Genomic DNA, 57671 nt, shown 5'->3' with positions numbered 1-57671 from the left:
GTTCCTGAAAATTAAAAGATGTACCTCATCGCCTGCAATTTCCTTTGCACGGTATTCAAACCCTCTCTGCGACAGCTCAGGTAAAAGGAATACAGGGATGCGCTTATGATATACAAACAAAGCCTGCGCTTCTGGCAGGGTATCCAGTTTCTCCAGGATGGTATACATGGGCAAAGGCATCTGCAGGGCACGGACATCAATGGTGTGCAGTTTGTCCTGAAATCTTTTGAGTATTTCATCCCAGTGCTCCGTTTGTATTTTTACTTCGGGTGGACGCATAGTTCTGGTTTTATAGAACCATGTTTCTACCAGGTCTTCCTCTATTTGCGCAGCATAAGCATCAAAACCCTGTTTCTTTAATAAAACCATCAAAGGTGTCGGCTCAAATGTGTTCACAATCTTTAGGACCTGTCCGCCCTGCAGAGTTTCCACCTTTTGAAAGATGAGACGCAAAGGATCTTCACCGGAGGCTATTTGCGGGCGTACATCCAGTATTACGACCTTGTCTTCCTGTAATGTCCTTATAAAATCAGGCATTTCATTCTGTGCTACTGTGACTGTGGATGTGACTGCATCAATTTCAAAACCAAGAGGTGCCAGTTGTGTATAGAAGTCGGCTACACTACAGCCCCCGATCTTACTGGCCACGGCAATGCTGGCACGGCCGGCCATCAATTTCCTCAATACAGGATTGCGCAATTTTTCGAACTTCGGTGATATGGCAATGATAGCATCCAGCGCCGCGGGATGATGCTTTAAAATGGCAGCAATCTTTGTGTTTTGATTGATGGTCATGATCAGTGTTTGCTTCTTGTGGTATGCAGTAATAATTGTTCCTGGTCTTCCGGGCTAAGGTGTTCCTGCAAATAATTAAACAGGGCCCTTTCTTCAAAGCGGATATGCGCTTCCAGCAGGTCGCCAAACTGGCGGAGGAGGGCTTTGTCCGATTCATTTCTTTTAATCGATTCTACCAGGTTGCAGATAGCCCTGTGCTCCCCTTCTGCCTGCTGACGTAATGGATCTGCAGGATCCAGTTTGCTAAACAGGTAGTCTTCCTCCTCTTTGAAATGCGATTGCAGGTCCATTTCAAAAAACTCCAGTACATATTTGCTGATGTTGACTGCCGGATTTACCTTTCCCAGGTCCTGCCTTATTCTCCAAACCAGCAGCAGGCCAAAGTGATGGTCTTTGGAAAGTTGCACAAATGCTTTGCTTCTTTTGACGGGTTTAGGCTGTTCCATTCAATGCTTTTTTTAAGTCTTCCAGGATGATATCCGCTTGTGCTTTGTCAAAATCCTCGTGCTGCTTTTTTGACACACCCAGGATGGACAGGTCTATCGCCAGGTCGGGCAGCAGGGAGTGATTCGCAAGGCAGGATTTTGTACATGCCAGCGGACAACCATCTATGGCAATGATCTTTCTGCCGGAGAGCGCAGTCTTTACCAGTTTCTTTACATTACCACCCACACCTGCAATGCAGGACATTTCAGCGATTCCCGATCTGTCTAATTGAATTGCCAGGTAGTTAGCCATTTGTGCGACGCTTGAGCAGCCGGAGCAGGAATAAACAAGCGGAATATTATTCATGGTGGTATAAAAGTACCGCAATACTTTTTTTTACTAAATGACGGTAGTCAATAGTGCATGTGACTACAGTCAAAGAGCAATACTCCCCCCTGATGTCTAAGTCAGCCCTTTAATTGTCCACCTCAGGGTTTTCAGGCTATGAAAGCCTGCCTATCCACCTCATCTTTGTTCCATCACAAACAAATAAACCTAATCACAATGAATACGCAAACGACAAAAGTAATTTTCTGGACAGGGGCTGTATTAATCTCTTTATGGTTTGGTGCAAGCGGATTTTTTGAGCTGACAGGCAACCCATTGGTATGGGGCATCACACAACAGCTCGGATACCCTGCTCATTTCATCTATATCCTGGGCGTTTTTAAGCTCTCCGGGGTTGTTGTGATGCTGACTCCCAACAGGCTCCTTCGTTTAAAAGAATGGGTGTTTGCGGGCATTTTCTTCGATATCCTGTTTGCATTCTTCTCTAAAGTGGCAGTACTGGGATTCCCCGCGACGATAGATGCGATTATTGCCTTTGGGATTATATCCGTGACGTATGTGATGTACAGGAAATTGTATACAGTGACTTATGAGCAAAACCAGTAAAATGCCACGTTAAGTACACCAGAAGTACACCTCTAATTCGATTGGATATTGAGGTGTGCTTCTGGATTTTCATCGTGCAAAAAAATTTCGTATAGCCCCTTATCATCAAAGATGTTGCCCATCTGAAAAATGAATATCTTCGTGTAAATTCTCGTTATGACTTCACATATTCGATTGAGGAAGACGGTCCTTTCCGACCTGGATCATTTCTATACTTTTCAGCTCGACAAGGAAGCAAATTATATAGCAGCATTTACTGCAATAGACTCACATAATAGAACAGCCTATTTACAGAAATATTCCAAATTTCTCGATGACCCGACTATCCATATGCGCACGATTATCGTGAATGGTTTGATTGCGGGCAGTCTGGCAAAATTTGTCATGCATGGAGATACAGAGATCACTTATTGGATAGATAAACCTTATTGGGGACAGGGTATTACCACCGCAGCACTGACGGAGTTTTTAACCCTGGAAACTGCGCGGCCAATTATCGGCAGAACGGCCTTTGATAATGTAGGATCACAAAAGGTACTGGAGAAATGCGGGTTTGTCAGGATAGGTACGGATAAGGGCTTTGCAAATGCAAGGCAGGCGGAGATTGAAGAGTATATTTATAAGTTGGGTTAAAAAAATAAAAGAGGTTGCTTCCAAAGATCCAACCTCTTTTATTCAATTCATTCTCTATGCCACCGGCGTAAACTCCTCGGCCTTCCACGTCGCCATATTCTCATAACTCTTATACCTCAGGTCTACCAACTCCTGCGCCAATCCCATCAGCCTTTTCGCCTCTGCTGGGTTCTGTGCCGCCAGCGCCTTGTACCTCGTTTCATTATAAGCATAATCCGCAAATTTCACTACCGGCCTTGGAGAATCCAATACAAACGGATTCTTTCCCGCTTCTCTCAATGCAGGATTATACCTGATCAAAGGCCAATAACCACTGGACACCGCCATCTGTTGCTGCGTCAAGCCCTTCTCCATATCTATTCCATGCGCAATACAATGACTATACGCCAGGATCAATGAAGGCCCTTTATACGCCTCCGCCTCTCTCAAAGCCAGCAAGGTCTGTTGCGGGTTCGCCCCCATCGCTATCTGTGCCACATACACATTACCATATGAGATCGCCTGCATGGCCAGGTCCTTCTTACCCACCTTCTTGCCTGCCGCTGCAAATTTTGCAATCGCCGCCGTAGGTGTTGCCTTTGACATCTGTCCCCCCGTATTGGAATACACCTCTGTATCCAGCACCAGCACATTCACATTACGCCCGGTTGACAACACATGGTCCAACCCGGAAGAACCAATATCATATGCCCAACCATCACCACCTAACAACCACACACTTCTCTTCACCAGGTGATCCGCTACTGCGAGCAACTGCGCTGCCAGCGGATTGCCACGCAATGCATGCAATTTATCTTTCAGCACGCCTACCCTGTTGCGTTGCTCCACAATCTGTGACTCCAGTTGTTGTGGTGCATGCAAAAGCTGTTCTACCAAAACATCATTATCCAATACAGGTTGTAATGATGTGAGCAATGCCTGTGCAATCGTAAACTGTTTGTCTGCCGCTACACGCATTCCCAAACCAAATTCCGCGTTATCTTCAAAGAGAGAATTTGACCATGCCGGACCACGGTTATCCTTATTCACAGACCAGGGCGTCGTTGGCAGGTTACCTCCGTAAATAGAGGAGCAACCCGTTGCATTCGCTACCAGCAACCTATCGCCAAACAATTGTGTCAGCAACTTCACATAAGGTGTCTCCCCACAACCGGAACACGCTCCTGAGAATTCAAATAAAGGTTCCAGGAACTGCGCCCCTCTTACGGTGGAGAAATCCAGCTCTGCACGATTGTTCACCGGCATGCTTTCAAAGAACCTGATCTGCTCACGGCCTTCCACCAATGATGGTTTCGGTGCCATATTGATCGCCTTGCGGCTGGCATCTTTGATATCCACTGCCGGACAAGCCTGTACACACAATTTACAGCCCGTACAATCTTCCAGGTACACCTGCAATGTATATCGTGTTTCAGGGAAACCACGGGCATTGATCGGTGCTGAAGGGAATCCTGCAGGCGCTTTTTCCAGGTAGCTCTCGTGATAGAATTTAGAACGGATCACACTATGCGGACATACAAAGCTACAATTACCGCATTGTATACAGCTGTCTGATTCCCACACCGGCACAAGGTCCGCAATATTCCTTTTCTCCCACTTCGTGGTGCCACTTGGATAGGTACCATCTATCGGCATTTTACTAACCGGTATCAGGTCACCCCTACCATCCAGCAACATCGCCGTTACATCCCTTACAAAATCAGGTGCTTCGGCAGGAATCCCTGCATCCATCTGCACGGTACCGGAAGCTGTAGCAGGCAGTTCCACCCGCACCAGGTGTGCCAGGGTATCATCTACCGCGCGGTAGTTTTTCTGTACGATGGCATCGCCTTTTGACTTGTAAGATTTATAAATAAATTTCTTGATCTGCGCTATCGCTTCATCAGCAGGTAATACATTTGATAAAGCAAAGAAGCAGGTCTGCATAATCGTATTGATACGTTGGCCCATACCCGCAGCTATCGCCACTTTGGAGGCATCGATCACAAACAGCTTCATCTGCTTTGCGATCAGCTGTTCCTGTACAGCACGCGGCAACTGGTCCCAGACTTCATCTGCAGGATAGGGACTATTCAGCAGGAAAGTTGCACCAGGCCTTGCATGCTGCAACATATCCGTCTTACTGATAAAGTTGTATTTGTGACATGCAATGAAGTCAGCTTTGTCTACCAGCCAAGGAGCCAGGATAGGATCCTTACCAAAGCGCAGGTGTGATACGGTCATCGTACCTGACTTACGGGAATCATATACAAAATATCCCTGTGCATAAAGATCCGTTTCCTCACCAATAATTTTAATACTATTCTTATTGGCACCTACTGTTCCATCTGCACCCAGGCCGTAAAACAAGGCACAAACCCTATCTTTGGGTTCCAGGTGGAATGAAGGATCATAGCTCAGACTGGTATGCGTCACATCATCATTGATACCAATAGTAAAGCCATGTTTCGGCGTTGCCTTCTTCAGTTCATCCAATACAGCTTTCGCCATGGCGGGTGTAAACTCTTTGGAAGACAAACCGTATCTGCCGCCGATGATGCGGGGCAGTTTTTCCAAACGACCTTCTGAATAAGCCTGGCAGAGATAAGTCACTACATCCTGGTACAAAGGTTCGCCGGCGGCACCGGGTTCTTTTGTACGGTCCAGCACTACGATTTTTTCTACCGTAGCGGGGAGTGATTTTAAAAGATGTGCTGCAGAGAATGGGCGGAATAATCTTACCAGCACCACCCCTACTTTTTCACCGGCTTCCAGCAGCACACGTACTGTTTCTTTCAGTACTTCGCCCCCGGAACCCATTACAACGGCTACACGTTCCGCCTGCTCATGACCAAAATATTCAAACAGCTTGTAGTACCGACCGGTGAGTTCGCCGAGCTGGTTCATCGCCTCTTCCACAATACCCGGTGCAGCAGCATAAAAAGGATTCACTGTTTCCCTGCCCTGGAAATATACATCCGGGTTCTGCGCTGTACCCCTGATAAAAGGACGATCAGGATTCAGGCTACGAAAACGATGCTCGTTCACCAGTTCATCACTGATCATACTTCTGATCTGCGCATCAGGTATCAGTTTAATTTTATTAATTTCATGCGAAGTTCGGAATCCATCGAAGAAGTGCATGAAAGGAATACGCGCTTTGAGGGTCGCCGCCTGGCTGATGAGCGCCATGTCGTGTGCTTCCTGTACGGAGGCAGAGGAGAGCATGGCAAAGCCGGTGGTACGTGCCGCCATCACATCGCTGTGATCACCGAAGATGGACAATGCCTGTGCAGCGAGTGACCTTGCAGCCACATGAAACACAGCACAGGTCAGCTCTCCGGCTATCTTGTACATATTAGGCAGCATGAGCATAAGGCCCTGGGATGCTGTAAAGGTTGTGGTCAGTGCACCTGCCTGCAAAGCACCATGCACCACACCGGCAGCACCACCTTCGCTTTGCATTTCTATTACATCAGGTATCTGACCCCAGATATTTTTTTTCCCGGCAACGGCCCATTCATCTACCAGTTCTGACATGGTGGAAGAAGGTGTGATCGGGTAGATTGAACATACTTCATTAACGCGGTACGCGATATAGGCCACGGCTTCATTACCGTCCAGCGTTGCGATTACGGGTGTAGTCTCTTGTGTCATAGTGAATGATTTACGGTCCGGGTACCATTTCTATAGCATGGCAGGAACACTGTTCGCTACACACTGCGCAACCGGTGCAAATATCATAATTGAAGGAATAGCCATTGCCGGGGCCGAGTTTCGTGATTGCTTTTTGCGGACAGGCACCATAGCAACCATCGCACTCAAAACAATTACCGCATGACAGGCATCTCCGGGCTTCAAACAGTACTTCCTGTTCCGGCAAACCATACCTTACTTCATCGAATCCACTTACGCGCTCAGCAGCAGGTCTCATAGACTCTGTTCCCTGCGGGGCATAGGTGCGATACCAGCGATGGAGTTTTTCATATCCAATCGTAGCAGGTTTTGCAGCTGGCGTATACAATTGATGATTCAGGTAAGCGTCTATGTTGCGGGCAGTTTTTTTACCGTGACCAATTGCAACGGTCACATTTCTTTCGCCGGGTACCATATCCCCACCGGCAAAAATACCTGCGTAGCCAGTCATCATGTGACTGTCTACACATACATTGTCATCCGGCGTAAAAGTGATGCCGGGGATATTTTTCAGGAATGCAGTATCTGCCTCCTGGCCCAGGGCCATAATCAGACTATCCGCTTCCAGTGTTTCAAACTGGCCTGTGGGATAAGGTTTGCCATCCCTCAGCTCCATTACTTCTACCGTCATGGTCATGCCTTCCACAGATTTGATGGAACGCAGCCAGTGGATATTTACACCTTCTTCCAAAGCTTCCTGTGCTTCGAAATCGTGCGCGCTCATATTGGCCCTGTCACGACGATAGATGATCATAGTATCTTCCACTCCCAGGCGTTTGGCAGTACGGGCAGCATCCATCGCGGTATTACCACCGCCATAAATGGCTACGCGCCGGCCCAGCCTGGGCACGGTACCATCTTCCACCTGCCTGAGGAATGCAAGTGCATCCATCATTTTAAAGGCATCCTTTGCAGGCAGGTCTACTTTTTTGGAAAGGTTGGAACCGATTGCAAGAAAGACGGCATCAAAATTACCCTGCTCTTTTTCGAGTAAGAGGTTTTCTACTTTATGATTGTATGTAACAGTGACACCCATCTGGCAGATGCGGGCTACTTCCTGATCCAGTTCATGGCGGGGAAGGCGGTAAGCGGGAATGCCAAAGTGCATCATACCACCGGCGATGGGTCCTGCTTCATGTATTTCGACCGTATGTCCTTTCCGGACTAAGTGATAGGCAGCTGAAAGGCCTGCAGGCCCTGCGCCAACGATTAAGACACGCTTGCCTGTAGGCGGTGCCTTATCGATCGTCCAACCCTGTTTAAGGGCTTCATCTCCAAGGAATCTTTCTACAGCGTGGATATTGACAGCACTGTCAATTTGCGAACGGTTACATTGCACCTCGCAGGTGTGATAGCATACCCTGCCCATGACGGCAGGAAATGGATTGTCTTCCATGATCGTGCGCCAGGCGGCTTCATAACGGCCGGCCTGAGCCAGCGAGAGCCACCCTTGAATGTTTTCGCCTGCAGGGCAGGTTTGGTTGCAGGGTGGCAGCAGATTGGCATATACAGGGTGTTGTGTCCTTGTAGGTCCAGTGCCAGCGCTGTGGCTTTGCAGATCAGGCGATAAAGTAATATCCTGATTTGTTTTCATAATATGTGAAGGTATTATGAGCGCAAAGGATAAAACGTGCTTTAAATCATGGGAGGTGGTGATAATGATCAATAAAGACATCATCACTGCCAGGTTATTGCAATAAAAACGGGTAGTCCTGGCTCAACAAGACTACCCGTTACATCATACGGATGTATTTTTTAAATTATCTGAATCTTAAGACACCGTTTTTAAGTTCATACTTAATACCCGTAGTTTTGTCCAGATTATCCAGGAAGTCATTCAAACCATCCTGTTTCGTGAGAATACCGGTGATATCTAATTTCTCCGCGGTGGTATTGTCAAATTCTACTTCTATATCAAACCATCTGTTTATAACAGCTCCTATATCTTTTAATGTCGCATGCCTGAAATAATACTTCCCTTCCATCCATCCCAATGTATTGCGCTTATCGAATGCATCTATGCTGAAGAGCTGTTGATTATATACCGCTTCATACCCGGGTGATAATTGTATAACCTGTTCACTGTTCTTCCCTTTCAATGCCACCTTGCCGGATGCCAGTGCCACCCGCGGACTTGCATAGGCATTGATATTAAAAGCAGTACCCAATACATTGACAGACACATCCCCGGCATGTACAATAAAAGGACGAGCCGGGTCCTGCTTTACTGAAAAGAATGCTTCCCCGCTTACCGTCACCTCCCTGGTTTTACCATTGAACGCCATGGGAAAACGGATCTCGGATTTTGCATTCATCCATACTTCCGTACCATCTGCCAATACCAGTTTATAATCCTTGCCTGCAGGTACGCGGAGTACATTCATCGCCATCTCCGCACTGCCATTGGCTGCGTCGTAGGTAACACTTTTGCCCGACACATGAATTTCAGCTGTTCCTACCTTAAGCGTACCAGCTTTTGTGGTATCAGAGAGATCTATTTGTTGCCCGTTGGCTAGTTGTAATACAATCCCACCTGGCGTAGCAGGCTTTACCCTGGGTTGCAGGTAATAAAGCAGGCTACTCCCTAAGAGTAATATCCCCGCAGCAGCGGCATACATCCATTTCCCGGACCTGTGTTTTTTGAATTTATGCCTGCTCGCCAGCCATAATGCATCTTCATCCAGATGGGCCAGGTACTCCTGTGCCACTGGCTCACCCAACCTTTGCTCCAATTCTTTGTAAACCGTTTTAAATTCCGGATGCGCTTCCATCATCTGCAACAAATCCGCATCATCCTCAGCCGAAATACATCCTGAAAGTTTCTCCAACATTAATTGTTCTATATGTGGTATCATTTCTTCTGTCTTAAAGGTTATTCTGAAAATGGCAAATCCAGTTTGTTACGAAGCGTCTTCACAGCAATCTTTAAATGCGTCTTCAGCGAATTGACACTGATGCCCATGTTATGGGCCACCTCATTGTATTTTTTATGCTGCAGGTAAACGAGGTTGAACGCACGCTGACGCTGTGTGGGAAATTCACTTAACAATTCCTGCAACTGCTCCTGGAAATGTTCATTCACGCCCCCGCCCTGCTTCGATTCATCGAAACACAAATGGTCTACTGTCTCTGCATATTTTTCAATACGCTTTTGCATTCTCGACCTGATTTTATGATAGTCATTTACCTGATTACGCACCGCAATCAGCAGGTAGGTTCTGAGATTACCTTTTATGTTATGATACAACTGCTTTTCCCAAATACTGCAAAGCACTGACTGGACCAGGTCATCGGCCTCGTTGGGGTCACCTGTGCCCAGGTAAGCCTTCGTCCACATCAATCGGTAGTATTGCTTAAATATTAACTCAAATGCATCGCCAGCGCCCCCATTTTTTAATAAGAGAAGTACAATATCATCTCCCGGATATTCAGGCATAAAAAAAAGTTAAGTGGTTGATTATATAACGCGGATAAAAAATGCTACTAAGGGATATTGCCTGGAATAAATATAAATGTTATTTTGACATTTATAAAATATTTTGAGTTTTTTTATTGGGCATTCACCCATTCATCATTATTGTCGTCTTATATCGAGAAGCATCAACATAGATACTACAATTAAGTAAGGAACATGAACAGACAATTCCCGTTAATGAAAACGGCCAGCCATCCTATTGCCTGGCGGCGAACCACTATTGCCCTACTGTTGCTCTTTCTGTTTACTCATTTGCGCGGCCAGACCATCACTCCGCCAACTGTAACGATCAAAGGGAATAATATGACCCTGGAAGCGGTATTTAAATCGATAGAACAGCAAACAGACATCACCTTTTTTTACAGCGGCAACATTCCGAAAAATGACATCATTGGCCAGGTTAATTACACCAGGACCAAAGTCACCACAGTACTGGATGATTTATTGAAAGGGCGCAACCTCGCCTATGAAATAAAAAAGAACGTCATCCTGATCCGGAAGGAGGAGAAACCTACCACCGTTGCCACCAACCCGCCTGATAAAACAGCTCCCCCTCCTGCCACCCAGGAACCGGTCATCAGCGGACAAGTGATTGCGGAAGATACCAAAACACCCTTGCCTATGGCGACCGTAATGCTGAAAAACACGAATATCGGGGCTACTGCCGATCAGAATGGTTACTTTAAACTGAAACTGAGCGGCAACAGTAAAGTGCTCGTGGTACAGTATGTAGGCTATGTAACCCGGGAAATCAACCTGAATGGGAAGACCGAATTCGAAATCCTGCTCTCTCCCAAAGACAATACTATTAAGGATGTGGTGGTGGTGGCTTATGGTACCCAGAAGAAAACGAGCATGGTGAGCTCTATCACCTCTATCAACCCAAAAGAACTGAAAGGCCCTACCTCTAACCTGACTACCATGCTGGCAGGTAAGATTGCCGGCGTAATCTCTTATCAGCGCAGTGGCGAACCGGGTGCTGACAATGCACAGTTCTTCATCAGGGGTGTGGGAACTTTTGGTGCAGGAAAGGTAGATCCCCTTATTCTCATTGACAACATTGAGTCTTCTTCCAGGGACCTTGCACGCCTGCAACCAGATGATATTGCCGGGTTTTCTGTACTGAAAGATGCGACTGCCTCCGCACTGTATGGTGCCAGAGGTGCGAACGGCGTAATCCTGGTGACGACTAAAACCGGTACCATCGGCAAGATGAAATTCAATTTCCGCATGGAGAATGCGACCTCTTCCAATACGCGGAACTTTGCACTGGCAGATAATATTACTTATATGAACCTGGCAAATGAGGCGACCCTGACCAGGAACCCACTGAGTGCACTCCCCTATTCCCAGAATAAAATAGATCATACTGCCGCAGGTGATGATCCTTTATTATACCCGAATAATAACTGGATCAAACAGCTGATAAAAACCCGTACCAACAACCAGCGGTATAATATAAATGCCAGCGGCGGCTCTGACAAAGCTAAGTACTACCTGGCCATGACTTACAATATCGACAACGGTATTTTGAAAGAGAATGCCCTTAATAATTTCAGTAATAATATCAAACTGCGGTCTTATTCTCTCTTATCCAATGTCACGATCAACCTTACAAAAACTACCGAAGCACTGGTAAGTCTGAAGGGTCAATTTGATGATTACAATGGTCCTGTAGGCGGCGGTGCTGCAGTGTTTTATAATGCGATCTGGAGCAACCCCGTGGCTTTTCCGGCGGTGTATCCTTCTGAGCTGATGCCTTATGTCAAACATCCATTGTTTGGTAATGCCATCATCCCCGGTGGCGGCTCGCTATATGTAAATCCATATGCGCAATCCATCTCTGGTTTCCAGGCGACCAATACCAGTACACTCACTGCCCAGCTGAGCCTGAAGCAAAACCTGGATGCCCTGACTCCCGGGCTCTCTGCAAGGGTCATGGCTTATACATCACGGTATGCCTACTTTGCAGTCACACGCCAGTACAGTCCTTATTATTATTCAGCGAATACGATGGAGGGCAAGTTCGCCGGACTGACATTGATAAACGATGGTAGCCAGGGCAGTGTTGGTGCTACACCTACTGAATACCTGACCTATTCTCCGGGTGATAAGATTGTAAACAGCACGACTTACGCAGAGACTGCGCTGAACTATGCCAGGACTTTCAAAGAGAAACACAGCGTAGGTGGTATGCTCATTGGCATCATCCGCAACTATGTGACAGGTAATGCTTCCAGCCTTCAATTGTCATTACCATCCAGGAACCTGGGACTTTCAGGCAGGTTCACTTATGGTTATGACAACCGTTACCTGCTGGAATATAACTTTGGTTTCAATGGCTCTGAAAGATTTGCTGCCAATCACCGTTTTGGGTTCTTTCCTTCTATTGGTGGTGGTTACATTATATCTAATGAGAAATTCTTTGCACCGCTGGCAAATACAGTACAGCAGCTGAAATTCAGGTTTACATATGGCCTGGTAGGTAATGACCAGATTGGTAATTCTACCGATCGTTTCTTCTATTTATCTGATGTGAATCTCAATGGTGGTGCAGCAGGGTACTTCGGTACACAGTTTAATTACAGCAGACCTACAGTAGCCATCAATCGCTATGAGAACAAGGAGATCACCTGGGAGCTGTCCCGCCAAACGAATCTTGGTATGGACCTCACCATTTTCAAAGACCTGACGGTGACCGTGGATGCCTACAGGCAATTGCGCAGTAATATCCTGATGGTGAGAAGTACGATTCCATCTTCCATGGGGCTGAAAGCAGACATCTCTGCGAACTCCGGGAAGGCCAGCAGCAAAGGGATAGACCTGATGCTGAATTACACCAAAACATTTGAACATAGTTTATGGCTGCAGACACGCGGTACCCTCACGCTGGCTAAAAGTAAACTGCTGGTGAATGAAGAACCGCAATATGCCGCAAACAACAAACACTTATCAAAAGTGGGAAATTCACTGGGACAGATCTATGGTCTCGTGGCAGAGAAACTCTTCGTTGATGATGCAGAGGTGAGCAACTCCCCTATTCAATATGGCCGCATTATGGCAGGTGATATCAAGTACAGGGACGTGAACGGAGATGGCACCATCTCCAATGCGGATTATGTACCCATTGGTTTCCCTACTACTCCGGAAATGATTTATGGCCTGCTGTTCTCTGTGGGTTATAAAAACTTTGATATCAGTGCCGCTTTCCAAGGCTCAGGCCGATCCTCCTTTATTATTAATTCAGCCAACACCACGCCTTTCTACATCAATGGCGGGAACCAGAATGGTTTGCTGAAGGCGATTGCTGATGACCACTGGTCAGAAGACAACAGGAACTCCTATGCATTCTGGCCGAGGCTGAACAATACCATCTCTGAAAATAACACACAGACATCCAGCTGGTGGCTGCGGAATGGTTCTTTCCTGCGACTGAAAACTGCTGAAATCGGATACAATTTTAGTGAGCACCTGCTGAAGAAATTTCACCTGAGCAGTGGCAGGATCTATGTAAATGGACAGAACCTCGCTACGATCAGTGCTTTCAAAATATGGGATCCGGAAATGGGTGATTCCGGTCTGGGTTATCCTATTCAGCGGGTTTTCAATACAGGTCTGAGTGTTGGGTTTTAAGTCTTAATAAAAGAACAGAATTATATGAAAAATATTCGCTTGTTCATATTGCTCGCATTGCTCACTACATCCTGCAAGAAGAATTTCCTGGATGTAGTGCCGGATAATGTGGCTACCATTGATAATGCATTTACTTCGAAAACAGAAGCTGAGAAATATTTATTTACCTGTTATTCCTACCTGCCGATCAGTTTTGATCCTACTTATAATGTAGGACTTTCTGCCAGCGATGAGGTCTTTGTTTTGGACCCTACGAGTGCTATCAGGTCTACTAACGTGCTGCGTATGCCTTATGGAGATCAAAATATTTCTGCGCCTATTGCCAACTTTATGACGGGTGACAGGGATGGTGTAGCAAGTTATAAAGCGATCAGGGATTGTAATATTTTCCTGGAGAACATCAGTGACCAGGGTAAAGTACCGGACCTGGATATAGATACCCGCGAGCGCTGGATCTCGGAGGTACTGTTCCTGAAAGCCTATTATCATTTCCTGATGTTCAGGGCTTATGGTCCCATCCCGGTGATAGATAAAAACCTGCCTATCAGCGTGGCCATCGAAGATACCTATGTAAAGCGGCAGCCGGTGGATAGCGTGGTAAATTATATCTCAACCCTGCTGGATGAGGCGGCGCTGCACCTGCCTAATAGTATCAATAATATTTCTTCTGAGCTGGGGCGTATTACCAAAGTGGCGGCACTTGGCCTGAAAGCCAAACTGTTGGTGACGGCAGCAAGTCCTTTGTTCAATGGCAACTCAGATTATACCGCGTTTAAAAACAAAGACGGACAAGCGCTTTTTAATGTGACTTATAGCGTAGAGAAATGGCAGCGCGCAGCAGAGGCATGTAAGGCAGCAATAGACCTGGCAACTGCACAGGGTATACAATTATATACGTTTCCTGCGCAGACAGTGCCCCTGAGTGATGAAACGATGACGCAGATGAGTATCCGTAACTCGATGAGTGAACCCTGGAATAGTGAGCTGATATGGGGCAATACGACAGCCATTACCTGGGCATGTTCATTCCTGCAGCGTTGTGGAATTGGCCAGTTTGACTTCGACAATGCAGTGGCATCCAAGACAGCAGGGCACCCGCTCATGGGGCCTACGATCAAGATGGCAAAGATGTTCTATACAAAGAATGGGGTGCCGATTGATGAAGATAAAACGCTGGATTTCTCCAATATCTCCACCTTAAGGGTCGGCAACCATGCCGAAAGGTTCAACATCAAGGAAGGCGAAACAACGGCACGCTTAAATTTCGACAGAGAGCCCCGTTATTACGCTGATCTCGGTTTTGACAGGGGAATATGGTACATGGCAAATAGTCCCTCTAAAAGCGACGAAAATACGTTCTGGCTCATGGCCAGGGGCAGTGAGCTGAGCCAGTCATCACCGGTGCCGGTTTGTGGGTTCTATATGAAGAAAACGGTGAACTGGCATATGGACTGGAATACACTGACATATCCTTCTTATCCCTATCCTGAAATGCGCCTGGCAGATCTGTACCTGTTGTATGCCGAAGCGCTGAATGAGGCACAGGGTCCAGGGGCTGATGTGTATGAATACATCAATAAAGTGCGGGCCAGGGCGGGCCTGCAGACAGTGCAAAGTTCATGGGAGCAATTCAGCAGGAACCCTACCAGGTATACGACTAAAGAAGGGATGCGGAGTATCATACAGCGTGAGCGTGCGATAGAGTTATGTTTTGAGGGACATCGTTACTGGGACCTGCTGCGCTGGAAGACGGCAGCACAGGAGCTGAGCGGGAATATTACCGGATGGGTGGTGAGTGGGCAGACAGCGGAGTTGTATTACCGGGAGGTTTCTTTCCTGGCAAGGCACTTTGTGGCTCCCCGTGATTATCTATGGCCGATCAAAGAGGATGACATCCTGAAAAATCCGAACCTGGTTCAAAATCCTAACTGGTAAAAAGTAAAAGCATGAAGTTATCATATATCCTGGTCTTATTAATGATTGCGATATCCTGTACGAAGAATGATCTGCACAGACCTGTAGCTGAAAATGGTACTGCACCGGGGCCTGTCAGCAATGTGAAAGTGGTGAACCTGAACGGGAAGGCAGCGCTGACCTATACACTGCCGAATGATGAAAACCTGTCTTATGTAAAGGCGGAGTATGAAACGTCTTCCGGGCATTCAAGAGAAGTGAAGGCATCTTACTATGTAAATACGCTGACGGTGGATGGCTTTGGCGATACATTGCCCCATGTGATCAAACTGTATGCAGTGAACGCAGGTGAAATGGCATCGGAAGCCGTGACTGTAACAGTCAATCCCCTCACACCCCCTATTGACCTGGCATTGCGGTCGCTGAAGGTAGTAGCTACCTTTGGTGGTTTTAATCTTACCTGTGATAATCCTACAGAAGAGAACCTGGCAATCATCCCATTGGTAGATTCAACAGGAACCGGGGTGTGGGTGCAGAGCGCAGGGATGGAGAATATTTATAGTAATAGTCCGGTGATAACAAGTGCGGTGAGAGAGCAACCCGCGGTAGAGCGAAAGTATGCATTTGTAGTAAGGGACAGGTGGCTGAATTACTCAGATACGATGTATGAGACACTGACACCTATTTTCGAACAGTTATTGCCCAAGTCAGACTGGAGTAATTATGTGTTGCCGGGAGATGCGGAGATCCTGAATAATGGAGGGCGAACAGATGTAGCTTATATCTATGACGGCAATGCACATCCCGGCTGGCCCCAATGTTTATTTACAGTAGAGCAGGCGAGTTCATCGCAGATGGTGACGCTGGACCTGGGGAAGGCGCATATTTTTAGTCGTATGCAGGTGAATCCTTACAAGGAAGTGGGAAGCCTGTATTATGTGAGGGGCAATGTGAAGGATTTTGAGATCTGGGGGTCAAATTCACCCAGTTTAAGTGGCGCACTGGATGATACCTGGACGAAGCTGGTGACGTGTCATGTGACGAAACCTTCGGGGTCAGCCTATGGTACGGAAACGACGGCAGATCAGACCCTGGCGTACAATGGATGGCAGTTTGATTTTCCTTCATTGCAAACAGCGTACAGGTATGTAAGGATCAGGAGTCTGAGTAACTGGCAGGGGTCTTATTTTATAAATATAGCGGAGTTCACGCTGTGGGGTAATTAACTTAAACAATATTTATACGATGCAAAGAGCGTTTATCATATTAGCATTGCTGGCGTTATTGGCGGCTTGCACCAAAATGGATGAATACAGGGATAAGTATATGGCGAACGGGTCGATTGTATATCCCGGGAAGATGGATTCGGTGAAGGCATATTCTGGTAAGAACAGGGCGGAGATCAGGGGATTGTTTACTTCAGATCCGAAGATTACAAAGTACAAGGTGTTCTGGAATAGCCGGCAGGATTCGATAGAGGTGGCCGTGGTGCGGACAAACGGGGTGGATACCGCTTCGGTGATCATCCCTTCATTGCCGGAAGGCCTGATGAGTTTTGAGGTAAGGACCTATGATGCACATGGGAATACATCCATTCCCGTTACAGCTGCTGCGAATATCTATGGAGAGCTTTACCAGAGTGCGCTGACGAACAGGGCGATTGCGAATGCAGAGATGCAGGATGATGGTACTGCATTGATTACATGGGCGGATGTGAGCAGTGATGCGGGCACAGTAAGTATGCGAGTAAAGTATACAGATAATGCTGATGTGTTGCATGATACATTGCTGGTGTCTGTACTGACGGATATGAAGAGTAGTTTACCTTCATTTAAGAAGGGTTCAGTGATCAGTTACCAGACGGCGTATTTGCCAAATGCAACGGCAATAGATACTTTCTATACGGCTTATGAAACGCATGCGGTTAAAGCGGATGTGACGAGTTTGTATATGGCGAATACGGGGCCATTTGAAAGGGCGACGTATGATGGTGGCAGGTGGGGTACGCTGGCGGCACCCTGGGTTACGAGTGCAAATGTGATGAATCATGGTGGTTATGGAGGGTATGCATCTGAGACCTGGTTGAATGCAGGAGGATTTTTGGTGATGGAGTCTGGCTGGAGTGGCACGGCAAATATTGTGAATGGCAAGATTGCGCAGACGACCACACTGCCTGCGGGGAATTATATCTTCCAGACGGCATTGTATACGGAGGCACTGGATCCCGTATATATAGTGGCGGCTGCGGGGGCTGAGTTGCCGGATGTGAGTGCGGTTTCGGGGGCATTGGGATATGGTAGTTTCCCGACGGCCAGATATGTGAGTGCGAATGTGGAGTTTAGGTTTACGCTGGATAAGGAGCAGGAAGTGACGCTGGGATTTGTGGCGACGATGACATCGGGGAATCAGTACTGGAGAGTAGGGAGTGTGAAGCTGATAAAGAATTGATGATGGTTATAGTTGAAAAAAAAGCCGCGGCTCATACCCGCGGCTTTTTTCCTGCTTTAAAAATGAATTCCTGGTTTCTTACTTTGAGGCAGTAAGTTCCCTGATCTCCTGGATAGTAAAAGTCGGCTTTAGCGACTCACAGGTATCTTTTTGCCCGTATCCATAAGCTGCCCAGCAGGACGGGATGCCGCAATTATTGGCAAAGAGGATGTCAGCATGGGTATCGCCAGTCATAAGGACCTCCTGCTTACTTTTGATATTGTATTTCCTGATCAGGAAAGAGTCAAAGATCATAGGATCCGGTTTAGCCCTGAGGGCTAAATCAGGGAAAGCCCCTTCGGCAATTACAAGGTCTGTGAGGTCGGATAGCCTGAGTGCCTGCAAAGACCTTTCGACAGCACCAATACCTTTATTACTAAGCACAACGACTGTTTTCCCTGCTTCTTTTAATAGTCTGAAAACATCTGCAGCACCATCGAAGAGCACGGTCAGTCTTTCATCACATTCCAGGTATTGCTGCCGGTAGATCTTCGAAATGGTTTCGACATCATCCGGGCTTAAACGGGCTGCATCGGGGTGCAGGTACCTGATGGTATCGTGCAGCCCCCCTCCCTTGCTGACGGCGTTCATCATGGCTGTTTCACCGGGTGCCGGGAGGCCGCTTTTATCAAAGGTCTGGCTCATGGCGAAGTGGATGGTGGGAAAGGTGTTGCAGATGGTGCCGTCATAGTCGAAGAGGTAGTAATTGTAATTGTTCATGTAATCAGATTGCGGGGTAAAGTTCGGAAATATTTAGATAGAATGTTTAGAGAGAATGTTTAAAGAGAATGAACACCACTCCAATACCGGATGTATACGATGCAAATTGCAGGAGCTACACATCCCTGGCCGGTTTAAATAAAATCAAGGATTTGAACCTAAGTCTACAGGATTTAAAAAATCATTGCAAACGTGTTGTATAGATTTAATCCTCCTTACCCACAACCATACCAATGCTAAGAGCATTAGCGTAAAAAGAGCTATCACCATTGTATTTGCTTTAAAAAAAACAACTACACCTGTCATCATCAGCGCCCTTGCTAAAATGGCGACACAAGCATATAAGCGCAATTTTTTCAGGTGTATTTTGAGTGCTTCGCGAATATTGTCTCCTGGTAGTTGCTGCTTTGCTAATATGTAGCCTGTTACATTTCCTGCAATTACGGCGAGCATCGCTATTATCAATACTACATTTGCATAAATTGGCTTCTGTGCACCGTCAAAGAAGTCGTAGTAAGCTGCGAGAAACAGCACAAACCCGGCAAGTTCTATCAGCATTTGTTTGCGTATTTGTTTTAATACCGGATGATGTCGTTCTTGTAATAGGCCTGCGTGGATAGATGAAGTTGTGTTCACGCTATTCCAGCTAGTCAATAAATCATTCATGGCTCATTTTTTAAATAGTTACTAAATAGTTATTTCAGCTCACTCATTTTTTAAATAGCTGCTGAATCTTCAGCTTAATCCTATTCAGCTTCACCCCCACATTACTCTCCGTAATACCAATAATATCCGCCATCTCCTTATAACTCAATCCTTCCAGGTACAACGTAATTATCGCCTTCTCATCATCCTTCAGTTTCCGCAACACATCAAACAACTCGTCCGCGCCATCATTCAATACCTCTGCCCTATCCGGCAACACATCCGTATACACAATCTTTACCCCCGGCTTCCTAAAGCCAACGATCGCAGTACTCAGCGCAATCTTATACATCCATGTACTGAAGGCAGCCTTGCCGCCATAAGTCCCTACCGACTTCCACAATTGGAACACGATCTCCTGAAACAAGTCCTCCCTATCCTCTCTCCTATCCCTGTAAAGCCGGCATATTTTATGAATGATACCCTGATGCTGAGTGATCAGTTGTAAAAATTGTGTTTCATCCATTAGTTTTTATATTTGCCATTTACCTATTAGTTGCAATTTTTTTCAAAAACTTACAAGGAACTAAAAAATATGAAAAAAAGACCAAATACTATTTGTCTGATGATGACCACCCTCGATGGTAAGATCCTGGGTGATAAATGGGGCGATCACCCGCAGATGGATAAGCTAAGGGGTAAATTTGAAGAAGTGCATAACATCATTGGGAACAATGCATGGATTGTGGGCCGTACTACGATGGAGAAAGACTTTACGAACTTTGCCAGTCCGGTGTACAAACCGGGTACGCACCACCTTGACCGTACAGATTTTGTGGCGAACCCCGATGCGGGATCTTTTGCCATCGCTGTTGACGCGCATGGAAAATTAGGCTGGGAGAAACCGGAGATGCACGGCGACCACGTCATTACTGTATTGACGGAAGGAGTATCGGATGCATACCTGGCACATCTGCAGGATATTGGTGTTTCTTACATCTTTGGCGGTATAGCGGAGATTGATCTGCACGTGGTACTTGAGAAGCTGTTCACTCTGTTCAATATAAAAATCCTCATGGTGGAGGGTGGCGGCCATCTGAATGGAAGCTTCCTGAACGAAGGGCTGATTGATGAGTACCATCACCTGCTCTTGCCGGTTGTGGATGGCAATCCGGAGCATCCCGCGATGTTTGAGATAGATCCGGCGGCTAAGAAGTTTGATGCTGCGCTGCTAAAATTGGAAGAGGTGAAGCGGATTGAGGACGATGTGTTGTGGTTGACGTACAAATTGTAGCCGTAAATAACATAGGCAGGAAGCGACCGGAAATTTAAAAAGGATTCAGGTGCCGGGAATCATTTGCCCTGGTAACTGAATTAAGAAATTTAATACCCGGAAATAGGAGTTTAGTTGCCGGGAATAATTAGCCCGGTTAATTAGAGTTAAAAATTTAATATCCGGAATAAGAGTTCAGGTACCGGGAAAATTTTCCCAGCTAACTGAATTAAAAAATTTAATACCAGGAAATAAAAGTTCAAGTGCCAGAATAATTAACCAGCCTGGCTGAACTAAGAAATTGTGTTTCCGGAAATAAACAATCATTCCAGCATAAAAAAGCCGCATCCTAACCAGGAATGCGGCTTTTCAAATTTCTCACGCCAATATCAGGTAGGCAGGATATTAGAATCCATCACTACTTTCCCCAACTTCCTGTCCAGGATGCTCACCTCACCACCAGCAGCGGCAGGTGCAGATACCAATATCTGCCACTTCCCTTCCGTACTAACTATGTCAGGAAAATCTACCGACAATGAAATCATCGCCAGCCGGCCATTATCATCCAGGCTCTCTTCATGATTCAGCGAAAGACTAAGATTGTAAATCACCCCCTCTTCATCGGTACTGATTTCCAGTGTATCAGGCAGGGTTACACCCAGGTTGCCTGGCAATGGCAGTAAGACTGTAAGATAACCTGCCTGCTCTTTAATCTGGTTGTAAGTTGCGGGCTGCAACTCCTGGTCATCAAATGGCTGTACAGGATAGCTCGCCGGCAATTCAAAATACTCACAGGAAAAATTTGTGAAGGGGACTTCAAAAGTCGAAAATGTACTCATAATGGGGTTTAAAATAAATGATTCAATAAGGGTTAACTTAAGGTGTTTCCGGTTTTGATTTCATCAACCATCTATACAAAAGTACCGCATTCCTTCTTTTCGAAGAAATGCGGTTTCAATGATTACATCAATCATTCGTGTCACGGGATGAAGATCGGGTGATGCGGATGAAAGTTTTTGGAATGCCTTCCTACGGATGTGTATATATCGTATACATCAGTGTACCTGAAGGAGGCAAACCAGGACCGCCACCAGTCCAGCCATAAGCAACCGCAGTACCGTTAACAGGATTGAGATCGCCTTCGCTTACTACCAATGCATTCGCCAGTGTGCTCCATGCTACAAAGGTACCATCTGGTGAGTACCAGGCATAGTTCACAATTTTGGCTTCAGGCTGCTTTACCGCTTTTGCAACAGGAGTAAATGTGCTGAACAATAAGAACATTGCGAAAAGAGAAAGGGACAAGAGAGCTTTCGTGTTTCTCATGTGGGTTGTCTTTAATGATTAACAAATAGAGGGTTATTTCCTGCTAAAGATACAAAAGATGTAAATTGAAAAATATTAAAATCAGCTTAAGTTTTGGATTATTTTTCCTGGAGGGAAGTAAAGCCAAAGTAACCTAAAACCATTTACAGTCAATGGTTTCAGTACTTTCAATAAAAGAAATGGGGAATTAAATGTTGATTCGTTTACGGTAATAAAATCCTAATCGAAAAAGTTCCTCCCACATAATTGCAGAAGAAACTTTTTCGTGAGTTATTAAGAGGTGAAAAGAAATTACTTACAAGAGATTACGGACTGCTGTTGTGCAGGAACCGTTGCTCCCATAGCCGTCGACAACTTAAACAAATTACTGCTTGCTGAATCAACCGCTAATCCATTTGCTTCACGAATCAACTGGAAAATATGATCCGGCCTTACCACCACATAATCAGCATTCAGCGCATTTGCCGCATTCTTAAAGCTGGTAGGTGTAACCCCCTGCCATGGCTGTGCCTGAATTATGATAAACCTGGGAGATGTTCCATTCCAGCCGGCAGCTGCGGAGGCAATGTTATCCTTGATGGTCTGCTCTGTTGTACAATAGTTACAATTCAGTGCCATACCGGGCAGTGAGTTGTTATAGATGGTTAAGCCACCATTGGTATTCTGAGCAGTCATACCTAACAGCGAAGGTGCATAGGTAGCAAAGGTCTGCCCTACATTCTGGTTGATACCACCAGTAATAGTATTCCAGATGGTCACTACTCTGAAACCTGCACGCTTGTTATAATCTTCGGTCTTTGCCACAAACTGGTTCAGCTTTGCCTGGTCCCAGCTGTTAGGATAGGTATAACCATAACCGGAAGGGCCACTGATCAGGTTATCATTGTCTGTTGATGACTGCCAGTAATAATTCAATGCACCCGGCATTGCGTCCAGCATGGCCGGGGAAAGCGTCCAGCCCATTGGTACCTGGCCACGTCCCGGATCATTCCAGAGTTTACGCATCAGGTGCTCTACGTATTGCAGGTTGTCACCGTCACTCAATATGAAAGCCACGTAGATCTTATTCTGCAATGCAGGTTTTTGCGGAGCTGGCTTCAGGTTGACTGTTCTTGGCATCCCCGAATGCACGGTGAGGTTGGTAGCCCAGTCACTCGCAATGGTAGTGATCCCATAGGTAGATGTTCTCTGCACACCAGGTGCTTCATTTGGCCACCAGCCCATGAAGTTGGCACCGGCAGGCATGGAAGCCAGGAAGCTGTTCAGCAGGGTGCTTTCCTCAGCGATATCAGGATCCAGCCAGATCGTAGCTGCACCAATAGCGGTCGCATATTCACGCAATGCGGCTTTGTGTACATCAGGATTTAAGCCAATCAATAAACGCTTGTCAGCATTTGGCCAGTAAGTATTGTACATAGCCTGGTATACTGCCATCTTGCTGCTATACACGCCACGCAGATCCATTAAGATCGGGAGGTTGTAAGGTGCTGCCTGCAATTTGGATAAGAGCGATGGTGAAGCTATCAGCGCATTCTTACCTTTTGCAAGCATGGTAGCCAGGTTCACAGTATGAATCTGCGAAGGATCATACACGATCAAACCGGCAATTTCGCTACGGTACTTTGTAATAAGGCTATACTTGTCAGACACCTCATTGTAGCCCAGTCCAAGGGAGTTGAGCCAGGTGTACTGCCCTTCAGCAAAAGCATCTCCTTCGTAGGAGAAGATACGCGGTTGTGTCTTGTTGACAATACCTTTTAATGATGAGAACAAATACATTTCTGCAGAAGAGTTATTCTGCTGTACGGCTACATAATCCACTTTGGTGTAGGCTGTACCCCGCCAGTATACACGCAGTTCGATCGACTGGTTGTCTGCCGGCATGGTAAAGGGCAAAGTGAATGAAACGTAACTACCCGCTACTGAGAACATGGTACGGGTAATGGTTTGTGATGCGAGCACTACACCTGTAGTGGCATTTCGAACATCAATGTCCACGACAGGATCATTGTTCGCGGTGTTGTTGTCCGTCTTCATACGGAACTCCGCTACATTGGCACCTGCGGGAATAGTGTTGTCATAAGGACCATAAATCATATGGTCGTTGGCGGCATCAATGCCGACCTGGCAAAGCCAGCCGTCGGTTTCCAGGCGGCCTGTCTTATGACCCAATGAGGAGCCTTCGCCTTCCCATTTGGTGGAAGTTTCGCGAAGAATGATCAGGTCCTGCGTTTGTGCTGTAGCAGGAAATGATGGAAGCAATTGGCCTTGAGGCCAGGTGGTTTGGGCCATTGAGGGCATGGCGCAAAACGGCATCAGTAGCAACGACAGTGCTGCTGCGATCTTTACAGTCGGGTTACCGGGTTTGATCATAGGTGAACTATTAAATATGAATGATAACGTGTCCCTTCTAATGAAGGGTCTTTAATGGACACTAAGTACTCTCTGGGTCATTTTCAACGTGAACGAAATAAAAGTACGTATTAAAAGTGAATTGCAAAATATGATTGAAAATGGTTGGACGCTAAAAGGATTTAATAGATTGAAATTCAATGAAATGATGTTTTGGAATTATAACAATGAAACAACAGGAAAGCATCTCTTTTGCCTCAGCAAAAGAGATGCTTCTGTGCAGGCAGGAAGGAGCCAGCAGCCGCTAACCAGGTATTATTAAGAAAAGGATTGACGGAATTCCAGTGGAGATAAATTCGTCTTTGTTTTAAATAATTTACTAAACGATTGCGGATGTTCAAAGCCAAGTTGGTATGCAATCTCACTCACTGTCAATGTAGTGGTAGACAACTGGACCTTCGCCTTCTCTATCAGTTTTTCATGTATCAGCTGCTGCGTATTTAACCCTGTCAGCGCCTTCAGCATCCCGCTTAAATAATCTGCAGAAACATGCAGCTGACCCGCTATATTACTCACCGTTGGCAATGGACCTACAGTTGTAAAATGCTCCTCCAGCAAAGTATCCAGTTGCTCCAGTAATTGATGACTGGTCTTTCTTCTGGTCAAAAACTGCCTTTGATAAAAGCGTTCTGAATAATTCAATAGTGCTTCCAGCAAAGAGATAATAATATTGTGACTAAAGGGATCTATGTTAGCATGGATCTCCTGCTGTATATTATTCACCAGGTGCATCACGTTCGTTTCTTCCTTTTCAGAGAGGAACAAGGCTTCATTCACTGCATAATCAAAAAATGCGTACTGCCGCATCTTTTTCGCCAGCGGAGTATTCCAGAGAAAATCAGGATGTACCATCATCATCCATCCCTTTGCATCGATCAGGGACTGCTGGTTGACCTCCATACCGAACAATTGCCCGGGAGCCATAAAAGATAAGATACCTGCATCAAAATCATACTCCGTTTGCCCATACTTCACCTTCACCCCTTTTGTAAAGTTTTGCTTCAGGGCAATCATGTAAAAATCAGGTACCAATACCTTAGGTTCAAAAACCGGTATCTCTTTAATAGCATCGAATTGCACCACGCTGATCAAGGGATGACCTGTCATCGGCAGGTTCCTTAGCTGGTGCAATTCGCTGATGGATTTTACTCTATAAGGTTGCATATTCAAATTTAATAAGCTGCGGCAAATATGGCTGCAAAATCCTTCAACTTTCTCTTTCCCAGCACAGGGCGGTTTTCAAAATACTTTTTCTGGACTTCCCCTGCATGCACTGCGGCCAGCATTGCTACCAGTATAGCTGCCAGTTCCTTTGGCATACCCATCCTTTCCATTCCCTCCTGTACCTGTTCCGGAGGCAATGCGGGCCATTGCAGATCCGGTTTCCCGATAGCTGTACCAATGATGTGAGCGGCTTCGTTGCAGGTGAGTTCTTCGCTGGCTACATAGCGTATTTTGATGCCCGCTGTTGCAGGTGTTTCCAGTTCCTCCACTACCACATCGGCAATGTCTTCAGGTGCCACAAAGGCGACCAAATCATCGCCGCCATAGTTAGACATGATCATGCCATGGCTTTTAATCATGCCAATGAAATTATAAAAATTGGTATAGAATGTACCCGGTCTTAAATGGGTCACTGCCACTCCGGATAGCTGATTAAAAAAGCTTTCTGTATTTTGGTCTTTGATCACTTCTGCCGCCCAGCCGCTCAGGTTGATCACGCGCTTTATATGATTGCTTGTGATGGCCTGCACATAGTTACCGGCGGTGCGGGCAAAGTATCCAAACTGGTCAGGCTCCGTCATACTAAAAGGGATCATACAGTATACAGCATCTGCACCTGCAAATGTCTGAACAAGGAATGCGGCATCTTCCAGACTTCCAATAGCCGGTCTGGCACCCAGGTCAGTGATGGCTGTTGCTTTTGCAGCATCGCTGCTGATCACTGTTACATCGTGTCCTTTCGCTACTAATGAAACGGTGAGTGGCTTGCTGATATTCCCTAATGATCCTGTTACAATGATTTTCATGTGCTTGTAATTTTATACAAATGTAGGGGCATGCAAAAAGCTGTACGTAGCCAAAAACGGTCTACTTGTATCCAAATCCTGTAACTTTAGAGGATGAAAGCAGGGCAATTCATACACGCCAGTTCGCTACTGGATGACAGCATATTTGAGAAAGCGGTGATCTTCATTACGGAGTATAATGCAAAGGGGGCAATGGGATTTATTGTCAACAGGCAATTTCCAAGAGGGCTTACCGAACTGGAAGAATTCAGGCATGGGCTTCCTTTTCCTTTGTATGAAGGCGGGCCTGTAGACCAGGAGCACCTGTTCTTTGTGCATCAACGACCAGACCTGGTGCCTGGTGGTACGCCTGTTACAGAAAAGCTGTACTACGGCGGAGATTTTAAAACCGCCGTAGCACAGATCAATAAACGTGTCCTTACAGGACAGGATATTAAAATATTTATTGGTTATTGTGGTTGGGACCAGGGAGAACTGGAAGCTGAAATTGCAGAAGGCAGCTGGACAGTCACTGATTCAGAAGTATTATTTACTTAATCACCTCCTGGAACACTGCATGCGCCGCTATCATATGATACAAGATATTATGCCCTGTATTATTTAAATGGATGCCATCTCCATATGCGAATGCAGTTTTGATAGTTCCATTTTCAGCAGCAAGTGTATCATAGACATTGCTGAATTGCGCTCCAAAAGCTGTGGTCATCTTCTCATTCAGCGTCTTTAAGCGCAACCTGTAAGCTGCATCCGGGAAGTTTCTCGGCTGGGTACCGAATATTATATACTTCACTTTCGCTGAATCCAGCAAACGAATCATTTCCCTGAAATTGTCCAGGATCTCATCATCTGTATAATCATTCGCCACATCATTTGTAGGATATGACATGATCACCAGCGAAGGGCGAAACGAGAGCGCCGCAGTAATATTATGTAATGTATCTGTAGCCGGACGGCCAGATTTTGTAAAGCTCTTCGGAATGCCCTGATAAGTAGTCAGACCTACAATGCCCAGGTTGTAGTAAGTCAGGATCCGCTTATTCTCCTTAGTCCCCAGTTTTAACCTGTTTACCCAGGAGGAGTCAGCCGGACTTGCTCCCATGCCCGCGGCAGTAGAAGAGCCAATAATAACAATGTTGGCGGAATCTGGTTTAGTGGAGACCGGGTTGCCAGGTGTAGAAGGGTTAGTCCCGGGGCCTTTGATGTCAGCATTCTCACTTTTACCACACGCAAAGAAAAATGTCGCCAGCGTGATGCAGGTGTATAGGTAACGTTTCACGCAGTAAAGGTATCACTGCTATTCACACCGCAGTTCACACTTTTATGCCATACAGTATTGCGATTAAAATTAATTTATCATCAAAATATATGTATTAGTAATTTTTAATCACGATCACCTGGAAAACAGTCCTGGAAGCAGTCTCTACAACTCTTCTACCCCCCTCTCGTACCGGGTCAGTTTCACCTCAGTGGGATCCAGTTCATTAAAGATCACCCCCAGGTATCTTTTGACCAGTTTTCCCGGTACCCTAAAGTCCCTTTCAAAGCGGATGATTTCCCTGATTTCCTTTTCTGATAAGCCGTCTTCCCTCATATCTTCCAGCTCCTCTTCTTCAAATAATGGTTCATCGGGTGATTCCTGTTCTTCTTCCAATGGCGTACCGAACTCAAAATACACTTCTTCTTCAGAGCCATGTTTGGTACGAATGCGTTTCCCTGCTTTGATCACAGTATAACCATACTGCCCCACGGTGGCGTTCTGCAACAAAGCACCTATTTCTGCTTCCGGGAACAGGGCTAGCAGCGCCTGTGCCCTTTTTCCCAATGCTGCATTGAAAAACTCAAAAGGCAGGTCTTTTTCTACTATGAGCAGGCAGCCATTATATTCTCCTGCAAAAAGGGTCTTGGGTTTATTGGTATCAAAGAGATTTACTTCCTTTTCAGGGATGAGGTCTTTTAATAGGAGCGGTTCTACTTCCTTCACTCCTGCCCCTTTCACAAATACGTAATATTTATTCCATGCCATCGGCCAGTGCTTTATAAAAATGACTGTCAACGATACCTTCTTCCATATCTACCGGTATGACTGTATCCATAAAACGGATGTAATGTACTTTCTTTTTGACATACATATGGGCGATCGCATCATCCAGGGCGGCCTTTATACCTTCTTTATCTTTCAGCAGTGAGGCTATTTTTCTCACGGCATCTCCATTATTGACGAGATCAAAGCAGGCAACCGGCAACAGCACTTTCAGTACCTGGGCAGAATCTCCATAATGATCATAAATAGCAGCGTAGCGCATGGCAATAAATAACTGCCTGCTTTCTTTTTCGTTCCCGCAAAAGTGTTGATAAGGATATTTCTTGTCTGCGAGGGTAATGTAATGCAGGGAAGAATCATAGGCCCCACGTTCAAAATGAATAGTACTGAGTATCTCACAGATAGCATGACGCTCATTCCCTTTCACCATGGTACGCGCCAGGTGACAATAGGTAAATGAACTATCATATTGCTTTGCGAAGTAAAATTTAACAGCTTTATTATAGGCAGTATCAGCATTTTGGGCGGATAAATGGCTAACTGGCATTAACAAAAGCAATAATAGCAGTCGGGTCATAGCATAAGGGTTTTAGGTCCCTTCTACTAATTTACAAAATTTAGGCTTGGTATCCATTTCCATTTTTCACCAAAAAAATTGGCCTATGCCCCTTCCGGATGCCACGCAGACTATCATTAACGCCTATACTGAATACATCTACCCGGGGCAAAACGCCCTTTCGACCCAATTGCATTCAGGCATTGCATGCAGGCAATAAACAGCCGGTTCAAAGACGCTCATATCGGCATGCCTTTGATCGGGGCTGGTCTTGCTGGGGGTAATTGGAATGAAATCAGTGAGATAGTTGCGGCAGAATTAACAAACTGTCAGGTAACAGTAGTCAGGTTAAAGCAGTGAGATCCGCTGCTCTAACAATTTGATCTTCCCCATCCAATAGCCTTTGGCCTCTTCTCTTTCCCTGTTGGTTTCCTGTCGCAGCTGTTGCAATTCACCATTGTAAATGGTAATCAGGCCATTCAGGTGCGTAATTAATCCTTCTTTCGTGTTAGGGACATAGCCAGGCCCGGAGCATCCGCACGAGTGAAATGCAATGCCTACTGAATACAATAAACGCAGGTGTTCCCATGCTTTGATTTTGCCCTTCCCGGGGGCTTCAAAGTCCATGCCCATATCAGCCATCAGCTCCCCGCAATCAGGGCATTTAGCCAGTTTTGCATGTGCATGCCCCCCCGTTCCGGAACAGGAACAGTCTTCAGAAATACGCCTTTTAAAGGTCTTGCGGCATTTAAAACAAGCATAGTATGGCTTGTATACGGAATATCCATATCGACACATATATACAGTTGATTAGGGTAATGTGGTGTAAAGATAAAAAGCTCCAACCATAGCATTTCTTTATAAAATGTTATAATTTGTCAATACAATAGCTGACAGGGATCAAGGCCAGGAAATGTTACACGCAGGCATGGAAAATTTAAAATTTAACAAAGACTTGCATTTTATGAAGCCACTATGCCCGGCTTTTCTGAAGAATTAGTGTTTGTAAAAAACTTACCTTTATTCAATGAGCAACACCTATCAACCCATCAATTGCGATTACTATGACCGTCTTGAAGCCTGGGCAACTATGCGCACTATCTGCCTGATCCGCTTCAAATCAGAAGACGGCCAGGTACAGGAAGTATCATCCCGCATTGCAGACCTGTTCGTGCTGGAAAAAGTGGAATATATGCGCCTGGAAAATGGTGTGGTATTAAGGCTGGATGCCCTCATCGATGTCAATAATATTCCCCTGCCAAATCATTGTTAAATGAACATATGCCAATACAACCCTGCTATCAATAAAACCAGGTAAACAACTACATTCACTATAAATATACATTTAGAGAACCACCTCCATGCATTATATGCCTGGCCGCCTATCCCTCCTTCCCTGCCGGTTTCAAACCAGATGGCCGACCCGGTCCGCCACGCATCTTCATTATTACCTACCATCGTTTTTCCCTGAAGAGTGATCTTAAACATGCTACAGGAGAATACCCCACAGTACAGGAATACAGCGCAGACAGTCAGCAATAAAGCCTTCATAAGGTGAATTTCCCCTATAACGTTTATTCTTCGAAAATCTTACATTTACAATATGTCAGCACAAAAAGAAATCATCATCGTAGGTGCCGGTGCCGCCGGCCTTATTGCAGCCAAAGAACTCTCCGCTCAATATAAAGTCACCGTACTGGAAGCACGGCCACAGGCAGGTGGCAGAACAACGACCCACTACCCTGCTCCCGGTATTCACATTGAAACCGGCGCTGAATTTGTGCATGGTGAACTGCCCGTTACACTCTCATTGTTGAAAGAAGCGGGCATTACTTATCACCCCATCAACGGCGAAATGTACCTTGCTGAAAATGGTGAACTCAAACAGGAAGAAGCATGGATTGAAGACTGGGATAAGCTGCTCGATCACATGAGCAAGGCACCAGAAAGCACGACCATGCAGCAATTGCTGGATCAGTATTACCCTGCTGACAAATATGCGACACTACGCGGTCATGTACAGGGCTATGTAGAAGGCTATGACCTTGCCCCATTGGATAAGGTAAGTGTAAAATACCTGTATGATGAATGGACATTGGAACAGGGCACTAATTACAGGATTGATCAGGGCTATTCTTCGCTGATCAATTACCTGGGCAAAGGGATTCATCTCATCCCCAATCAAACGGTGCAAAGTATTGCCTGGGAGCCAGGTAAGGTGCTTATAAAAACCCAGGACCAGGCATACACCGCTCACCAGGTCCTCATTACTGTTCCTATCAATATTCTTCAAAACGAAAGCATCCAATTCAGCCCGGCATTGCCCGCATATACCGCAGCGGCAAAACAGATCGGCTGGGGTACGGTGATCAAATTCAACCTGCTATTCAAACAGGCTTTCTGGAAAAGGGATGTCGGGTTTATATTGAGTGATGAAGCTGTGCCAGTTTGGTGGACACAGTCTGAAGATAGTTTATTGCTGACCGGGTGGCTGGGAGGGCCAAAGGCAGAAAAGACACAGGGAGACCTGTTGGATAAGGCGCTCGGGGCCCTGGCTAAAATATTTAATGTCCCTGATATTGCGGACCTGCTGGAGCAGGGCTACGTTCATGACTGGTCGGCAGAACAAGCTATACATGGTGGTTATTCCTACGGAATGCCTTTCTCAGAAGAGGCCAAATCAGTATTGACTACGCCGGTAGCAGGTACCATTTTCTTTGCCGGCGAAGCCCTTTACAGTGGGGATAGTCCCGGCACAGTAGAAGCCGCCCTGCACAACGGAAGAGAAATTGCCAACAAAATAAAAAGCCTTCCTTAAGGAAGGCTTTTCAATAAGATTAATGCTTCGGCTTTGGTATCACCTTATACTTCCTATCCACGATTAAATCCTTCAGCCACACACCGTATTTCTTTTTATTGATCTTTTCATTGTATTCCTCATCCAGCACTACTCTGCCCTTCACAATTTCATAATAAATGTAAGGCACATAATACACTGAATCGGCGGACGGATAAGGCGCTACTGTGTACGCCCCTCCCACTTCCAGGTTCTGGTCATGGTCATAATCCCTGATATCGGAAGACACCACGTTTGCAATAGAATCCACGCTGGAATTATTCACGCTGAAAATTATCAGATCTTTAACGTCCGCACTGCGGTTTACTTCCAGAAATAAAAATACATTGCCTCCGTTTTCAATGAGCTTATTGCGCCTGCTATCTAAAAACTCAGCGCCATTACTCAGCAGAAAAGCACGGTTACCATTTACGAAAATGGTTCCTTTATTAATATTGATCTGTTGAGCCTTGCTGCTCACAAAGTGAAAATTCGATTTTTGTCCGAAGGCTGGCAGGGCTATAAATGCCAGCAGACAATGTCTGAGTTTTAATTTCATAGTTTAGTTGTTAAAATCGGGTAGAAACTTAAACATTTTTTAGCAAAAAACCTTTTACTGATTCCTGTTGTTCTAAAATCATGTGGCGTTATTTTTTGCTGTTACTTATAATACCTACAACTCTTTACGCTCAAAAAACAGACTCGGCCTATATAGAGTCATTTGCACGGAAAAATATGGTTGAGCTTTATGGGGGTACCTATAGTACCACCTTTAAATTCCGTACACACCGGCACAGGCAAAGTAATTATAAGCTGGCAGTAAACAGCAGCGGTTACCTGGGAGGCGATGTGAGTTACAAATGGCTTTACCTGCAATACTCTGTCAACCTGCCCGGTACAGAACTGGACAATAAAGCAAAGTATCATTATCGCCTTATCAGGATGCAGTTCGGCAGTCATGCGGTGAGCGTAGAACCGTTTTATAATGCATACAACGGTTTACTGATCCCCGAACATGATCACAGGGGCTACGAAGCCTTCCAGGGAATCGACTTCACCAATGCCGGCCTGGACCTCTACTATTATACCAATCACAAAAAGTATTCTTACAAAGCGGCTTCTTCCTTTTCTGAACAGCAATTGCAATCCGCCGGGTCAATATTCATGGTCGCTACCCCACTCTGGCACCAGATCAGGTGGAAGAAACCTACCCCGCACCTTATTTCAGATTCGCTGACTTATAATTTACTTTCTTCTAATCCCTCCTGGCTCTCCCTGGTCTTTAAAGGTGGTTACACCTACAATTTTGTAACCGGCAATCATAAGTGGATGATAGCCCCTGCGGTGGTAATGGGTGCCGGTGCCTTGCATGAATTAAATATGAACAATACCGGACTGCAAACGGTCACCGATATCCAGGGATGGATCAATGCAGGCTATAATGGTGAAAAATACTATGCTTATCTCAACACCTCCTGGGAGAATCTGAATACCAACCTGTTGGTAAAAGACATGCATCGTACGGACTGGAACCTGAGTCTGACAGTGGGTTACCGCTTTGCACACCTGCCCAAAAAGATCCTCGGTATCTTATAAAAAAAGCCGCAATTGCTTGCGGCTTTTTAAAATCGATTTTATTGCTGTTGTGTTTCCGGCTGGGTCTGAGGCTGTGACTGCTGCTGTTGCTGGGTCTGAGGCTGTGACTGCTGCATCTGCTGCTGTCTGCGCTGCATACCCTGCTTGTAATAATTCCTCTTGGCATCATACACTGCCTGGTCACGTTCTCTCTTCAGCTGCCTTATTTCCTGTCTCCTTTCTTTACGACTCAGGTCCTTGTCCATTTTTACTGAAGCAATTCTGTCTGAATAGTCATTTTTAATGTCCATCACCTGCATATCGAGCCTGGAAGGTCTGTAAGGCGCTGCATAGTACGGGTAAGGATAACCGTATCCAAATCCCCAGCCAAATGGTGAATAAAACGGGCTGTAAAATCCGCCACCATAAATGATGGTAGTACGACCGCCACCATGCCAGCCACCGCCGCCATGTCCGGGACCCATGGCAAAGGCACCTGTGGCCATTACTGTCATCGTCAACGCAATTATTATCTTTTTCATGACTCCTCCTTTTCTTTTTATAGTACTTAGACCCGGGTTTAAAGGAAAGATTTAATGGTCAGAAGATTTTAGCAAAGCGTTAACAATCTGAATATCCTCGTCTGCGCTTTGCACCACTGCGGCTAACAGGCATAAGTACAGGAAATAAAATTTCATATGCGGGCAACGTTTACTTAATAATCAAAGGCGGAACCGTACGTTTTGCATTCCTTCTGCCCCTGAAAAATAAATATAGGTTAAAGAACAACATCACTCCCAGGTAAATACAAAATCCCCCGATCTTCACACTCAATACCTCCATCAGGCTACGTTTCGTAACCACTACCTGGCTGATTTCCATGATATAAAAGGCAAAGCCCAGGTTCAGCAGGTAAAAGCCCGTCTCAAACAATTTATTCGTAGCTACTGCTATATCCTCCCTGCCGTGAAAAATGTCGAGCATAAATACACGTCCGTTTTTGAAAAGCGTATGTGCTACATACCATGTCACCAAAATTACCAATGGGAGATAAATGAGATAAGCAATGAAGTTCATATTATAAGGTTTTAAAGTGATGATATTTAATCAGTAAAATCACGCCCATATTGATATAATGCATGACCGCCAATGTGAGCAAAATCCTGCCCGTCATCGTGATAATGCTCGTCAGCAATTCCAGCCAGGTATGCACCTCGCTCCAGCAACTGATCATCAATGCCGCATAGCCCAGGTTCACCAGGTAATAACCCACCAGCAAGATTTTGTTAATGAAGTCCGTCAGGGATCCATCGCCCTTCAATAAGCCCAGAATATATAAGCGGCCATTCCTGAAGAAGAGAAAACCTACCCTGACAGTAACCAGGTAAGTGATCAACAAATAGATGATGTATGCAAGGATATTCATAACAGTACAAACCTAAGATAGAATATTGTATTTTCAAAATATTCTGAAAGTTTAATACTTACCAGAGAATAAAAAAGCAGGCAAGTGCCTGCTAATCAATCTATAACTTTTCTAATTCTTTTGTGTATTCGTATTGCAAGTCCTCATGCTGACTCTCGATGGCCTTTTTTATCTTTTTGATCTGCCCCAGGTAAATGGTTGTCAAAGCCGGACTCTCCCCTACTTTGATTCCTGCTTTTTTGATCTTCAGCAGGAAGTACAACAGCAATTCTATTTCCGCCACCTTTGATCCCGTATATTTTATTTGCTTGCTGACACCTCTCAGGATCTTCCTCAGGTACTTTTTTACATAGTAAAGATTCGTCTTAGGCTGAGCGGCAAAGGCCTCATCCATCTCCAGTTTTACAGCTGCTATATAGCCCTGCAAATCGCCCTCTTCAAAAAGCAGGTAAGACAGCAATTCCTTGTTGTCATTCTTAAACTTTGCCAGGCGCAGGCATACCTCCATCAGTCTCGCTGGTGGCAGTGCCTGCAATTCCTTTTTCAATTCACTGATACTGGCTGGCTTCATGAATAGAAATCAATCAATGCTCCGAAATAAGCCTCATTCCAACCATTTACGATATCCTCAAAAGCCTCGTCAGGAATATTCGTGTGCTTCAGTTCCACATCCGTTCCTTTCTTGCTGGGATGCAGGATAATGGTTACTATAGAATCTTCCGGCTGGTCACCAAAGTACCATTCCTGTACGATCTTCTTATCTTCTTCAAACTCCAGGTTCATACCCACTATACTATCGCCCCAGAGGGAAAATTCTGTTCCCGGCTCGGTAGACATCTCGGCAGGTTCGCCGGACCATAACTGGATAGTATATTGATTGGTCAATGCCTTGTACAGCTCCTCAGGAGGTGCCGGCACGATAAAGTGCTTTTTGTAATCCTTCATATCCTGCAAAACTACTTTTTCTGTTGCAATAACCACTCGTATAGCGCAGGTTTTGCAAACAAATACTGAATCACATGCCCCCTCCTCCTCCAATAGTGTAAATTTCAAATGTCCGCCACAGGCTCCCAGACTCTCTACCAGGCGGGCAGTGCCCCCGAAATCGACCATATCGTCAGCTGTGCCGTGAAAGGTCCAGACGGGCTCATTCTTCAGCAATGTAAAAAAAACGGGCAGCTGTTAGGCTACCCGTTTCTATATTTATTTTGCTACCTGCAACCACTCGTCCGGCAGTCGACCGATCTTACCACCATTCACCCTGTATTCAAGCTTCAGCGTGTAACCGCCACCGCCTTCCACAAACTTCACTTCTATCGGATGCAGCCCTTTCTGCAGCGCAATCTGTCCGCTCTTCTGCAATGGTGCATGCCAGCCATCATTGTCTACTACTTTCTCGCCATCTATATACAGGTTCGCACCATCATCAGCGGTAAGGAAGAAGCTATAGATCGCTGTCTCCGGTACATTGATATAGCCTTTCAGGATAGCACCAAATGGTTTGCCTCCATGCCCCATGCTATCAGGCATAATCACATTATTTACAAAGCCCGTACTATCGCCCGCCTCTTTCAGGGTAGTAACACCCTTGTAGGCACCATTGAAATAATCCAGTTTCAGCCCCTGCTGCAAACCACTTATTTCGGTAGGTTTGAAGAAGGTCTGGGGCTTATAGTTCAGTGTATAAATCTCACCATGTACACCGTTTGGCTTAAAGGCTGCAATGCGCAGGGAGATCTTGCCCGGGATAATATAATCAGCCGGCAATTCAGGTGATTTTACAGTAGGCGCTGTACCATCCGTGGTATAGCGGATGATCATTTCGGGAGATGGCTTTGCAATGTTCAGTTTGGTCTTCCCTACAAATACGTTTTCTTCTGTAAATCCATCCAGGTCAGGCATGCGGTAGTTTACTTTCATTACATCCAGCCTTTTATATTGCGTCATCAGGCGACGGGAATAGCCATCGAAATCTGCCTGATGTGTCCACAATACTTCAGCCAACGCTGTCATACGCGGCATATACATAAAGTCTGCACGCTTTTCGGAAGGGATCATTTCCGTCCAGATATTTGCCTGTGCACCGATGATGAATTTACCTTCTGCAGCAGTCAGCCCCTTAGGTACCGGTTCAAAGTTGTATACGTTAGCAATAGAGTTCCTGTCGGGAATGCCATCGAAATACAGTGGGTTACCAGGAGTCATGATCACGTAGTTACCATTCTTAGCAGCATGTATAGGCGCTGAAGGTACCCAGCTTCTCCAGTACATGACCATGGCAGTAGGGCTCACGCCACCTTCCAGGATCTCATCCCAGCCGATTAGTTTCTTTCCTTTTGAATTGAAGAACTTCTCCATTCTCTTCACGAAATAACTCTGCAGTTCATCTACGTCTTTGATATGATGCTCTTTCATGAACTCCTGTACACCATCAAAGTGCTCCCAGGTAGACTTGTCCACTTCATCTGCACCCAGGTGAATGTATTGGGAAGGGAACAAAGCCGCGATTTCAGTGAATACATTCTCCGCAAATTCAAAGGTCGTTTCCTTACAGGGACAGATAGGAGTCGTAAATAATTTACCCCATTTTACACCACCCTGGCAACTCAGGAAAGGGTATTCCCTGATAGCCGCCATCATATGCCCCGGCATATCGATTTCGGGGATGATTTCGACATGGCGTGCTGCGGCATAGGCAATCAGGTCCTTCATCTGGGCCTGGGTATAGAAGCCGCCGTACAGCGTTTTGCCATCTTTGTGAATGATGTGGGAAGCATCGATAGCCATATCCGGGTTGGTTTTGGCTTTCTCCATACAGGCGGAATCCTGGTTGTTCCATTCACGCCATGCACCACGTTCTGTCAGCAAAGGATATTTTTTAATTTCAATACGCCAGCCCTGGTCATCCGTCAGGTGAAGATGAAATTTATTCATCTTGTACAAAGCCAGTACATTGATAAATTTCTTAAGATAGTCGATAGAGAAAAAGTGACGGGATACATCCAAATGCATACCACGCCAGCCATAGGCAGGATGGTCGGTGATGTTTGCAGCCGGGATGGCAATTTTAGTCAGTTTGGTCGTAGTACCTTCTACGGCCACGGGCATCAGCTGACGAAGGGTTTGAATAGCGCGGAACATACCGGTAGGAGTTTTAGCACCTACCTGGATCTGCTGCGTGCTGATCTGCAAGGTATAGTCCTCTTCACCGGCCAGCTGATCATCCTGTGTCAGTACGATGGTACCTGCACCTGCTTTGGTGCCGGCAGGCAGTGCCTGGCCTAAGCCCTGCTTAATGAGTGCCTGTAACTGTGCAGCTTCATTGCTGAAAGTTTTTCCGGCCGGTACTACCAGTTTCGTTTTGGTGGTAATGACAAATTCTCCTGCCTGTGGCACCAGCTGTTGCGGATAAGGAATGATTCCGTAACGGGAAGATGCGGCATCCTGGGCCTGTGTTACCTTGAAGAGTAACAAAACACCCAGTACCAGTGCACTTTTTTTCAACATAATTAACTTTTAAGCATGATAAGGAAGCCAGCAAAGTACCAAGAATATCGGGACCAAACTGATGCGATCTTGCTAAATTATGCAGTAATTTTAGCGGGAGCCGGTCATAACAAATCCTGTTATTTTAAATTCCCCTCGTCTGCCGGTTTATTCATTACACCTCCACATCTGCAATGTTCAATAACCTGAAAATCTCCTCCTCTCCCATTTCCTTTACCTGCCCCGGTTGCAGGTCTCCCAGCAGCAAGTCCTCAATTGATATACGAATCAGCCTTTTCGTCTGGTGTCCCACAGCTGCCGTCATCTTTCTCACCTGGTGAAATTTCCCTTCCGTGAGGGTAATGGTGATCCAGGTCCTGGGTAGGTACTCCTTCAGGTCGTGGGCCCTGGGACCTACGTTTGCCGGTTTTTCAACGATCTGCACATCGCAGGGCGGTGTTACATAATCCACCCCGCCTTTGATCCGGATAGTTACCCCATTACGGAGCTTTTCCAGCGCCTCCTGGCTCATGATCTTACTGACCATTACCAGGTAGGTACGTTTGTGAGGTTGTTCACTTTCGAATAATAAACGGGTGATTTTTTTATTGGTAGTAAGGATCAGGAGTCCTTCAGAATGGTTGTCGAGTCTGCCTACGGCATGAATGCCTTCAGGAAAGTCATAATCCAGTTCGCCCAAAAGATGTACTTTGTCAGGGCTGACGAACTGCGAGACCATGTCGTAAGGTTTGTTAATAATAAAATAGCGGTACATAAAATTCTGCTAATATACAGGCAAATCTGATTAATATCTATTTAACCCATTCCCGGGGGAATCAATAATTTCATCCCTATGAAGATAAAGACACTCATCATCGCAACGATTGGATGCTGTACCAGCCTTCAGGCACAGGTGAAAAAAGATTATCCCATACAACCTGTAGCCTTTACACAGGTACAGGTAACTGACCATTTCTGGGCACCTAAGATCAGGACGAATGCAGAGGTAACGATTCCATATACCCTGGAGCAATGCCGCAAAACCGGGCGTATCGACAACTTCAGGCGTGCGGCCCATACCATACCGGGCGATTCTATGACGGAATATACTTTTGATGATACCGACCTTTATAAAGTGATTGAAGGAGCTTCCTATGGCCTGCAGGTGAAGAAGAACCCCGAGCTGGAAAAATACCTTGATTCCCTGATTGCAATCATCGGGGCGGCACAGGAGAAGGATGGATATTTATATACTTTCCGCACCGTGCATGCCGCACACCCGCATCCATGGATAGGTACAAAGCGCTGGGAAATGGAGGAAGACCTGAGTCATGAGTTGTATAATGCAGGACATTTGTACGAAGCAGCAGTAGCACATTACCAGGCGACAGGTAAAAAGACTTTATTGAATATTGCCATTAAAAACGCAGACCTCTTAGTTAAAACTTTCGGCTATGGCAAAGAAGAAAAATGGCCGGGGCACCAGATCGTAGAAACAGGATTGACTAAATTATACCGTGTAACCGGGGATACAGCTTATCTCCATCTTGCGAAATTCTTCTTAGATGTACGCGGCCCGGGTTCACCCTATAGCGGTGAATATAACCAGTCATTCACCAAAGTGGTAGACCAGCATGAAGCAAAAGGCCATGCAGTAAGAGCGACTTATATGTACACCGGCATGGCGGATGTAGCTGCGCTGACAGGTGATCAGCAGTACCTGCATGCGATAGATGACATCTGGCATGATGTGGTGGAAAAGAAGCTCTACATCACGGGAGGTATTGGCGCTACCGGCAATGGGGAAGCATTCGGCCAGGCATATGAGCTGCCGAATATGAGTGCGTATGCCGAGACCTGTGCAGCAATAGCAAATGTATATTGGAATAGCAGGATGTTCCTCCTACATGGCGATGCAAAGTACATTGATGTATTGGAGCGGACTTTATACAATGGATTATTATCTGGTGTATCACTTTCCGGTGACCGGTTCTTTTATCCGAATCCATTGGCATCTATGGGCCAGCATCAGCGAAGTGCATGGTTTGGCTGTGCCTGTTGTATTTCAAATATGACAAGGTTCCTGCCTTCTATGCCGGGGTATATTTATGCACAGAACCAAAACAACCTCTATATAAATTTATTTGCTGGCAATACGGCGACGATCAAATTGCCTGTAAGTAAAGTACAGATCACACAAACCACCAATTACCCATGGGATGGACAGGTAGAGATAGCTGTAAAACCTGCGAAGGCGGCTACCTTCGCCCTCCACATCCGTATTCCTGAATGGGCAAAAGGTACGCCTGTACCGGGCGACTTATACCGCGACGCAGACAGTGCCGGCTTAGCGAAATACACTATCCTGCTGAATGGCAAACCTGCTACCTACAAAATGGAAAAAGGCTATGCGGTGATGCAGCGAAGCTGGAAAGCAGGTGATAAAGTGAGTCTCTCCCTGCCAATGAGCGTACAAAAGATCATCGCCAATGACCAGGTAGCAGCTGACAAAAAACGCTTTGCGCTGGAACGGGGTCCTATCATGTATTGCCTGGAAGGACCTGACAATAAAGATGCGACTGTGCAAAATATTGTGGTCGACAAAAACGCCGCCATTACCGCCGCATACAAACCTGATTTCTTGAATGGTGTCACGGTGTTACAAATGGAAGGCAGTTCATCCAGCCGCCAGTTAAACAGCGATGCATTGATCACATCCCAACAAACAGTCACCGCCATTCCCTATTACGCATGGGCTAACCGGGGACCTTCCGAAATGGCTGTATGGATCCCTTACGAAGCCTCTGCTGCCAGACCTAAGCCCGCTCCTACCATTGCCTCTAAAGCTACTGTGAGTGCCAGCATCAAAAACAAACGCATGTTCATGGCTCTGAATGATCAATACGATCCGGCAGATGCCCATGACAACAGTGCGCTCTACCTCCATTGGTGGCCAAAGCACGATACGCTTGAATGGGTGCAATATGATTTTGACCAGACCTATACGATTTCAGGATCTAAAGTATACTGGTATGATGACGGGCCATTTGGGGGATGCCGAATTCCGGCCAGCTGGAAACTCTATTACAGGAAAGGTGATGATTGGGTACCTGTAGTAAATAAGACACCTTACGAAATTGCAAAAGACAAATACAACAGCGTCACTTTTGAACCGGTGAACACCACTGCTTTAAGGCTGGTAGTACAATTACCAAAAGATAATTCATCAGGTATCCATGAATGGAATGTACAATAACTAAAAAAGGCTGTATCAAAAGTAACCTGAAGACATTGAGAATTTCATAAACAAAAATTCTCTCCTTCAGGTACCCGGATTAAAATCCGGGAATTTTACTTTTGATACAACCGATGCCCCACCTGCAAGTAAAATAGGCTAAAAAAACAGGAAATCGCCGGACAATGTGATGCCTGGCCAGTATAAAACGTATTACCAGCAGCTACAAAGGAATCTACAGAAAGAGAATTCCAGGCTATGTGTGAAACCATTGCCGGGAGGAAATTGTATGAAACTGGATGCACTCATCCAGTATGCAGGCACCAAAAAGAAGTTGATTATAATAAATACCTGGCTTATGCAGGATTAAGACTGAACCTAAAATTTACATATTCACAAGACTGGAACATCACGATACAATGCAGGACAAAATTTACAACAGCATCTTCTAAAACAAAAATATAGAGATCACTTTCAACATCGTTCTTAAATGTTGCAGTGCGTAGGTAATCTGGTTCTCAACGGTACGTTTTGAGATTCCCAGCCGCCCTGCTATCTGATCATTGGACAAATGTTCCTGTCTGCTCAGGATAAACACCTCCCTGCATCGCTTGGGCAATGCCCTTACTACCTCGTCTACATTATTCTCCAGCTCCTGTCGCGACAACTGCTGGTCACCTTCGTTCTCACATGCATAATCTTCCAGCAAGCCCAGCTCCTCGTTAAATGCAACAGGTTTGATTTTTTCTTTCTTCAGATGCCTGTACACATGATACCTACCCGCCGCTTTCAGGTACGCCGAGAATGATAGTATTTCCAGATGTTCTCTCTTTAACCAGATGTTCAGGAAAATGTCGTGGGTGATTTCTTTACTGACTTCCCTGTCTTTTAATTGGAAAAATACAGTTGTATACACCGACTGCCAATGCTTCTTAAAGAAGTAAGAAAAAGCCGCCTGATCCCCCCTTAATATGGACTCCCAAAGTTCGTGGTCTGATATATGGCCTAAGGACATGTTAAATGGACATAACGTAGTGTGGAATAAAGGTAGCACTTTGGCTGAGATTATTTATTTTTTTCTCGGCCCCGCCTGCCGGCAAAAAAAAATTATGAATTTTATGTGTGTGCGGGCCCAAAAAGGTCTCAAGTATTATAAGATACCTATAAATCAAACAAATGACTCCACGGGAATTCTTTTTGCTATACGAAAAACTGATATCAGGCACCATTACAGCCGATGAAAAACAACGACTGCTGGAATATACCGACCAGATAGAAGCGGAAGAACACCCCTGGCAAGCTGAAATGGGTGACAAAGCCGAAATAGAAGAAGAATTACACGCACTGCTCGAAAAGGACATCAGGCCCAAAAGGCGAACCAAAATCAGGACACTGACCACCATTCTCACAGCAGCCGCAGCCGTAACAGGCCTCGTCATCCTCTTTTCATCCATCTATAAGAATAACTCAAAACTGCCCCCGGCAGCGCCTAAAACCCTTGCTGCAAACAAGGTAACGCCCGGCAGTAACAAAGCTATCCTGACCCTGGCAGACGGCTCCACGATTACGCTCGATAGCGCAGGTGCAGGTTCACTGACTACAAAAAACGGTGTAACAATTAAACAGGTTCAGAATGGACTAATAGAATATAACGACAGAACTGGTACAAACGCAACATCCTGGAGCACGATCTCTACCCCCACCGGCGGGCAATACCAGATCGTACTCGAAGATGGCACCAAAGCATGGCTCAATGCCACCTCATCCCTACGATTCCCAACCACCTTCAGGAACAATGAAAGGACAGTGGAAATAAGCGGGGAAGTATATTTCGAAATTGCTAAAGACGAATCCAAACCATTTAAGGTAAACTTCAACGGCAACACCATCACTGTACTGGGTACCCACTTCAACGTCATGGCTTATAAAGACGAGGCGAAGAGCAAAGTAACCCTCCTGCAGGGCGCTGTCAAAGTGAACAATCGCTCCGGTGAACAATTACTCAGGCCCGGAATGCAGGCACAGATCACTGATTCTATCAGTCAGATCACCACCTGCAAAGCAAACTTAGAAGAAGCAATAGCCTGGAAAAACGGCTTCTTTACTTTTGACCATGAAAACATACAAAGCATTATGCGAAAACTTGCACGCTGGTATGACGTAAGGGTAAATTACCAAGGCGACATGACGGGAAAAATCTTTTCCGGCACCATTTCACGTTTTGATAATATTTCGGAAGTACTCAGCATGATTGAACTCACCGGCACCATTCACTTCAGGATTCAGGGAAGAGAACTGACGGTATTACCTTAACATCATCCTTTAAAAATTACTACAACCGGCGCAGACCCTGCCCCGGAAAGGGAATCGTATTTCTCTAAAAACAGACATTCATAAATTCCAAAACGTACATCTATGCGATGCTATCTACAATTTAAGAAGCCATGGCAATTCCACGTGCCATTAAAACTGCTACTCAAAACTTTTCTATTAGTACTTTTCACTGCCGTTCAGGTACACGGTCACGCACAAAATGTAACCATATCGGAGCATAATGTGCCACTGGAAAAACTCCTGATGGACCTGAAACAACAAAGCGGTTACAACTTTCTCTATAATTCACCCATGCTCGCCAGCGCCCGCCCGGTAAGCATTTCAGTGACCAACTCTCCAATCGATGAGGTGCTGCGCCTTTGCTTCAAAGACCAGCCGCTGGATTATACGATCAAACAGAAAACCATCATCATCAGACAAAAAGACAAGCCCGCTACCCCTCCCGCTCCGCCTGCCGATATCACTATCAGCGGTAGAGTGACCAACGATGCCAACGAGCCCTTACCCGGCGTTAGCATTGGGATCAAAGGTACCGGCAGAGGTACTACCTCCGATGCCAGCGGTAACTTCGTACTTCACGTACGCAGCGAAAACGATACCCTGCTCTTTACTTTCATCGGCTTCTCTCCGAAAGAAGTAGTGGTAGGCAACCGTACACGCATCGATATTAAATTATCCGCAGAAAACAAGTCCCTGGGGGAAGTGGTAGTGGTAGGTTACGGTCAGCAAACAAAAGCTACCGTAACAGGTGCGGTAGCTGCCATTAAAAGCGCAGACATCGTCCGCACCAAGAACGAAAACGTAACTAACATGCTGACTGGTAAACTGGCCGGCGTACGCATCGTTCAGAAATCCTCAGAACCAGGTACCTTCAATAATACCTTCGACATCCGCGGGATGGGCGATGCCCTCATCATCATCGACGGAATCCCACGCGATAACATGGCCCGCCTCAATCCTGACGACGTAGAAAGCATCTCCGTACTGAAAGACGCTTCTGCCGCAGTATACGGGGTACGCGCTGCAAATGGTGTGGTACTCATCACTACCAAAAAAGGTAAGGCTGGTACCAACGTTATCAACTACAACGCCAACTTCGGGATCCAAACCCCTATCGGTTCTCCGAAGAGCACCAGCGCGGCCGACTGGATGACCCTCGCCAACGAGAAGTCCATGCACAACCAGAACGGCGGTACGCTCCGCTACTCACTCGATGAAGTGGAAGCCTACAGGAATGGCACCAAACAAGGTACTGACTGGTATACTGCCGTGATCAGACCTTCTGCCCCTATGTCTCAGCACAACCTGAGCACCAGCGGCGGTTCCGACAGGGTGCAGTATTATGCCTCCCTCGGTTACCTCTCACAGGAATCCTTCCTGCGCAGTAACAGCAACAGCTACAAACGCTACAACTTACGCTCTAATGTGACAGGCAGGATCACCGACAGACTGAAAGCTGACTTCCAGCTGAACGGCATCTACGATGAATCCAATAAGAACTACGAAAGCACTGACTGGATCATCCGCTCTATGGAAAGATCTGCTGCCATTCAACCCATCTATGCCAATGGCAACCACGACTACCTGCAGGTAGGTTCCGTAGACGGTTCCAACCCCGTAGCCATGGCCGATGCCAATAAATCCGGTTACAGGAAATATGGTAACAAATGGTTCCAGTCCAACGTAAGCCTGGAGTACGATGTACCAGGTATCACAGGTCTGCGCGCAAAAGGTATGTTCGGTTATGACTACCAGCTGCTCGACAACAAGATCTACAAAAAACAATACAACCTGTACAACTACGACGATGCAACTCAATCCTACAACGCGACTGCTAACCAGAGTCCCAGCAACATCCGCAAGGAATTCTATACCAAGCAATCCATCCTGACACAGTTCTCACTGAACTACCTGCGTACATTCAACGAAGTGCACAATGTAAACATCCTTGCACTCGTGGAAGGTCAGCACCGCCAGGGCGATAACATCTTCGCAGCACGCGATCTCTCCTTATTGCTGGATCAGCTCTCCGCCGGTAACAGTGATAACCAGCAGGGCAGCATGTCTACCAACAGCGCTGATCTCTACGATTATGCAAACATTGGTTATGTAGGTAAAGCCAACTATAACTACAAAGGCAAATACCTCGCGGAATTCAATTTTCGTTACGATGGTTCCTCCCGTTTCGATGCCTCTCACCGCTGGGGCTTCTTCCCCTCAGGTTCCGTGGGCTGGCGCTTTACAGATGAAAACTTCTGGAAAAACCTGAACGTGAAATTCATCGACAACGCGAAGTTCCGTGCATCCTATGGTGTACTTGGCGATGACAATGCCTCTACCTACCAATGGCTGAATGGTTATACCTATCCTGCCAACGGTGATTACAACAACCTGCCCGGTGGTTCTGTATTCGATGGTACATACGTGAACAGTTCTGTTAGTACTGGTATCGCAAATAAAAATATTACATGGTATACTGCTAAAACGTTTGATGTAGGCCTGGATCTGACTACAAAGAATGGGGTGTTAGGTTTGATCGTTGACTACTTCCAGCGCAAACGCAGCGGCCTGCTCACCACCCGTAGCGTGAGTCTGCCATCAGTAGTAGGTGCCGCCCTGCCACAGGAAAACCTGAATGGTGATATGACCCGCGGTATCGATATCGAAATTACCCACCACTACAAGATTGGTGAAGTCAGCTACAATGTAAGAGGTACATTCGGATTCACCCGTACCCAGTACACTTACCAGGAATCAGGTAAATACGGTAACAATTACAACGAGTGGAGAAGCAATAACAACAACCGCTACTCCGACATGGTATGGGGCTTCAAAGGCATCGGCCAGTTCCAGAGCTACGAAGAAATTGCAAACAGCAAAGTGAAATATGATCAGGGTACCCTGCCTGGTGACTACAAATACGAAGATACCAATGGTGACGGTATCATCAGCGACCTTGACTTACAGCCTATCAGGTATAGCGGCAGACCCATGTTCTCCTATGGTCTGACACTGGATGCCAGCTGGAAAGGATTCGATTTAGCGATGTTGTTCCAGGGAGCAGCAAAGGTATATGTGAACTATGTAGAAATTTTAGCCGAGCCAATTTGGGGATCAAATTATTCAAATGCACTCGAACTGTTTATGGACAGATGGCACCCGGCTGATCCTACTGCCAATCCTTACGATCCTAATACAAAATGGGTGAAAGGTAAATATGCTTATACAGGTACAGTGGCCCGCGGCAATTCTACTTTCTCTTACCAAAATGCAAGCTACCTGCGTCTGAAGACGGTTGAGTTAGGCTATACCCTGCCGGTATCCCTGCTGAAACGCGCAGGCATCAAAGGCGCAAGAGTATATGCCAACGTCTACAACGCTCATACCTGGTCAAGCATGAAATTCATTGATCCGGAACATCCAAGTGATAGCTACGGTAACGTATATCCGCTCAACCGTACTTACAACATGGGCTTCACCATCAATCTTTAATTCTGGTTATTATGAAAAAGTTTAAATATATACTACCATTCATACTGGGTTTTTCGCTCTTTTCCTGTACCAAACTGGATATCTCTCCTACCAATATCATCCAGGACGGTGATATCTTTGGTTCTGAAGCTGGTATCAACTCTTACATGGCAAGGATCTACAGTGAAATGCCGATAGAAGATTTCCGTTATAGTCCGAACTACCTCTTCAATCACTTCTGGGTACTGCAGGTACCAAGCACCATGTCCGGCGAAGCCATTTGCCGCGAGATTGGTGGTGCCAAAAATGAGTCTACTTCTACTGACTTTGGCGATACCTGGAGCGACCTGTACACCGTGATCAGGGAATGTAATTACTTCCTGGAGAACATTAAGAACTACCAGGGCAGTTACTCCCAGGCAGCCGTGAACAAATACAAAGGCGAAGCTTACTTTATCCGTGCCTTTACGTACTATGCACTGGTAAAACGCTATGGTGGCGTGCCTTTGGTAACACGCGTACTGAACTACCCCTCAGAATCCATTGAGAATGTAGATATCGCACGCTCTTCCGAAGAAGATACCTGGAAACTGGTAGCTGCTGATTACGATAGTGCCATTGCATTATTACCTACCACCAATCAGACAGGCCGTGCCAATAAATATGCAGCTTATGCGATGAAGGCAAGAGCAATGGTACATGCAGGCTCTATTGCTAAATACAATACCAATTCTTATGTAGTAGGAGGCATCCGCCTCTGTGGTCTCAGTTCAGACCTTGCAAAAGAATACTATACACAGGCTTACAATGCAGCGCTGGCAGTAGATGCAGGTGGCTACTCCCTGTATATGAATGACTGGGCTGCAGGCGATAAGACGGCACAGTACAACAACTTCAAAAACCTTTTCTCCAAAGCCACCAGTTCAGAAGCGATCTTTGTAAAACAATACAGCTATCCTGAATCTGTACATGGTTATGATGCATACAATGTACCTGCACAATATAAAGGTGCAAACGGTTATTCCTCTGAAACCAATCCTACCCTGAACTTCGTGGAAATGTTCGATGGCTTCCCTAAAGATGCAAACGGACATGTGGACGTATACAATGCGGATGGTACCTACAAACTGTATGACAGCACCATGCAGTTCTTTGCAAATGCAGAACCCCGCCTGAGAGCAACGGTCATCCTTCCGAACGATCAGTTCAAAGGTACTGCCTGCCAGATCTGGAGAGGGATTTATACCGGTACTGCTACCTCCGCTATTGCCCGTTTAATTCCTGAGAACAGTACGGTGAAGTATGAGAACTCTTCCAGCGCATCCAACCTGGTGACTTCCTCCAGCGGTAGTCAGACGGCTTATACCTTGCACGATGGTACCAGGATGAACCCTGCCGGTGCAGCAGGTGTATTCTATGGCGACAATACCTGCGCTATGTCAGGATTCACTGTCAGGAAATGGCTGAATGAAAGTATGCCACAGGAAGAAGTACTGGAAAACAGATCCGTACAGCCATGGATTGAAATGCGCTATGCAGAGGTACTGCTGATCCGTGCAGAAGCTGCTGCCGAACTGGCTTCCCTGGGTACTGCTGATTACCTGAACGATGCTTATACCAGCATCGACAAGATCAGGACACGTGCAGGTGCAGATTTGCTGTCAGGTGCTGAAAAAGCATCCACAGATGCATTCATCGCCGCTGTGCGTAAAGAACGCCGCAAGGAACTGGCATTTGAAAACAAGGTATGGTGGGATTTGAAACGCTGGAGAGTGATTGGTACAGAGCAATCCAATACCCGCTGGCGTACACTGATGCCTTTCTATGCAGATCGTGCAGGCAAATGGTTCTTCGATGCACGCTATGATGAAAGAGGAAGTACATTCACTTTCGATACCCGCTGGTATTACCAGGAACTGCCAGGAGCGGCAATTACAACCAGTACTAAAGTGGTGCAGAACTCAGGTTATTAATACACTTAAACTTTGAAGACGATGAAAATTCAATATATAGTTTTGGCGCTGGGATTGTTTTGTTCCTGCACAAAATATGATAATAAGGATAAGCCTTCCATGGTATTGAAAGGTTTGATTACGGACTCGATTACAGGCCTGGGGCTGCAAACCCAGGTAGGTGATAATGGCGTACGGTTCAGGATGCTTGACTGGAGCTATTCAGCAAGTCCGACAGCATGGTATTTTACGACCAACCAGGATGGTACTTATGAGTGTTCAATCATTCCTGCAGGTAAATATAACGTGACCCCGCTCGGGCCTTTCGTCCCTCTTGTACAGACCAACTCCAATGGCGATACCACGAAGAATGCCAGTGTTACCATCGATATCAATGGTACGGTTACACAGAATTTCACAGTAGTGCCTTTCCTTGAACTGGAATGGATTGGAACACCCGTTGCAAATGCGGACAATACCATTACCGTTCAGTTCAAGGTTTCCCGTGGTACCACACTGCCGGCTTACCAGAAGGACCTGACAAATATTTATTTGTTCGTAAATTCTTCAAGCTACAATGTGGGTGATAATAATTATGATTCACGGTATACAGTGGCAGTAAGTAACCCGACATCTCAGCTGGACCAGACGATTACGGTGACTACGCCGGTGCTGCCTTTTAAGAATGCAACTTATTACCTGAGAGCAGGTGCGAGGATTGATTATAGCGTGGAGGGCGTGAACAGGTATAATTATAATGAGCCGATTGCGGTGAAAATACCGTAAAGGGCCTTTGTGCTAATTCCACTTCTTAACGGCGACTATGTTTGCTGTCTACAAGGGTAATCCGCTCCTGCCTTGTGTGGGAGTGGGTTATTCCCAACAATCGCCCTGATTTTACAAGGGTAGCTATTTAGTTCTTTCTCAAGGATAAGTGTTTGGTTTCATAACAGCGTGTGTGTGTCAGCTGTTCGATCAGAATAACTCACTTCTGCCTGTTTGCAGGAGTGGGTTATTTCAGATCGCTTTTAAATTATTACAGGTCTCAATTTTCTATTCAATTACAGGTCTCAATTTTCCATTATGAAGAAACCATTGCTCCTCATTTCCTGCCTTTGCATATCCCTGGTTGCAAGTGCGCAGAAAGGAGAAAAAACAGCCTTTCAGACCGGCAGTCCATGGCGGCCTGAAATAGATGTAAGATCGGATATCGCCATTGTATACGGCGCAGGTGACAGGCATGATATGACCTTTGAACAAAGGGTACAATCATGGAGAGATCATGGATATACCGTGCAGTTCATGACAGGTATTGCATGGGGCTCTTATGATGATTATTTCCTGGGCAAATGGGATGGAAAGAACCATCTCGGTATAGGTCAGGTAATGCGGAACGGAGATACCATCTGGCATGGACACAACGTCCCTTATGTAGTACCGGAAGCAACTTTTATCGACTACATGAAGCGCGGGGTGGTAAAGAAAGTGATCGATGCAGGCATCACCTCCATTTTCCTGGAAGAGCCGGAGTTCTGGGCACGTGCCGGTTACAGCCAGGTATTCAAAGATGAATGGCAAAGCTATTATGGGTTCCCCTGGAGACCCCAGCATGAGTCACCCGAGAACACCTACCTGTCAAGCAAACTGAAGTATCATTTATACTACAATGCCATCAAAGAAGTATCGTCTTACGCCAAAGCATATGGCAAAACGAAAGGCCTGAACGTAAAGGTGTTTATTCCTACCCACTCATTAGTCAACTATTCCTCCTGGCAGATCGTGAGCCCGGAAGCGAGCCTCGCATCATTGCCTGGTATAGATGGGTACATTGCGCAGGTATGGACAGGTACCTCCCGTGAGCCAACCTACTTCAATGGTCTGGAGAAAGAACGTGTGTTTGAAAATGCATTCCTGGAATATGGTTCTGTCATATCCATGACAGCGCCTACGAATAGAAAAGTCTTCTTACTGACAGATCCGATCGAAGACTGGCCGCGTGACTGGAGTGATTACAAACGTAATTACCAGGCCACGTTTACCGCCAAGATCCTGTATCCGATGGTCGCCGATTATGAAGTAATGCCATGGCCGGAAAGGATCTATACAAGGCCCTATAAAGTGGCCAATAGTGATAGCATGGTGCTGATTCCCAAATACTATTCTACCCAGATGCAGGTGATGGTGAATGCGCTGAATGATATGCCGCGCTCTGCGAACAAGGTGACAGGGGTAAATGGTATTGGCGTATTGATGGGGAACTCCCTCATGTTCCAGCGTTTCCCTACCCACAATGGATATGATGATCCGCAGTTCTCTAATTTCTACGGGCAAACATTGCCTTTGCTGAAACTGGGGATACCGGTGCAGACAGTGCATATGGAGAACCTGTCTTTTGCAGCTTCATTGAAGGATATCAGGGTATTGGTGATGAGTTATTCCAATATGAAACCTATGTCTGCCGATGTACATAAATACATCGCTGAATGGGTGAAGAAAGGAGGTACCCTGGTATATTGTTCAAAGGATGATGATCCGTATCAGTCAGTGATGGAGTGGTGGAATACGAAAGGCATGCATTATAAAACGGCTTCCGCGCATTTATTTGGCTTGCTGGGTGTACAATCCGGGGCAGGTAAATATAATGTGGGAAAAGGAAAGGTGTTCATCATCAAAGAAGATCCGAAGAACTTTGTGCTGAAGGCGGATGGTGCAGACCAGTATGTGGCAACGGTGAAGGAGGCCTTTGGCGGTAAACTGGAAGTGAAGAATAACCTGTACCTGGAAAGGGGGCCGTATGATATAGTAGCCGTAATGGATGAGGTGGCAGATAAAACACCTTATGTGATCAAGGGGCCGGTGGTGGATCTCTTTGATCCAAAATTGCCGGTGCTGGATGAGAAGGTGGTGGAACCAGGATCACAGGCGTTCGTGTATAATATCAGCAGGGTCAGGGATAAAACCAGGCCGAAGGTACTGGCAACGGCGGCGAGGGTATATGATGAGCAGGTGACTGCGAGCAGTTACGGCTTCACGGCGAAGAGCCCGGTGAAAACGATCAATGCAATGCGGGTGTTATTGCCGGCAAAGCCGAAGGAAGTGCTGACATCTGATAAGGATTTCAGCCAGTCATGGGACGAGGGATCCCATACCCTTTACCTCGGATTTGATAATAGTCCGGATGGGGTGAAGGTGAATATTAAATGGTAGATGAGCAGTCCGCCAAATACCCGCTCCACGAAGGGTGTCTCTTTTGAGGCACCCTTATTTTTTGCCTCCGGCCATCTTATTAATTAACATCTCTTCATTAAAAACTAACTTTTTTAGCAATTATTCTTTACTTTGCAGCCTCATGTCACTTTACATCACATCACTTAATTCCGGTAGCAATGGCAATTGCTATTATGTAGGCAACGACCACGAAGCCATCATGGTAGATGCCGGGCTCTCCTGCAGGGAGACGGAGCGGCGGATGCAGCGGCTGGGATTAAGTATGCAGAAGGTAAAGGCGCTTTTTATCTCCCACGAGCATACGGATCACATCAAAGGAATTACGATCCTCTCTAAAAAATACAATCTCCCGGTATATATTACCCCGGCTACCCAACGAAGCGGGAATCTGCCTTTGGCGGAGCAGCAGGCCATTCCCTTCCTGCCTTATACGCCGGTTCAGATCGGGGGGCTAAGTATTACGGCCTTTCCTAAGTTCCATGATGCTGTAGAGCCTCATTCATTTATCATATCGGGCAATGAAGTCAATATCGGGGTGTTTACGGATATTGGTGCCCCCTGTGAGCATTTGATAAAGCATTTCCAGATTTGTCATGCGGCGTTCCTGGAGGCGAATTATGATGAAGTGATGTTGGAGAATGGGCGCTATCCTTTTCATTTGAAGAGGAGGATTAAGGGAGGGCATGGCCATTTGTCCAATAAACAGGCTTTAGAGCTGTTTAAAAAGCATCGGCCACCGTTTATGACCCATTTATTCCTTTCGCACCTGAGTAAGGATAATAATGACCCTGATGTGGTGCTGGAGTTGTTCAGGCCCCATGCAGGGGATACCCATGTGGCGGTGGCATCGAGGTACCAGGAGACACCGGTGTATAGTATTTCTAATAATGGGAAGGCGATGCCGGTGACGTATACGCAATTGAGTATGTTTTAGTCGGGGGCGGATTGAGATTGAGTTGTACGGATTGAGGTTGATTTGAGTGAACTGATTGAGATTGATCTGTTTAGTAATACCTGATCCAATAATTTGATTGTACCGAACACCTGATCCGGTTATTTGATTGTACCTTTAATTATATTGCTTAATTTTTACCAAAGACCTGATACAGTTATTTGATTGTACCTAATACCTGGTCCGGTTATTTGATTGTACCTCCAATTATTCCCCTTAATTGAATGCATTGATTTTGTGCCTCTTAATTATAATCGTCTGTCTTAACTGAATGTGGTTTAATAAAACAGCATGACCTGAACAGGTCCCCATCCCCGCCCCCACAGCCTCTTTCCCCGATCAGCACACCAAAATTCCCCGATTCGCTGATAACAAATACTTACCTTCCTGACTCTCATCAGCATTTAACAACCCATCTGCTGGTAATTTTGAACCATCAAAGTCAATGAAACGATATGTTTAAGTATATCCCGGCATCAGAAGCTGTAAAGTGTGTGACTTCAGGTAACCGTGTTTTTATCCATGGATCCGCCGCAACGCCAATGCACCTTTTAAGGGCCCTTCAAGATAGGCACGAAGAACTGGAGAATGTTGAATTAAACAGCATTACTACATTAGGTAAAGTAGATTTCGACAATCCTATATACAGAAAAAGCTTTTTCGTCAAATGCCTTTTCACATCAGCTGCCACCCGTAAAGTTGTAAATAGTGAGGACGGTGACTACGTTCCAATTTTCCTGAGCCAGATTCCTCAATTGTTCAGAAAGAACATTCTGCCTCCGGACGTTGCATTAATATCAGTATCACCTCCAGACCAGCATGGCTATTGTTCACTGGGAACTTCAGTAGACATTGCCCGCGCTGCAACGGAAGTAGCAAAATATATCGTGGCACAGGTCAATCCTAAAATGCCACGTACCCATGGAGAGGGCTTCATCCACGTATCACGCTTCCACGCTGCTGTATGGCACGAAGAAGAATTGCCGGTACTGGACTACTCCTCAGATGCCACCGAAGTAACAGCTAAGATTGGCCACAACATCGCTACCCTGGTAGAAGATGGTTCCACCCTGCAGCTGGGTATTGGTAGCATTCCTGATTATGTGTTAAAGAACCTGACTAACCACAAGAATCTTGGACTGCACACAGAAATGATGTCTGACGGTGTCATTCCATTAATCGAAAGTGGTGTAATTAATAATAGCCTGAAGAAAGTGAACGTAGGCAGAAATGTCACTGCTTTCATGGCAGGCACCAGCAAACTGTATGATTTTGTAAACGATAATCCAACTGTAAGAGTACTGGCTATCGACTATGTAAATGATACAGCCGTGATCCGTCAGAATCCAAAAGCTATGGCTATCAACAGCGCCATCGAAGTAGACCTTACCGGTCAGGTGTGTGCAGATAGTATAGGTACTTACCAATACTCAGGTATCGGTGGCCAGATGGACTTCATGAGAGGTGCTTCATTATCAGAAGGTGGTAAGCCAATCATTGCGCTGCCATCTGTGACAAACAAAGGTATTTCACGTATCACTCCTTTCCTGAAAGAAGGTGCTGGTGTGGTAACAACCAGGGGCCACATTCACTGGGTAGTTACAGAATATGGTATTACTAACCTGTTCGGTAAAGGCCTGAAAGAAAGAGGCAAGGCGCTGATCGAAATTGCACACCCTGATCATAGGGAAGCATTAGAGAGAGCCTGGTACGAAAGATATGCGAAAAAATCAGCTGTAGTATAAGATATTAAAGATAACACTGGTTACAAGGAAGGTCCATTGTGCGCGATTTGCAACGGGCATTCTGACATCCCGGAATGCCCTTCTTCTGACCTTCCTTACTTCTTTTATTTTGCTGGTAGGTTTTTATTTTGGTTGCTTTCATTCAAATAACGCAGAACTTAGCTGAGAGGCTGGGTTTTGCTTTATTGTTTAAAGATGATGGTCTTACAGGCTAATGCAATCGCAGGTATCAAGCAATCAGTTTTACCTTCATCAGGTTTATTATGATCAGGTCTGCCTTGATCAGGTCTGCCTTGATCAGGTCTGCCACGAAATGAAGGCTTTATTCCACCTACCCCTTTTTTCAGGAAATGACATAGCTAGAGGCAGTGCCTTGGTTGGGGTAATAAATCTATTCTTCACCTGCTATTGAACCACTATCTGCTGCATAATCCTCCTACGGTGCTGCATTCCCCACTTCGCCATCTCCGAAATAATACTCTGCAGCGTTGCCCCGTAATCCGTCAGCTCATACTCCACCGTTACCGGTTTCGTATCATGTACAGTCCGCTTCACCAGCTCATTCATTTCCAGTTCCCTTAGTTCCTTTGACAGCATCTTTGATCCTATCCCTTCCACTTCTCTCTGCAATTCCATGAATCGTCGCTTACCAAAACTCAGCGAACCAATGATGGAGATCTTCCATTTCCCGTTCAATACATCCAGGGTATCATGTATGGCCCTTAAATGTCCCTGACATTCTTCCGACCTTTCCTGCGAATGAATTTTCTTACTCATAACAGCTTTCAGTACCGTCAAAAGTACAGGATGTAGAAATAATTTCAAAAAATGTAGGGTTGGGGTAGTGTTGCAGTTTGAATTAGTTTTCAACTACCGATAAAAGAACTCCTTATCCGTAGGGCTTTGAACGAAGCTTAACGGCCTATCTCACATAACTTCTTCTCCAACTCCTCCATACTCATCGACCTTCCAATAATCACCCCCTTCGGATCCAACAAAAAGTTATTCGGTATGTGAATGATCCCATACTCCCTTGCCAGACTCCCATGCATCCCCTCTAGGTCAGACACCTGCTTCCAGGGCAATCCATAATAGTTGATCACATCCTTCCATCCCGCTTTATCCTCCCCCATAAATACACCCAACACCGTGAACCCCATCTTTTTATAACAATTATACAATCTCAGCACATCAAGATTTTCCTCTTTGCCATACCCCTCCCAATAATAGATCAACAAATACTTTCCTTTAAAATCTGCCAGTCTTACAGTATCCCCGTTCTCGTCTGTCTGCACAAAGTCCCGGAACACCTGTCCGACAGCCCCTCTTTTCAGGACCCCTATTTTTTCCTGCAAATACTTCCCTTCCCTGCTGGTCAAAACCTCCGGCGTTAAAAGGTGGAATAAACTATCCAGGTAAGTTGGATCCCCATCATAGGTCAACTCCCGGATGAGGGCAACACTCACGATGCTACCCGGGTGGTCAGCAATAAACTGCGCTGTTTTCAACTTGTGCAGCGCCACAACAGCATCATATTGGGGTGTAATCTCTTTGATGTAGTTAGTATCACTTACCTTGCTAAGGATGCCGCCGAGATATCGCTCCTGCTTCCAGATCTTCGCCATTGACTGCTTGAATGCTTCAAATTCCTGCTGGGGTGCAGACCCGGTGATCCGCAAATTCCCGAGGGAGTCCTTGCCTCCCTGGATTTGAATGTCTGTATTGCCGGTAAATAAGGAGATCCTGTGGGCACCTAGCTTCAATACAATGTGCCTGGGCCCCTCAGCGGACTGAGACCAGCTGAATGAGCCGTTTTTTATAGGTACATATCTAATCACCTCGCTATCGTAGTAATCCGAGTTATCGAAGGTGTCATAGGCATCTTCTTTAGGAATACCTAAGTAGAGGATGGAATCTTCCAGGCCTTCGATGTGACCACTGATAGTGATATGTGAAGGGGTCTGCCTGCAGGCAGCAAGGAATAGCAAGCCGGCCGTCAGGATGGGAAGGGAACAATAGCGAAAAGGCATAATGGGATTTTATGGTGATGCTAAATAATATTGGATGATTTTATTGTGTCTACCCCTCCAATTCCTCGATCATCTCATGATCTACCTCCAACTGCAAATAAGTAATATTAATATTCAAAATCTCTTTCGCCGGTATCACAATCACATCCCCCGGCAGACTAATAGCTACCCCTGGCTCATTAGAATAAAAACTCGTCTTCCCACTTTCTCCCAAAGCTTGCTCTGTCAACGACTGCTTTCTTAAATCCCTCCTTGTCACCTGGGTCAAAACAATATAATCCAATTCTGTAGACTTAGTCTGAAAATAATAATTTTCCAGGTATCCCGTATAGATCAATGTAGACTCTTTTGATCCGGTCACTACATTCAGCAGGATCATATCAAAATTCAACGTAGCATATTTCCC

General features: G+C 45.9%; 51 protein-coding genes (2 of these 51 cut by a window edge). 19 read left to right on the top strand and 32 right to left on the bottom strand.

What is annotated here, in order from left to right; genetic code table 11:
• The 3 genes in view from DXN04_RS27080 to DXN04_RS27070 are tightly spaced (at most 2 nt apart) and all read right to left on the bottom strand, a layout consistent with a single transcriptional unit that may run on beyond the window.
• Nucleotides 1-795, bottom strand: the 5' portion of a protein-coding gene (locus tag DXN04_RS27080; protein ID WP_116856540.1) for a DUF2249 domain-containing protein. The gene continues 3 nt to the left of window position 1, outside the view; 795 of the gene's 798 nt are visible here — the first part of the coding sequence; the start codon lies at nucleotides 793-795; its stop codon lies off the left edge, out of view.
• A 2-nt stretch (nucleotides 796-797) separates the two neighbouring features.
• A complete protein-coding gene (locus tag DXN04_RS27075; RefSeq protein ID WP_116856539.1) occupies nucleotides 798-1241 on the bottom strand; it encodes a hemerythrin domain-containing protein in 444 nt (147 codons plus the stop codon).
• Nucleotides 1228-1587, bottom strand: coding sequence for a putative zinc-binding protein (locus tag DXN04_RS27070; RefSeq protein WP_116856538.1), 360 nt, complete (start codon nucleotides 1585-1587; stop codon nucleotides 1228-1230). The genes DXN04_RS27075 and DXN04_RS27070 overlap by 14 nt, the downstream gene beginning before the upstream one ends.
• A 198-nt stretch (nucleotides 1588-1785) precedes the next feature.
• Between DXN04_RS27070 and DXN04_RS27065 the strand changes: the two genes are divergently transcribed.
• Nucleotides 1786-2175 carry a DoxX family protein gene (locus DXN04_RS27065; RefSeq protein WP_116856537.1) on the top strand — a complete coding sequence of 130 codons (390 nt, stop codon included), beginning with the start codon at nucleotides 1786-1788 and terminating at the stop codon, nucleotides 2173-2175.
• A 156-nt stretch (nucleotides 2176-2331) separates the two neighbouring features.
• A complete protein-coding gene (locus DXN04_RS27060; RefSeq protein WP_116856536.1) occupies nucleotides 2332-2808 on the top strand; it encodes a GNAT family N-acetyltransferase in 477 nt (158 codons plus the stop codon).
• A 54-nt stretch (nucleotides 2809-2862) separates the two neighbouring features.
• On the opposite strand, the gene nifJ is transcribed toward DXN04_RS27060, so the two are convergent.
• The 4 genes from nifJ to DXN04_RS27040 all read right to left on the bottom strand — a co-directional run bounded on the left by nifJ (nucleotide 2863) and on the right by DXN04_RS27040 (nucleotide 9919).
• On the bottom strand, nucleotides 2863-6444 hold the full coding sequence (nifJ, locus tag DXN04_RS27055) for a pyruvate:ferredoxin (flavodoxin) oxidoreductase (RefSeq protein ID WP_116856535.1): 3582 nt from the start codon (nucleotides 6442-6444) through the stop codon (nucleotides 2863-2865).
• 10 nt (nucleotides 6445-6454) lie between these two features.
• Entirely contained in the window at nucleotides 6455-8077 is a 1623-nt protein-coding gene (locus DXN04_RS27050; protein WP_116856534.1) for an NAD(P)-binding protein, read from the bottom strand.
• 166 nt (nucleotides 8078-8243) lie between these two features.
• Nucleotides 8244-9338: a FecR family protein gene (locus tag DXN04_RS27045; RefSeq protein ID WP_116856533.1), complete on the bottom strand. Its 1095-nt coding sequence runs from the start codon at nucleotides 9336-9338 to the stop codon at nucleotides 8244-8246.
• A gap of 17 nt (nucleotides 9339-9355) precedes the next feature.
• Nucleotides 9356-9919: an RNA polymerase sigma factor gene (locus tag DXN04_RS27040; RefSeq protein ID WP_116856532.1), complete on the bottom strand. Its 564-nt coding sequence runs from the start codon at nucleotides 9917-9919 to the stop codon at nucleotides 9356-9358.
• Between the two features lie 195 nt (nucleotides 9920-10114).
• On the opposite strand from DXN04_RS27040, the gene DXN04_RS27035 reads away from it, so the two are divergent.
• Genes DXN04_RS27035 through DXN04_RS27020 form a run of 4 tightly spaced genes read left to right on the top strand, consistent with a single transcriptional unit; the run spans nucleotide 10115 to nucleotide 17953 of the window.
• Complete coding sequence (locus DXN04_RS27035) at nucleotides 10115-13591, top strand: SusC/RagA family TonB-linked outer membrane protein (RefSeq protein ID WP_233525695.1); 3477 nt, start codon at nucleotides 10115-10117, stop codon at nucleotides 13589-13591.
• Nucleotides 13592-13615: 24 nt separating this feature from the next.
• The gene (locus DXN04_RS27030) at nucleotides 13616-15526 is read left to right on the top strand and encodes a RagB/SusD family nutrient uptake outer membrane protein (RefSeq protein WP_116856531.1); all 1911 of its coding nucleotides are present in this window, start codon (nucleotides 13616-13618) and stop codon (nucleotides 15524-15526) included.
• Nucleotides 15527-15537: 11 nt separating this feature from the next.
• Nucleotides 15538-16731: a DUF5000 domain-containing lipoprotein gene (locus DXN04_RS27025; protein WP_116856530.1), complete on the top strand. Its 1194-nt coding sequence runs from the start codon at nucleotides 15538-15540 to the stop codon at nucleotides 16729-16731.
• Between the two features lie 19 nt (nucleotides 16732-16750).
• Entirely contained in the window at nucleotides 16751-17953 is a 1203-nt protein-coding gene (locus tag DXN04_RS27020; protein WP_116856529.1) for a DUF4998 domain-containing protein, read from the top strand.
• A 78-nt stretch (nucleotides 17954-18031) separates the two neighbouring features.
• Here DXN04_RS27020 and DXN04_RS27015 read toward each other — a convergent pair whose 3' ends face one another.
• The 3 genes from DXN04_RS27015 to DXN04_RS27005 form a co-directional block, all read right to left on the bottom strand.
• Nucleotides 18032-18712, bottom strand: a complete 681-nt coding sequence (locus DXN04_RS27015; RefSeq protein ID WP_116856528.1) for an HAD family hydrolase — start codon at nucleotides 18710-18712, stop codon at nucleotides 18032-18034.
• 144 nt (nucleotides 18713-18856) lie between these two features.
• Entirely contained in the window at nucleotides 18857-19378 is a 522-nt protein-coding gene (locus tag DXN04_RS27010) for a hypothetical protein (protein WP_116856527.1), read from the bottom strand.
• Nucleotides 19379-19421: 43 nt separating this feature from the next.
• Nucleotides 19422-19883: an RNA polymerase sigma factor gene (locus tag DXN04_RS27005; protein WP_116856526.1), complete on the bottom strand. Its 462-nt coding sequence runs from the start codon at nucleotides 19881-19883 to the stop codon at nucleotides 19422-19424.
• Between the two features lie 69 nt (nucleotides 19884-19952).
• Here DXN04_RS27005 and DXN04_RS27000 point away from each other — a divergent pair, with 69 nt between their 5' ends.
• Nucleotides 19953-20651, top strand: a complete 699-nt coding sequence (locus DXN04_RS27000; protein ID WP_116856525.1) for a RibD family protein — start codon at nucleotides 19953-19955, stop codon at nucleotides 20649-20651.
• Nucleotides 20652-21019: 368 nt separating this feature from the next.
• Here DXN04_RS27000 and DXN04_RS26995 read toward each other — a convergent pair whose 3' ends face one another.
• The 5 genes from DXN04_RS26995 to DXN04_RS26975 all read right to left on the bottom strand — a co-directional run bounded on the left by DXN04_RS26995 (nucleotide 21020) and on the right by DXN04_RS26975 (nucleotide 26398).
• Nucleotides 21020-21469, bottom strand: coding sequence for a hypothetical protein (locus DXN04_RS26995; RefSeq protein ID WP_116856524.1), 450 nt, complete (start codon nucleotides 21467-21469; stop codon nucleotides 21020-21022).
• Between the two features lie 190 nt (nucleotides 21470-21659).
• Nucleotides 21660-21956 carry a hypothetical protein gene (locus tag DXN04_RS26990; protein ID WP_147320074.1) on the bottom strand — a complete coding sequence of 99 codons (297 nt, stop codon included), beginning with the start codon at nucleotides 21954-21956 and terminating at the stop codon, nucleotides 21660-21662.
• A gap of 291 nt (nucleotides 21957-22247) precedes the next feature.
• Nucleotides 22248-24329 carry a GxGYxYP domain-containing protein gene (locus tag DXN04_RS26985; RefSeq protein ID WP_116856522.1) on the bottom strand — a complete coding sequence of 694 codons (2082 nt, stop codon included), beginning with the start codon at nucleotides 24327-24329 and terminating at the stop codon, nucleotides 22248-22250.
• Nucleotides 24330-24626: 297 nt separating this feature from the next.
• On the bottom strand, nucleotides 24627-25532 hold the full coding sequence (locus DXN04_RS26980) for a helix-turn-helix domain-containing protein (RefSeq protein WP_116856521.1): 906 nt from the start codon (nucleotides 25530-25532) through the stop codon (nucleotides 24627-24629).
• An 8-nt stretch (nucleotides 25533-25540) separates the two neighbouring features.
• Nucleotides 25541-26398 (bottom strand): NmrA family NAD(P)-binding protein, encoded by an 858-nt coding sequence (locus DXN04_RS26975; RefSeq protein ID WP_116856520.1) that lies wholly within the window; start codon nucleotides 26396-26398, stop codon nucleotides 25541-25543.
• A 93-nt stretch (nucleotides 26399-26491) separates the two neighbouring features.
• Here DXN04_RS26975 and DXN04_RS26970 point away from each other — a divergent pair, with 93 nt between their 5' ends.
• Nucleotides 26492-26935, top strand: a complete 444-nt coding sequence (locus DXN04_RS26970; protein WP_116856519.1) for a YqgE/AlgH family protein — start codon at nucleotides 26492-26494, stop codon at nucleotides 26933-26935.
• Here the strand turns inward: DXN04_RS26970 and DXN04_RS26965 are convergent.
• The 4 genes from DXN04_RS26965 to DXN04_RS26950 form a co-directional block, all read right to left on the bottom strand.
• The gene (locus DXN04_RS26965) at nucleotides 26928-27674 is read right to left on the bottom strand and encodes an SGNH/GDSL hydrolase family protein (protein ID WP_116856518.1); all 747 of its coding nucleotides are present in this window, start codon (nucleotides 27672-27674) and stop codon (nucleotides 26928-26930) included. The two genes, DXN04_RS26970 and DXN04_RS26965, sit on opposite strands and share 8 nt — an antisense overlap.
• A 144-nt stretch (nucleotides 27675-27818) precedes the next feature.
• On the bottom strand, nucleotides 27819-28421 hold the full coding sequence (locus tag DXN04_RS26960) for a hypothetical protein (protein ID WP_116856517.1): 603 nt from the start codon (nucleotides 28419-28421) through the stop codon (nucleotides 27819-27821).
• The gene (locus tag DXN04_RS26955; RefSeq protein WP_147320073.1) at nucleotides 28408-29016 is read right to left on the bottom strand and encodes a hypothetical protein; all 609 of its coding nucleotides are present in this window, start codon (nucleotides 29014-29016) and stop codon (nucleotides 28408-28410) included. Before DXN04_RS26955 ends, DXN04_RS26960 begins: the two co-directional genes overlap by 14 nt.
• Before the next feature lie 327 nt (nucleotides 29017-29343).
• Nucleotides 29344-29793: a hypothetical protein gene (locus DXN04_RS26950; RefSeq protein WP_199415144.1), complete on the bottom strand. Its 450-nt coding sequence runs from the start codon at nucleotides 29791-29793 to the stop codon at nucleotides 29344-29346.
• Between the two features lie 229 nt (nucleotides 29794-30022).
• Here DXN04_RS26950 and DXN04_RS26945 point away from each other — a divergent pair, with 229 nt between their 5' ends.
• A complete protein-coding gene (locus tag DXN04_RS26945) occupies nucleotides 30023-30268 on the top strand; it encodes a hypothetical protein (RefSeq protein ID WP_116856515.1) in 246 nt (81 codons plus the stop codon).
• Here DXN04_RS26945 and DXN04_RS26940 read toward each other — a convergent pair.
• A complete protein-coding gene (locus tag DXN04_RS26940) occupies nucleotides 30265-30546 on the bottom strand; it encodes a hypothetical protein (RefSeq protein WP_116856514.1) in 282 nt (93 codons plus the stop codon). The two genes, DXN04_RS26945 and DXN04_RS26940, sit on opposite strands and share 4 nt — an antisense overlap.
• Before the next feature lie 52 nt (nucleotides 30547-30598).
• Here DXN04_RS26940 and DXN04_RS26935 point away from each other — a divergent pair, with 52 nt between their 5' ends.
• On the top strand, nucleotides 30599-31813 hold the full coding sequence (locus tag DXN04_RS26935) for a flavin monoamine oxidase family protein (protein ID WP_116856513.1): 1215 nt from the start codon (nucleotides 30599-30601) through the stop codon (nucleotides 31811-31813).
• A 19-nt stretch (nucleotides 31814-31832) separates the two neighbouring features.
• Here DXN04_RS26935 and DXN04_RS26930 read toward each other — a convergent pair whose 3' ends face one another.
• Complete coding sequence (locus tag DXN04_RS26930; protein WP_116856512.1) at nucleotides 31833-32390, bottom strand: hypothetical protein; 558 nt, start codon at nucleotides 32388-32390, stop codon at nucleotides 31833-31835.
• An 80-nt stretch (nucleotides 32391-32470) separates the two neighbouring features.
• Here DXN04_RS26930 and DXN04_RS26925 point away from each other — a divergent pair, with 80 nt between their 5' ends.
• Complete coding sequence (locus DXN04_RS26925; RefSeq protein WP_116856511.1) at nucleotides 32471-33427, top strand: DUF4421 family protein; 957 nt, start codon at nucleotides 32471-32473, stop codon at nucleotides 33425-33427.
• A 38-nt stretch (nucleotides 33428-33465) separates the two neighbouring features.
• Here DXN04_RS26925 and DXN04_RS26920 read toward each other — a convergent pair whose 3' ends face one another.
• The 7 genes from DXN04_RS26920 to DXN04_RS26890 all read right to left on the bottom strand — a co-directional run bounded on the left by DXN04_RS26920 (nucleotide 33466) and on the right by DXN04_RS26890 (nucleotide 39093).
• Nucleotides 33466-33948 (bottom strand): hypothetical protein, encoded by a 483-nt coding sequence (locus tag DXN04_RS26920; protein WP_147320072.1) that lies wholly within the window; start codon nucleotides 33946-33948, stop codon nucleotides 33466-33468.
• 169 nt (nucleotides 33949-34117) lie between these two features.
• Nucleotides 34118-34483 (bottom strand): hypothetical protein, encoded by a 366-nt coding sequence (locus tag DXN04_RS26915; protein WP_116856509.1) that lies wholly within the window; start codon nucleotides 34481-34483, stop codon nucleotides 34118-34120.
• A 1-nt stretch (nucleotide 34484) separates the two neighbouring features.
• Entirely contained in the window at nucleotides 34485-34832 is a 348-nt protein-coding gene (locus DXN04_RS26910; protein WP_116856508.1) for a hypothetical protein, read from the bottom strand.
• Nucleotides 34833-34932: 100 nt separating this feature from the next.
• Nucleotides 34933-35403 carry a hypothetical protein gene (locus DXN04_RS26905; RefSeq protein ID WP_116856507.1) on the bottom strand — a complete coding sequence of 157 codons (471 nt, stop codon included), beginning with the start codon at nucleotides 35401-35403 and terminating at the stop codon, nucleotides 34933-34935.
• Complete coding sequence (locus DXN04_RS26900) at nucleotides 35400-35945, bottom strand: SRPBCC domain-containing protein (RefSeq protein ID WP_233525694.1); 546 nt, start codon at nucleotides 35943-35945, stop codon at nucleotides 35400-35402. The genes DXN04_RS26905 and DXN04_RS26900 overlap by 4 nt, the downstream gene beginning before the upstream one ends.
• A gap of 90 nt (nucleotides 35946-36035) precedes the next feature.
• Entirely contained in the window at nucleotides 36036-38339 is a 2304-nt protein-coding gene (locus tag DXN04_RS26895) for a family 20 glycosylhydrolase (RefSeq protein ID WP_116856506.1), read from the bottom strand.
• 154 nt (nucleotides 38340-38493) lie between these two features.
• Complete coding sequence (locus tag DXN04_RS26890) at nucleotides 38494-39093, bottom strand: pseudouridine synthase (protein WP_116856505.1); 600 nt, start codon at nucleotides 39091-39093, stop codon at nucleotides 38494-38496.
• 78 nt (nucleotides 39094-39171) lie between these two features.
• Here DXN04_RS26890 and DXN04_RS26885 point away from each other — a divergent pair, with 78 nt between their 5' ends.
• Entirely contained in the window at nucleotides 39172-41574 is a 2403-nt protein-coding gene (locus DXN04_RS26885) for a glycoside hydrolase family 127 protein (RefSeq protein WP_116856504.1), read from the top strand.
• 427 nt (nucleotides 41575-42001) lie between these two features.
• Here DXN04_RS26885 and DXN04_RS26880 read toward each other — a convergent pair whose 3' ends face one another.
• The gene (locus DXN04_RS26880; protein ID WP_199415143.1) at nucleotides 42002-42568 is read right to left on the bottom strand and encodes an RNA polymerase sigma factor; all 567 of its coding nucleotides are present in this window, start codon (nucleotides 42566-42568) and stop codon (nucleotides 42002-42004) included.
• Between the two features lie 161 nt (nucleotides 42569-42729).
• On the opposite strand from DXN04_RS26880, the gene DXN04_RS26875 reads away from it, so the two are divergent.
• From DXN04_RS26875 to DXN04_RS26845, 7 genes are all read left to right on the top strand, one after another.
• Nucleotides 42730-43866: a FecR family protein gene (locus tag DXN04_RS26875; protein ID WP_116856503.1), complete on the top strand. Its 1137-nt coding sequence runs from the start codon at nucleotides 42730-42732 to the stop codon at nucleotides 43864-43866.
• 102 nt (nucleotides 43867-43968) lie between these two features.
• Nucleotides 43969-47379 (top strand): TonB-dependent receptor, encoded by a 3411-nt coding sequence (locus tag DXN04_RS26870; protein WP_116856502.1) that lies wholly within the window; start codon nucleotides 43969-43971, stop codon nucleotides 47377-47379.
• 11 nt (nucleotides 47380-47390) lie between these two features.
• Entirely contained in the window at nucleotides 47391-49331 is a 1941-nt protein-coding gene (locus tag DXN04_RS26865; RefSeq protein WP_116856501.1) for a RagB/SusD family nutrient uptake outer membrane protein, read from the top strand.
• A gap of 21 nt (nucleotides 49332-49352) precedes the next feature.
• Nucleotides 49353-50096, top strand: a complete 744-nt coding sequence (locus DXN04_RS26860; protein ID WP_116856500.1) for a DUF3823 domain-containing protein — start codon at nucleotides 49353-49355, stop codon at nucleotides 50094-50096.
• Between the two features lie 297 nt (nucleotides 50097-50393).
• Nucleotides 50394-52517, top strand: coding sequence for a hypothetical protein (locus DXN04_RS26855; protein WP_116856499.1), 2124 nt, complete (start codon nucleotides 50394-50396; stop codon nucleotides 52515-52517).
• A 142-nt stretch (nucleotides 52518-52659) separates the two neighbouring features.
• Nucleotides 52660-53472: an MBL fold metallo-hydrolase gene (locus DXN04_RS26850; protein WP_116856498.1), complete on the top strand. Its 813-nt coding sequence runs from the start codon at nucleotides 52660-52662 to the stop codon at nucleotides 53470-53472.
• Between the two features lie 473 nt (nucleotides 53473-53945).
• Nucleotides 53946-55235 carry an acetyl-CoA hydrolase/transferase family protein gene (locus DXN04_RS26845; RefSeq protein ID WP_116856497.1) on the top strand — a complete coding sequence of 430 codons (1290 nt, stop codon included), beginning with the start codon at nucleotides 53946-53948 and terminating at the stop codon, nucleotides 55233-55235.
• A gap of 405 nt (nucleotides 55236-55640) precedes the next feature.
• Here DXN04_RS26845 and DXN04_RS26840 read toward each other — a convergent pair whose 3' ends face one another.
• The 3 genes from DXN04_RS26840 to DXN04_RS26830 form a co-directional block, all read right to left on the bottom strand.
• On the bottom strand, nucleotides 55641-56060 hold the full coding sequence (locus DXN04_RS26840) for a winged helix-turn-helix transcriptional regulator (RefSeq protein WP_317128901.1): 420 nt from the start codon (nucleotides 56058-56060) through the stop codon (nucleotides 55641-55643).
• Nucleotides 56061-56149: 89 nt separating this feature from the next.
• Complete coding sequence (locus DXN04_RS26835) at nucleotides 56150-57265, bottom strand: TlpA disulfide reductase family protein (protein ID WP_116856496.1); 1116 nt, start codon at nucleotides 57263-57265, stop codon at nucleotides 56150-56152.
• 49 nt (nucleotides 57266-57314) lie between these two features.
• Nucleotides 57315-57671, bottom strand: partial view of a hypothetical protein gene (locus DXN04_RS26830; protein WP_116856495.1) — the 3' end only. Its footprint extends 420 nt past the window's final position; 357 of the gene's 777 nt are visible here — the last part of the coding sequence; the start codon falls outside the window, past its right edge — the gene reads right to left on this strand; the stop codon is at nucleotides 57315-57317.

Source organism: Chitinophaga silvisoli (assembly GCF_003412465.1).
GTDB lineage: Bacteria > Bacteroidota > Bacteroidia > Chitinophagales > Chitinophagaceae > Chitinophaga > Chitinophaga silvisoli.
Note: the sequence above shows the minus strand (reverse complement) of the source record. Positions and strands in the feature narration are given on the sequence as shown.

Coding starts and splice junctions, on each gene's coding strand:
- DXN04_RS27075 (WP_116856539.1), bottom strand. CDS start 1,241: ATGGAACAGCCTAAACCCGTCAAAAGAAGCAAAGCATTTGTGCAACTT.
- DXN04_RS27070 (WP_116856538.1), bottom strand. CDS start 1,587: ATGAATAATATTCCGCTTGTTTATTCCTGCTCCGGCTGCTCAAGCGTC.
- DXN04_RS27065 (WP_116856537.1), top strand. CDS start 1,786: ATGAATACGCAAACGACAAAAGTAATTTTCTGGACAGGGGCTGTATTA.
- DXN04_RS27060 (WP_116856536.1), top strand. CDS start 2,332: ATGACTTCACATATTCGATTGAGGAAGACGGTCCTTTCCGACCTGGAT.
- nifJ (WP_116856535.1), bottom strand. CDS start 6,444: ATGACACAAGAGACTACACCCGTAATCGCAACGCTGGACGGTAATGAA.
- DXN04_RS27050 (WP_116856534.1), bottom strand. CDS start 8,077: ATGAAAACAAATCAGGATATTACTTTATCGCCTGATCTGCAAAGCCAC.
- DXN04_RS27045 (WP_116856533.1), bottom strand. CDS start 9,338: ATGATACCACATATAGAACAATTAATGTTGGAGAAACTTTCAGGATGT.
- DXN04_RS27040 (WP_116856532.1), bottom strand. CDS start 9,919: ATGCCTGAATATCCGGGAGATGATATTGTACTTCTCTTATTAAAAAAT.
- DXN04_RS27035 (WP_233525695.1), top strand. CDS start 10,115: ATGAACAGACAATTCCCGTTAATGAAAACGGCCAGCCATCCTATTGCC.
- DXN04_RS27030 (WP_116856531.1), top strand. CDS start 13,616: ATGAAAAATATTCGCTTGTTCATATTGCTCGCATTGCTCACTACATCC.
- DXN04_RS27025 (WP_116856530.1), top strand. CDS start 15,538: ATGAAGTTATCATATATCCTGGTCTTATTAATGATTGCGATATCCTGT.
- DXN04_RS27020 (WP_116856529.1), top strand. CDS start 16,751: ATGCAAAGAGCGTTTATCATATTAGCATTGCTGGCGTTATTGGCGGCT.
- DXN04_RS27015 (WP_116856528.1), bottom strand. CDS start 18,712: ATGAACAATTACAATTACTACCTCTTCGACTATGACGGCACCATCTGC.
- DXN04_RS27010 (WP_116856527.1), bottom strand. CDS start 19,378: ATGAATGATTTATTGACTAGCTGGAATAGCGTGAACACAACTTCATCT.
- DXN04_RS27005 (WP_116856526.1), bottom strand. CDS start 19,883: ATGGATGAAACACAATTTTTACAACTGATCACTCAGCATCAGGGTATC.
- DXN04_RS27000 (WP_116856525.1), top strand. CDS start 19,953: ATGAAAAAAAGACCAAATACTATTTGTCTGATGATGACCACCCTCGAT.
- DXN04_RS26995 (WP_116856524.1), bottom strand. CDS start 21,469: ATGAGTACATTTTCGACTTTTGAAGTCCCCTTCACAAATTTTTCCTGT.
- DXN04_RS26990 (WP_147320074.1), bottom strand. CDS start 21,956: ATGAGAAACACGAAAGCTCTCTTGTCCCTTTCTCTTTTCGCAATGTTC.
- DXN04_RS26985 (WP_116856522.1), bottom strand. CDS start 24,329: ATGATCAAACCCGGTAACCCGACTGTAAAGATCGCAGCAGCACTGTCG.
- DXN04_RS26980 (WP_116856521.1), bottom strand. CDS start 25,532: ATGCAACCTTATAGAGTAAAATCCATCAGCGAATTGCACCAGCTAAGG.
- DXN04_RS26975 (WP_116856520.1), bottom strand. CDS start 26,398: ATGAAAATCATTGTAACAGGATCATTAGGGAATATCAGCAAGCCACTC.
- DXN04_RS26970 (WP_116856519.1), top strand. CDS start 26,492: ATGAAAGCAGGGCAATTCATACACGCCAGTTCGCTACTGGATGACAGC.
- DXN04_RS26960 (WP_116856517.1), bottom strand. CDS start 28,421: ATGGCATGGAATAAATATTACGTATTTGTGAAAGGGGCAGGAGTGAAG.
- DXN04_RS26955 (WP_147320073.1), bottom strand. CDS start 29,016: ATGACCCGACTGCTATTATTGCTTTTGTTAATGCCAGTTAGCCATTTA.
- DXN04_RS26950 (WP_199415144.1), bottom strand. CDS start 29,793: ATGTGTCGATATGGATATTCCGTATACAAGCCATACTATGCTTGTTTT.
- DXN04_RS26945 (WP_116856515.1), top strand. CDS start 30,023: ATGAGCAACACCTATCAACCCATCAATTGCGATTACTATGACCGTCTT.
- DXN04_RS26940 (WP_116856514.1), bottom strand. CDS start 30,546: ATGAAGGCTTTATTGCTGACTGTCTGCGCTGTATTCCTGTACTGTGGG.
- DXN04_RS26935 (WP_116856513.1), top strand. CDS start 30,599: ATGTCAGCACAAAAAGAAATCATCATCGTAGGTGCCGGTGCCGCCGGC.
- DXN04_RS26930 (WP_116856512.1), bottom strand. CDS start 32,390: ATGAAATTAAAACTCAGACATTGTCTGCTGGCATTTATAGCCCTGCCA.
- DXN04_RS26925 (WP_116856511.1), top strand. CDS start 32,471: ATGTGGCGTTATTTTTTGCTGTTACTTATAATACCTACAACTCTTTAC.
- DXN04_RS26920 (WP_147320072.1), bottom strand. CDS start 33,948: ATGAAAAAGATAATAATTGCGTTGACGATGACAGTAATGGCCACAGGT.
- DXN04_RS26915 (WP_116856509.1), bottom strand. CDS start 34,483: ATGAACTTCATTGCTTATCTCATTTATCTCCCATTGGTAATTTTGGTG.
- DXN04_RS26910 (WP_116856508.1), bottom strand. CDS start 34,832: ATGAATATCCTTGCATACATCATCTATTTGTTGATCACTTACCTGGTT.
- DXN04_RS26905 (WP_116856507.1), bottom strand. CDS start 35,403: ATGAAGCCAGCCAGTATCAGTGAATTGAAAAAGGAATTGCAGGCACTG.
- DXN04_RS26900 (WP_233525694.1), bottom strand. CDS start 35,945: ATGGTCGATTTCGGGGGCACTGCCCGCCTGGTAGAGAGTCTGGGAGCC.
- DXN04_RS26895 (WP_116856506.1), bottom strand. CDS start 38,339: ATGTTGAAAAAAAGTGCACTGGTACTGGGTGTTTTGTTACTCTTCAAG.
- DXN04_RS26890 (WP_116856505.1), bottom strand. CDS start 39,093: ATGTACCGCTATTTTATTATTAACAAACCTTACGACATGGTCTCGCAG.
- DXN04_RS26885 (WP_116856504.1), top strand. CDS start 39,172: ATGAAGATAAAGACACTCATCATCGCAACGATTGGATGCTGTACCAGC.
- DXN04_RS26880 (WP_199415143.1), bottom strand. CDS start 42,568: ATGTCCTTAGGCCATATATCAGACCACGAACTTTGGGAGTCCATATTA.
- DXN04_RS26875 (WP_116856503.1), top strand. CDS start 42,730: ATGACTCCACGGGAATTCTTTTTGCTATACGAAAAACTGATATCAGGC.
- DXN04_RS26870 (WP_116856502.1), top strand. CDS start 43,969: ATGCGATGCTATCTACAATTTAAGAAGCCATGGCAATTCCACGTGCCA.
- DXN04_RS26865 (WP_116856501.1), top strand. CDS start 47,391: ATGAAAAAGTTTAAATATATACTACCATTCATACTGGGTTTTTCGCTC.
- DXN04_RS26860 (WP_116856500.1), top strand. CDS start 49,353: ATGAAAATTCAATATATAGTTTTGGCGCTGGGATTGTTTTGTTCCTGC.
- DXN04_RS26855 (WP_116856499.1), top strand. CDS start 50,394: ATGAAGAAACCATTGCTCCTCATTTCCTGCCTTTGCATATCCCTGGTT.
- DXN04_RS26850 (WP_116856498.1), top strand. CDS start 52,660: ATGTCACTTTACATCACATCACTTAATTCCGGTAGCAATGGCAATTGC.
- DXN04_RS26845 (WP_116856497.1), top strand. CDS start 53,946: ATGTTTAAGTATATCCCGGCATCAGAAGCTGTAAAGTGTGTGACTTCA.
- DXN04_RS26835 (WP_116856496.1), bottom strand. CDS start 57,265: ATGCCTTTTCGCTATTGTTCCCTTCCCATCCTGACGGCCGGCTTGCTA.